Below are 57,095 nucleotides of genomic sequence, written 5' to 3'. Positions count from 1 at the left end.
TTCACCGTGGTGGACGCGGTGACCTTCCGCCGCGCGCTGCGCACGGCCGTCACCCTCGTCGACAACGCGATCAGCGAACCGATCGAGGGCACCATCGTCACGGTGCTCCGGGAGGCCGCCTCCGGGGCGGCGAGGTCCTCGGCGTCATCGCTCGTCGAGGTGGCGCGCGCGGCGGCCGACGCCGCCGCGGAGGCACTCGACCGCACCCCGTCGCAGCTTCCCGTCCTGGGCCGCGCCGGGGTCGTGGACGCTGGCGGCCGCGGACTGCTCGTGCTCTTCGACACCATGGTGGAGGTCCTGACGGGCGAGGTGCCCGAGCGCCCGGTCTATGCGCCGCCGGCCGTGCCGCCGGCCGCGGAGGAGCAGCGGGAGCCCACCGGCGAGCACGCCGCGTTGGCAGAGACCCGCTTCGAGGTCATGTACTCGCTCACCCACTCCGACGACGCGCGGGCCGACGAGCTCCGGAGCGGCCTGCGCACCCTGGGCGACAGCGTCGTGGTGGTGGGCGACGGCGGAACCGGCGACACCGCCCGCTGGGCCGTCCACGTGCACACCGACGAGGTGGGGCCGGCCATCGAGGTGGCGCTGAGCCTCGGCCGGGTCTCCGAGATCCGGGTGACCGACATGCTGGATCCGGAGGGCGTACACACGTCCGAGGCGCGCCGCGGCCACCGTCACGGCCACGGCACGTGCGGCGCGACCGACGCCGGCTCGGCCCCGCAGCCCGAGGCAGCGCCACCCGAGCGGGTCGTGGTGGCGGTCGTTTCCGATCCGACCGGGCCGCTCGCGGACCTGTTCGTGGAGGCCGGTGCCCGGGTCGTCAGCCCCGGGCCCGGCGGGGACGGCGCGGTCCAGTCGGTGCTCGAGGTGATCGCCGACGAGCTCGTGGTCCTGCCCAACGGCCAGCTGTCGCGGTCCCAGATCGTCGCGCTCGACGCGGCGCTGCGCGACGGCGACCGCCGCGTGCTCATCCTGCCGACCGGGTCCGTCGTCCAGGGGCTGTCCGCGCTCGCGGTGCACGACCCGGGCACCACGCTGTCGGTGGACGGTTTCGGAATGGCCGACGCCGCAGCGGCCACCCGGCACGCGCACCTGGTCCGCGCCGACCGGGAGGCCCTCACGCTCGTCGGGCGCTGCTCGCCGGGCGACCTGCTCGGCATGGTGGGCCACGACGTTGCGCTCATCGGGACGGACCTCGTGGACGCGGTGTGTCTCCTCGCCGGGCGCCTGCTCTCGTCGGGCGGCGAGCTCGTCACCGTGCTCCTCGGGCACGAGTACGGCGCCGCGGAGACCGGGGCGGTGCTCGAGCGCCTTCGTCGCTCCCACCCGGACATCGAGGTGGTGGGCTACGCGGCGGGGCCCGGGCAGGTGCTCGCCCACGTCGGGGTCGAATGACCCCGCTGGCCACTACGGACACGCCGCTGGCCGAGGTCCTCGACGACGACCTGGCCACGCGGATCACCACCGCCTTCGGCCACGAGACGGTGGGCGAGCTCCTCCACACCCTGCCGCGTCGGTACCGGCAGCACGGCCAGCGGTACGACCGCAGGGAGCTCGTCGACGGCGAGCGCGTGACCATCGTCGGCGAGGTGCTCTCGTCCAGTACGCGGGAGATCTCGTCAAGGACCAGCAAACGGCGGGGCGAGCTCACCACCCTCACGGTGGAAGACGGGGGGACCACCTTCAAGGTGGTCTTCTTCTACTCGCGGGGGATCAAGTTCGTCCTCCCGGTGGGCACGGTGGCGATGTTCGACGGCAACGTCTCCTGGTACGGGCGGAGCCTGCAGCTCAAGCACCCCGAGTTCCTGGTCCTGCGCCCGGTGTCCGGCGCGCGCGGGGAACTGCGGGGGTCGGGCAACCTCGCCGCGCTCGCCCGCCTGTCGGCGGAGTTGACCGCCGAGGGCGGGCCCAGCCTGTTCGACCGGCCGCTCCTGCCGATCTACCCGACCAAGCAGGGCGTGACGTCGTGGGAGATCCTCGGAGCGGTGGTCACGGTACTGCGGGCGCTCGTCCCCGTCGTCGACCCCCTGGACCCCACCGTCCGCGCCGCTGCCGGGCTCATGGACCTCGACGACGCGCTGCGCAAGGCCCACCTGCCCGACACGGTGGCGGAGAAGGACGCGGCCGGGTACCGGCTGCGGTTCGACGAGGCCATCTCCCTGCAGATCCTCCTGGGGGCGCGGCGGCGGTTCGCGGCCCGCGACCCCGGCCCCGCCTGCCCGCCGGTCGCGTCCGGGGTCCGCGCGGAGCTGGAGGCGCGGCTGCCCTTCACGCTCACGACCGGCCAGCGCGAGGTGCTCGCCGACATCACGGCCGACCTGGCCACGGACGAGCCGATGAACCGCCTGCTGCAGGGCGAGGTGGGCTCGGGCAAGACGGTGGTCGCGCTGCTGGCGATGCTCCAGGTGGTGGACACCGGGCGCCAGTGCGTGCTGCTCGCCCCCACCGAGGTGCTGGCGATCCAGCATCACCGCTCGCTCGTCGCGATGCTCGGTGACCTCGGCGCCGCGGGCCGGCTCGGGGCTGCCGAGCAGGCCACCCGCGTGGTCCTGCTCACCGGCTCCATGTCCACGACCGCACGCCGGGAGGCCCTGCTCGGCATCGTCACGGGGGAGGCCGGGATCGTCGTGGGCACCCACGCGGTGATCCAGGACTCCGTGGACTTCTTCGACCTCGGCCTGGTGGTGGTGGACGAGCAGCACCGCTTCGGCGTGCGGCAGCGGGACCGGCTCCGCGGCAAGGGGCGTGACGGTCTGGTGCCCCACCTGCTCGTCATGACCGCCACCCCGATCCCGCGGACCATCGCCATGACCGTCTTCGGCGACCTCGAGGTCTCGGAACTCGCGGAGCTGCCCGGAGGGCGGCGCCCCATCTCCACGTCCGTCGTGCCGGCCCACGCCAAGCCCCGGTGGCTGCAGCGGGCGTGGGAGCGCGTGCGGGAGGAGGTCGAGGCCGGGCGCCGCGCGTACATCGTGTGCTCGCGTATCGACGCCGACACCGGTGACGAGGCCGACGGCGGCCCGGACGACGGAGTGGACCTGGACGGACGGCCGCCCCTCGTCGCGGCTGTGGACCTACACGCACAGCTCGCCGCGGGCCCGCTGGTCGGGCTCCGGGTGGGCCTCATGCACGGACGCCTGCCGCCGGAGGAGAAGGACGCCGCGATGGCCGGCTTCGCGGCCGGGGAACTCGACGTGCTCGTCTCCACGACCGTGATCGAGGTGGGCGTCGACGTGCCGGAGGCCACCGTCATGGTGGTGATGGACGCCGATCGCTTCGGCGTGAGCCAGTTGCACCAGCTCCGCGGCCGGGTGGGCCGGGGCGGCCTGCCGGGGCTGTGCCTGCTCGTCACCACCGCCCCGGAGGACGGCAGGGCCATGGAGCGGCTGAGGGCGGTGGCCGCGACGACGGACGGTTTCGCGCTGGCCCGGCTCGACCTGGAGCAGCGCCGCGAGGGCGACGTGCTCGGCGACGCCCAGTCCGGGGCGCTCTCGGCGCTGCGCTTGCTCTCGGTGGTCGACGACGGCGAGCTCATCGAGATCGCCCGGCGGCACGCGGAGGAGATCCTGGACGAGGACCCGGGCCTCGACGCCCACCCGGCGCTCTCCGAGCGGGTGGCACGGTTGGCCGGCGACGAGTCCTCCGACTACCTGTTCCGGTCCTGACGGCGAGGAGAACCCATGCCCCGCATCATCTCCGGCCGTCTGCGCGGCCGCACGCTCCGGGTCCCGGCCTCCGGTACCCGGCCCACGTCGGACCGCGTGCGCGAGGCCCTGTTCAGCGCGATCGACGCCCGTGTGGACCTCGACGGCGCCGCCGTGCTCGACCTGTTCGCAGGCTCCGGGGCGCTCGGCCTCGAGGCCGTCTCGCGCGGCGCGGGCACGGCGTGGTTCGTGGAGGAGGGAGCCAAGGCCGTGGCCTGCCTCCGCGGCAACACCCGCGACCTGGCGGCCGCCGCACCCGGTGTCGAGGTGGTGGTGCGGCGGGGAGCGCTGCCGATGGCGGTGGCCGGGCAGTGCCCGCTGTCCGGCGGCTTCGACCTCGTGCTGGCGGACCCGCCGTACGAGAGTTCCGCCGCACTGGACGCGCCCGTGCTCGAAGCCCTGCTCTCCGGCGGCTGGCTGACCGGGGACGCGCTCGTCGTGTGGGAGCGCTCCGTGCGCGACCCTGAGGTCCGGTGGCCGGACGGCCTCGAGGTGGAGTTCGCGCGGACCTATGGCGACACCGCCGTCGAGATGGCGCGGCCTGTCGTCACCGGGGCCGAGCCCGCTGATTGATACGTTCGGCCCATGACGACCGTCGTGTGCCCCGGCTCCTTCGACCCCGTGACCCTCGGGCACCTCGACATCGTGCGCCGCGCAGCGGAGCTCTTCGACGACGTGATCGTCTGCGTGGTGGCCAATCCCAACAAGCAGGGGACCTTCACGATCGACGAGCGCACGGCGATGATCGAGGAGGTCTGCGGCGGCATCCCGGGCGTGCGCGTGGACAGCTTCTACGGGCTCCTCGTGGACTACTGCCGCGACGTGGGGGCGACCGCGGTGGTCAAGGGCCTGCGCGACTCCACAGACTACGACTACGAGCTGCCGATGGCCCACATGAACCGGTCCATCTCGGGCGTGGACACGGTGTTCCTGCCCACTCGCTCGGACCTGTCGTTCGTGTCGTCGTCGCTGTGCCGCGAGGTCACGCGCCTCGGCGGCGACGTCTCGCACCTGCTCCCGCCCCCCGTGGCCGAGGCGCTGCGCGAGCGCCTGACCTGAGGCGGGATCGGCGGACACACCGCCGCCGCACCGACCGCCGCCCCTGTGGAAAGGGCACACTGGTGGGGCACGTGTGACGAACTGGCGAAGGGACGAGCGTGTACCGAGTCTTCCAAGCCCTCGACGAGCTCAACGCGATGATCGAGGACGCCCGCAGCCTGCCGATGACCGCGAACTGCGTGGTCCCCAGGCACGAGTCGCTGCTCCTGCTCGACGACATCCGCGATTCGTTCCCCGGTGAGCTCGACGACGCCCAGGACGTGCTGGACCAGCGCGACCGGGTCCTGGCCGAGGCCGACGCCGCCGCCCGCGACACCGTCGGCCGCGCCGATGCCGAGGCCGAGCGCACCCTGCGCGAGGCCCGCGAGGACGCCGACGCCATGCTCGCCGACGCCAAGTCCCGCGCCGACCGCATGGTGGCCGAGGCCACCGGCCACGCCGACGGCATCGTGGGCGACGCCCGCGCGGAGGCCGCCGAGCTGCTCGACCGCGCCCGTCGAGAGGCCGAGTCCACCACGATCCGCGCCCGGGCCGAGGCCGAGCGCCTGGTCGAGCAGGCCAACCTCACCTACGACAACACGATCACCGAGGCCCGCCAGGAGCAGCAGCGCATGCTCGCCGAGTCCGAGGTCGTACGGATCGCGGACGAGGAGGCCACCCGGGTCCGCGACGCCGCCCATGCCGAGAGCGAGCGGCGGCGCGAGGAGTGCGACGCGTACATCGACGACAAGATGGGCCGCTTCGAGGAGTTCCTCGGCTCCACCATCCGCACGGTCGCGCGGGGCCGGGACGAGCTGCACGCGGGGCCGTCGCTCGCCCGTCGTGAGGCCGGCGGCCGGCGTGCCGTGCGCGAGGACGACCACTACGGCGACGGCTACGGGGAGTACTGACCCCGACGGGTAGTCTGCTGGGCGTGTCCACCACCTCCCACACCCCGCGCAACGGCCGCCCCGCGGACGATTCGCTCGTCCTCGACACCCGCAGTCTCGGCCGCACGCCAGGAGCAGTCTCGCAGGTCACGCGGGCCGAGCGGCTCGCCGAGGCGATCGGCGTCGAGCTGATCCGCCTGCCCGCCGGGTCCGAGGTGTCCCTGGACCTCCTGCTGACCTGCGTCGAGGAGGGCGTCCTGGTGACAGGGCACGTGTCCGGCGTCGCGTCCGTCGAGTGCGCCCGCTGCCTGGGCGAGTTCACCGCGCCCGTCGAGGTCGAGCTCACCGAGATGTATGCCTACCCCGGCGCGGCCGCCGCCGACGCCGCGGAGAGCGACGACGTCCGGTTGCTCGACGGCGACCTGCTGGACCTGGAGCCCGCCCTGGTCGATGCCTTTGGTCTCGACTTCCCGCTCGCGCCGACCTGCACCGACTACGGCCGCGAGGAGTGCGTCGATCCCGCGACACCGCGCCCCGACGGCGTGTCGGGCGAGGAGGGCGGCCGCATCGACCCGCGCTGGGCCGGCCTGGCCGAGAAGTTCGGGATGGGCGACACGGCCGGGGAGGACCGGGGGTGAGCGCAGCCCGCGCCGACCTGGTGGCGACACTCGGGGTGGAGCTGCCCGAGCCCCTCGCGACGCAGGCGCTGACCCACCGGTCGTACTCCTACGAGAACGGCGGGGTCCCGCACAACGAGCGCCTGGAGTTCCTCGGCGACGCCGTGCTCGAACTCGTGGTGACCGAGTACCTCTACGCCGCGCACCCGGAGCGGCCGGAGGGCGACCTGGCCAAGATCCGCGCCAGCCTGGTCAACACCTACGTTCTCGCCGACATCGCCCGAGAGCTCGGCCCCGGGGGCCTCGGCGCGCACCTGCGGCTGGGCCGGGGGGAGGAGCTCACCGGGGGCCGCGACAAGCACTCGATCCTCGCCGACACGCTCGAGGCCGTGTTCGGCGCCGTCTACCTCACCCACGGCCTCGAGGTCTCGCGCACGCTCATCGAGCGGATCGTCGGCGAGCGGCTGCACGTGGTGCCCACGCTGGGCGCCGCCCTGGACTGGAAGACGAGCCTGCAGGAGAAGTGCTCCGAGCTGGGCTGCGACCGGGCCCGGTACGAGATCACCTCGACCGGCCCCGACCACGACAAGACCTTCGCGGCCACCGCGCTCGTCGGCGACGAACCGCTCGGGGCCGGGACCGGCCGCACCAAGAAGGAGGCCGAGCAGAAGGCCGCCGAGCAGGCGTGGGCGGCCCTGGACGGGCGGGCCGGCCCCGCGGCGGGCTGACGTGCCGGAGCTGCCCGAGGTCGAGGTGGTCCGCCGCGGACTGGACGCCCACGTCGTGGGCCGCCGGATCGTCGCGGCGGAGGTGACGGGCGTGCGCACCGCCCGGCGGCAGCCCGGCGGGCCCGCCGAGCTCGTCGCCCGCCTCGAGGGCCGCCGCGTCGGCGGGGCCCGGCGCCGCGGCAAGTACCTGTGGCTGACGCTCGACGCCGACGAGGCTCCGGGCGCGGACTGCCTGCTCGTCCACCTGGGGATGAGCGGGCAGATGCTCGTCACCGCCCGCGACGCGCCCCGGCCGCCGCATCTGCACGCGCGGGCGCTCCTGGATGACGGCAACGACCTGCGGTTCGTGGACCAGAGGACCTTCGGCGGGTGGACCGTCGTGCCGCTCGTCGAGGCGCTCGACGGCACCGGCACGCTCCTGCCGGCCCCGGCAGCCCACATCGGCGCCGACCCCTTCGACCCCGCCTACGACGCCCGCGCGACGGCCCGGGCGATCCGGCGGCGCGACTCCGAACTCAAGCGGCTCCTGCTCGACCAGCGGCTGGTCTCGGGGATCGGCAACATCTACGCTGACGAGGCCCTGTGGCGCGCGGGGGTCCACGGCCGGCGGCGGGCCTCGGCGCTCACGCTGCGCGCCGTGGAGGGCGTCCTCGGGCACGCCCGGGATGTGATGGCCGACGCCCTCACGGCCGGCGGCACGTCCTTCGACGCGCTGTACGTCAACGTCAACGGGGCCTCCGGCTATTTCGACCGGTCGCTGGACGTCTACGGCCGCGCCGGCCTGCCGTGCGCGCGGTGCGGCACGCCGGTGGTCCGGGAGGAGTTTATGAACCGCGGCTCGCACTTCTGTCCCGGTTGCCAGGTCCCGCCCCGCCGGAGGGCCGCGCCGCGGGCTGTGCGCGGCTCCGTACGATGACGGCCATGGACAGTGCTGCGACGGAAACGGGTGCGCGCGTGCCGGGTCCGACCGAACTCTGGGTCGAGCGAAAGGGGACGCGGCGCTACGTCGGTCACTCCTCGCGCGGGGCGCGGGTCGAGATCGGCCCGGCGGACGTGGAGGGCGTCTTCACGCCCGGGGAGCTGCTCAAGATCGCCCTCGCGGCGTGCACCGGGATGGCGTCGGACTTCACCGTCGCCCGCCGTCTCGGGGACGACTACGCCGCCACCGTGCGGGTCTCGGGTGACGCGGACCGTGAGAACGAGGTGTACCCCCGCCTCGAGGAGACCTACGAGCTCGACCTGTCCGGGCTGGAGCCCGAGGCCGCCGAGCGGCTGGTCGCCATGGTGCGGCGCTCCGTGGACAAGGCGTGCACGGTCGGCCGGACTCTCGCGGCGGGGTCCGAGATCGAGCTGGGGTTCGACACCCGATGAGCGCGACCGACGGCGCCGCTCCGGCCCGGCTGGTGGCCTGGGTCCACGGCCACGTCCAGGGGGTGGGCTTCCGCTGGTGGACGCGCAGTCGCGCCCTCGAACTGGGCCTGACCGGCTACGCCGCCAACAAGCCCGACGGGCGCGTCCACGTGGTGGCCGAGGGGATGGAGGGCGCGTGCCGGGAGCTCCTGGCACTGCTCCGCGGTGACTCGACTCCGGGGACCGTCGACCTCGTCGTCGACATCTGGGAGCCCGCCCGCGGCGACCTCACGGGGTTCGTCGAGCGATGAGCACCGACCTGACGATCCGGCGGATCCACGCCCGCGGCGAGGTCGCGGCCGGCTACACGCACGTCATCGAGCCGGCCTTCCCGCCCGCCGAGCTCGTCGGCGCGGACGAGTACCTGCGGCTGTTCCGCGAGGGCGTGATGGACGTCTGGCACGCCGAGGCCGCCGGGGAGACGGTGGGCTGCGCGGTGATCGAGCACGTCGACGGACATCGACACCGGCTGCTCGGCTACCTCGCGGTGGCCGCGACGGCGCAGTCCGGCGGAGTAGGCGGGCGCCTGCTGTCACACGTGATCGCCGAACACCGCGACGTGGTGGACCACCTCTACGCGGAGATCGAGAACCCCGACCGGGTGCCGGAGGAGGAGAAGGCGGACGCCGAGCGCCGTCATCGCTTCTACCGCCGCTACGACACCCGTGTCCTCGACGTGGACTACCTCACCCCCGGGGCCCCGGGGGAGCCATCGCTGGAGACCCTCGATCTCTGCGTGATCCCCACCGACCCGGACCGCGGCGAGCCCGTCGTGGTGCGGATGGCCGAGCTGCTCGAGGTGCTCGTGTCGCTACGCGAGCGCGCCGGCGAGGGGTTCGACGACCGGTGGGCCGCCATGGTCGCCGGGGCGATCCGGGCCGGCGACGGTCACGAGGCGGGGATCCGCCACCTCTAGGTGTTCCCGCCCAGGAGGTTGGTCACAGGTAACGCTGGGTCTTTCTGGCTCGCGCAGGACGTGGCGGCGACGTCGATCCACCGCAACACCGTGCCGCCGTAGCCGCCGACGCGCGCTCGGCCACGCGGGAACGACACCGGGGGTGCCCTAGGATCGACATCCGTGTACCTCAAATCGCTGACGCTCAAGGGCTTCAAGTCCTTCGCGGCGCCCACGACCCTGAGGTTCGAGCCCGGGATCTGCTGCGTGGTGGGCCCCAACGGCTCCGGAAAATCCAACGTCGTGGACGCCCTGACCTGGGTGATGGGTGAGCACAGCGCCAAGTCGCTGCGCGGCGGGAAAATGCAGGACGTCATCTTTGCCGGCACCTCCGGCAAAGCCCCGCTCGGACGGGCCGAGGTCACGCTCACCCTGGACAACTCCGACGGCGCGCTGCCGATCGACTACGCCGAGGTCTCGCTCACACGGCGCATGTTCCGTGACGGCGCCGCCGAGTACGAGATCAACGGCGACCGTGCCCGCCTCATGGACGTGCAGGAGCTGCTCTCCGACTCGGGCATCGGCCGCGAGATGCACGTCATCGTGGGCCAGGGCAAGCTTTCGGAGATCCTCGAGTCCCGGCCCGAGGAACGCCGCGCCTTCATCGAGGAGGCCGCCGGCATCCTCAAGCACCGGCGCCGCAAGGAGAAGGCCCAGCGCAAGCTCGCCGGGATGCAGGGCAACCTGGACCGGCTCACCGACCTCACCGGCGAGCTGCGCCGCCAGCTCAAGCCCCTGGGGCGGCAGGCGGAGGTGGCGCGGCGAGCCCAGACGATCCAGGCCGACCTGCGCGATGCGACGCTGCGCCTGGCGGCCGACGACCTCGAGCGCCGCCGCACCGAGCTCGCCGACGCCGAGAGCGTGCGCTCTCGCCTGGCCGATCAGGTCGCCGAGGCCACCGACCGGCGTGACGAGCTCACGCGGGCCGTCGCCGCCACGCAGTCCGAGCTGGATCGGCTGACCCCGGAGGCGGACGCGGCCCAGCAGCGCTGGTTCGCCCTGTCCACCCTCGCCGAGCGCGCCCGCGCCACGGCCCGGATCGCCGCCGACCGCGCGCGCTCGCTCGCCGAGGAGGTGGCCGTCCACCACGGCACCGACCCGGAGGAGCTGGACCGCCAGGCCGAGCGGGCGGCCGCCCACGAGGCGGAACTCACGGCCGAGGTGGAGAAGGCCGCGGCCGCGGCGCGCGAGGCCACCGAGGCGCTGAGCGCGGCCGAGGAGACCCTGGCGGGCCTCGAGGCCGAGCACCTCAAGGCCGTGCGCGCGATCGCCGACCGCCGCGAGGGCGTGGCCCGGCTCGCGGGCAAGGTCGAGACCCTCGCCGCGCGGATCGAGTCCACCGAGGCCGAGATCGGGCGCGTCGACGCGGAGACGGAGGCGGCCCGGGCGACGGTTGCCACCAATTATGCCGAGTTCGACGCCGTCCACGCCCGCATCGGTGCCCACTCGGAGGGCGAGCGGACCCTCGACGAGCACCTGGGCCGCGCCGAGCGGGCGCACCTGTCCGCCCGGGCGCGCCTCGCCGAACTGCGGGACCTGGAGCGCGACGCCGACCAGCGCATCGCCCGGCTCGCCGCCCGGATCGAGACCCTCGAACAGAACAAGGGCGCCGGCGACGGCGCGGAGTGGGTACGCGGACACCTCGGCCCGGACGCGGTGGCCGGCACGGTCGGCGAGGTGCTGGGCGTCGAGGACGGCTGGGAGCGCGCGGTGGGCGTGGCCCTGGGGCCGGCGGTGGACGCCGTCGTCGTCGACGCCGGGGTGGACCGTTCGGCCGTTCTCGCCGCGCTGCGCGAGGCCGACGCCGGGCGCGCCGGCCTCGTCGGACGGGGCGCGGGGGGCGGCGACTACCGGCTCGAGGTGGACCTCGTCGCCGGCGCCCGCTGGGCCCTGGACGTGGTCCGCGTTCCCGAGGACCTCGTGGGGCCGGTGACGGCGCTACTCGTGGACGTGGTGGTGGTGGACGATCTCGCCGCGGCTCACGCGCAGGTGGAGGCCGACCGCCGGGTGCGGGCGGTGACCCGCGACGGAGAGCTCGCCGGCGCCGGATGGACCGTGGGTGGCTCGGCCGCCGGCCGGACCGGCCTGGAGATCCAGTCCGCGATCGACGCGGCCACCGCCGAGCGGGACGCCGTGCGCGCCGAGATCGAGACCACCCGCGCCGAGCTCGCCGGCGCCGAAGCCGAGGACGTCGAGCGCGCGGACCGCTTCGAGGAGTCTCTCGCCGCGATCACCGAGTCCGACGCCGCGATCGAGGAGATCTACGCCGAGCTCGCCCGGATCGGCCAGCGTCGACGCCGCGCCGAGGCCGACGTCCGCCGCCTCGAGCAGTCCCGGCGCATGGCGGTGGACAAGCTCGACGCCGCCCGGGCCGAGCACGCCGACCTCGCCGACCGCCTGGCCCGTGCGGGCTCGGAGGACGAGGCCGAGCTGCCCGCCGACGACGGCCGCGCGGACGCCCAGGCCGCCGTCGCGACCGCCCGCAGCGCCGAGCTCGAGGCTCGGCTCGCGCATCGCTCCGCCGAGGAGCGAGCGACCGGGGTCCGCGGCAAGGCGGCGGCGCTGCGCCGGGCGGCACAGGCCGAACGCGACTCCCGGGCCCGCGCCGCGCGGGCCGCCGCGGCCCGGCGCCGGGGCGCCGAGGTGGCCGGGGTGGTCGACGAGCTGGCCGTCCGCCTGCTCTCCCGGCTCGACGAACTCATCACCACCGCCGGCTCCGAGCGTGACCGGCTCGCGACCGCGCGCTCGGCGGCCACGACGCGGGTCGCCGCACTGCGCACCGATCTCGCGTCCGCGGAAGCCGAGGTCACACGCCTCGGGGACGCCGCACACCGGGACGAGATCGTGCGCGCCCAGCTCGAGGTCAAGGTGTCCGAGCTCGAGGCCGCCGTGCTCGAGCGGCACGGGATCGAGCCGGAGTCCCTCGTGGCCGAGTACGGGCCCGAGATCGATCTGCCGCCGTCCGCGCTCGAGATGGAGGAGTACGAGGCCGCCCGGGGCCGGGGAGAGGACGTGACGCCGCCCCCGCCGATGCCGTTCGTCCGGGCCGAGCAGGAGTGCCGCCTCAAGCGGGCGGAGAAGGACCTGGCCACCCTGGGCAAGGTCAACCCGCTCGCGCTCGAAGAGTTCGCCGCCCTCGAGGAGCGGTACGCGTTCCTGTCCACCCAGCTCGACGACGTCAAGAAGGCCCGCGCGGACCTCGAGGGCGTGATCGACGACGTCGACGAGCGGATCGAGCAGATCTTCACCGAGGCGTGGGTGGACGTCGAGCGGGAGTTCCGGGGCGTGTTCGCCACGCTGTTCCCCGGAGGCGAGGGCCGGCTCGTGCTCACGGACCCCGAGGACATGCTCACCACCGGCATCGAGGTCGAGGCCCGCCCGCCCGGCAAGAAGGTCAAGCGGCTCTCGCTGCTCTCCGGCGGCGAGAAGTCGCTCACCGCGGTGGCGATGCTCGTGGCGATCTTCAAGGCCCGGCCCAGCCCGTTCTACGTGATGGACGAGGTCGAGGCGGCGCTCGACGACACCAACCTCCGGCGCCTCATCGGCCTGTTCGAGCAGCTGCGCGAGACCAGCCAGCTCATCGTGATCACCCACCAGAAGCCCACGATGGACGTCGCGGACGTGCTCTACGGCGTGTCCATGCAGGGCGACGGCATCTCCAAGGTCATCTCCCAGCGGATGCGCTGACCGCCGCCTCTCCCGCGACGAGTTTGGTCCACAGCGCCGGCGCGACCCACCCGGGGAGGCAATCGCCCGGCAGGAGCCGGTCCAGCGCGACCGCGATCCCCGAGGCCGCCCATCCGTATCGCGCCGCCCCGGCGGGGACCGCGTGGAGTGCCGCCGCGGTCGTCACGATCGCGGCGTGGTGGAGAAGGCCCCGACGGATCCCGGCGCCGGAGAGCGCCGCGATCGCGACGGGGTGGACGTGCAGCGCGGGAAAGACGAGGTCACGGGGCAGGCCACGGGACCGCTCCGCGTACGCCGCGCGGGTCGACGGCAGGTGGAACGCCACCGCGCCACCCCCGATGTCGGCCCCGAGGAGCCCCAGGGCGGCCCGGCGGAGCGGGCCCACGGGAGGTGCCGAGGCGCCGGCGACGACGGCGAGGGCCGCAGCCCCGAGGAGGACGGCGGTCGCCTCGGACCGCGAGACGGGCCCCAGGAGCGCGCGGGCCGGGGCGCCGAGAGGGGCGGGTTCGGAGCGGGTCCCGGGGGTGAGGACGAGGTCGACGACGGGCACCGCCTCCTCGAGGGCGGCCCCTTCCGGCAGGTGGGCCCCGAGGACCTCGGAGAGGACGGACCACGCCCGCGGGTGTTCCTGCCGGTACCGGTCGAACGTCTCGGCGGCGGTCGCCGGGTCGACGCGGTGGGCGCGGGCGGGCCGCCGGTCGGTCCACCCCGTCGAGACCCGGCAGTCCGGGTCCGCCGTGAGGTTGCGGTACCACTGCGCGCCGGTGCCGAAGCCCGAGACCACCCGGAGGACGCCGGGGGCGGGTCGGTCGACCACCTCGAGCACCACGGTGCGGGGACGGCCGGAGACCCTCCCCGTGTGCTCGAGCAGGAGGACCCTCGCGCCCAGCAGCCAGCCGAGGTGGGCCCGGTAGAGGGGGACCGGGGCGCGCACGAGCCGCCGCGTGGTGAGGACGCGGTCGAGGAGGGCACCGATCCGGGACCGGCGGCTCATCGCCGCTTGAACACCGCCCGGAGGCGCTCGCGGTTGACCCCGGCGATGGCGCGCAGCGGGATGCCGGCCGGGCAGACCCGCGAGCACTCGCCGTACAGCGAGCACGGGCCGAACTCGCCCTCGGATGCCTCGACCATCGCGCGCGCCCGCGCCGTGCGGTCGAAGCTCGAGACCGGCATGAGCGCCAGGTGCCGCAGCTTGGCGCCCACGAAGAGGTTGGCCGAGCCGTTGGGGCAGGCGGCGACGCAGGCCCCGCAGCCGATACAGGCGGCGAAGTCGAGTGCGACCTCGGCGGTGGCGTGGTCCTGCAGCGTGGAGTCGGCGTCCGGCGCGGTTCCGGAGGGGATCCACACGTGGGCGCCGGCCTCGAGGACGCGGTCCAGCGCGGAGCGGTCCACCATGAGGTCTCGAACCACGGGGAACACCGCCGCGCGCAGCGGTTCGATGCGCAGGGTGTCGCCGTCGGAGTAGCCGTTGAGGCGCTGGTGGCATGAGGGGGTGTTCTCGGCGGCCCCGTGCGGGCGGCCGTCCACGGTGACCCCGCACGCACCGCAGATGCCCTCGCGGCAGTCCGAGTCGAACGCCACCGGCTCCTCCCCGGCGTCGACCAGACGGCTGTTGAGGGCGTCGAGAAGTTCCAGCACGCTCATCTCGGGTTCGGCGTCCGGCACCTCGTACTCGGCGAAGCGGCCGGGGTCGTCCGGTCCGGCCTGGCGCCAGACGCGCAGCGTCAGTCTCATCGGTAGTCCCTCGTGGTGAGTTCGACGGCGGAGAAGTCGAGCGGTTCGGCGTGGCGGGCGAACGTGCGCGGTCCGCCCCGGTCGTCCCCGGTCGAGGACCAGGCGGAGGCGAAGCACCACGTCTCGTCTCGTCGCTGCGCCTCGCCATCGGGGGTCTGGTACTTGTCGCGGAAGTGGGCGCCGCAGGACTCCTCGCGGTCTAGGGCGTCGACACACATGAGCTCGGCGAGCTCCAGGTAATCGGCCACACGGCCGGCTAACTCGAGGACCTGGTTGAGGTGGGCGCCGGTGCCGGTGACGCGCAGGTCCGTCCAGAACCGCTCGCGCAGGTCCCGGATCCGCCCGATCGCCTCGGTGAGCCCCTCGGCGGTGCGGGTCACGCCACAACCGGCGTAGAGGATCTCGCCGAGCTCGCGGTGGAAGTGCTCCGGGCCGGTCGAGCCCCCGATCCCGAGCAGCGCGTCCACGCGCGCCCGGGCACGGTTCACGGCCTCGACGACCACGTCGTCGTCGTGGGCCGGGAGCGCCTCCCCGAGCCGGGTGGCCAGGTGACCGGGCACCGAGTAGGGGAGCGTGAACCACCCGTCCACGCTCGCGCTGAGCAGCGAGTTGGCGCCGAGCCGGTTGGCGCCGTGGTACGCCCAGCCGCACTCGCCGCCCACGAACAGGCCGGGGATCGACGTCTGCAGGTCGTAGTCGGACCACAGGCCGCCCATCGTGAAGTGGCAGGTGGGGGCGATACGCATGGGGACGGTGTACGGGTCCTCTCCGGTGGCGTGGGCGTACATCTCGAAGAGGTTGCCGTAGCGGGCGGTGATCTTCTCGCGGCCGTCGCGGGCCAGGGCGTCCCGGAAGTCCAGGTAGACCGAGTTGCGGCGCGGACCGACGCCGCGGCCGGCCCGGATCTCCGCGGTGATGGCGCGCGAGGCGACGTCGCGGGGGACGAGGTTGCCGAACGCCGGGTAGCGGCGTTCGAGAAAGAAGTCCCGCTCGGTGTCCGGGATGTCACCCGGGGCGCGGTCGTCGCCGTCGCGCGCCGGCACCCAGATCCGACCGTCGTTGCGCAGCGACTCGCTCATGAGGATCGTCTTGGCCTGCCACTGCGAGTCCTTGGGCAGGGCCGTGGGGTGGAACTGCACGAACGACGGCGAGGCGAGCAGCGCGCCCCGCTGGTGGGCTCGCCACACGGCGGAGGCGTTGGAGTTGACCGCCAGCGTGGAGTCGTGGAAGACGTTGCCGTAACCGCCCGTGGCCAACACGACTGCGTGTGCGGTCTCGGCGCGGATGTGGCCGGTGACGAGGTCCCGGACCACCACACCGTGGCAGCCGGTGTCGTCGACGACGAGGTCGAGCACCTCGTGCCGCGTGTGCAGCCGCACGGTGCCCTCCCGGATCTGGCGCTGGAGAGCCTGGGCGCCGGCGATCTGCAGTTGCTGGCCGGTCTGGCCCCGCGAGTAGTAGGTGCGCGAGACCTGGACGCCGCCGAACGAGCGGGTGGCCAGGACGCCGCCGTACTCGCGGGCGAACGGCGTGCCGATCGCCGAGAAGTGGTCGATGACGCGGACCGACTCCTCGCCGAGCCGGAACGCCTCGGCCTCGCGGCCGCGGAAGTCGCCGCCCTTGATCGTGTCCGCGACGAAGCGGCGCAGGGAGTCGCCGTCCACGCGCCGGGCGCGGGCGGCGTTGATCCCGCCCTGGGCGGCCACGGAGTGCGCCCGGCGGGGTGCGTCGTGGTAGGTGAAGGCGGTGACGCGGTAGCCGAGCTCGCCGAGGGCGGCCGCCGCACCCGCTCCGGCCAGACCCGTGCCCACCACCACGACGTGGAAGCGGCGGCGGTTGCCGGGGGAGACGAGGCCGTAGGAGTCGCGCCGGCGCATCCAGGCGGTGGCGGGGTCGCCGTCCGGGGCGCCGGAGGACAGGACCTCGCCCACGGCGGCGCCGGGGACGCCGGTCGGGGGAGCCTCGAACGCGACCGGGCCCCCGCTCACGCCAGCCACCCGAGCTGGACGGCGAGGGGGATCGTCGCATTGCCCACGAGCACCGCGACCGCCGCGACACCGGCCACGACGGTCGCCGCGGCCCGGCCCTTGGCGCCGGTCACGCCCAGGTCGCCGGCGGCGGTGCGGACGCCGTGCGCGATGTGAACGGCCAACAGCAGCATCGTCACCCCGTAGAACGCGGCGACCCACGGCCGCGAGAAGCTCGCCACGAGGTTGTCGTACGCCGACCCCGGCACGAACCCCTCCACCGCGACCGGCGCGGTCCCGGTTGTCATGTCCAGGACGTGGAACACCACGAAGATCAACATGATCACACCGGTGAGCATCATCGACCGGGCGCCGAACGACGACGAGGTGAATCCCGTGCGCCGGCGGTGCGGCCCCGCCGCGACCCGCGAGCGACGGACCAGCACGATCGAGCCCGCGACGTGCGCGAGCAGGCTCGCGACGAGGATCACACGCAGGAACCACAGCACGCCCTCGGCCGGGACGAGCGGCTGGAGGAGGGTCCGGAGCCAGTGGGCGTAGCCGTCGAAGTACGCCTGGCCGTCGTAGACCTTGAGATTGCCGATCATGTGCACCACGACGAACGCGGTGAAGATCAGGCCGGTGACGGCCATGACGGCTTTGATCACCCAGGTGGGCGGTGTGGGGGCGCGTCGGGGACGGGGCGCCCCCCGGTCTGCGGGGGCCGCCGCGGCGGCGAGCTCGGTCACTCGCGGACACCTCCTGTAGGTAACGGCCGCCAGTGTAGGTCGGGGACGGACGGCCGGGGACCGCAAAGCCGATCGGGGGAGTTCGGCCATACTGGGCCCCGTGGACTTCACCTGGATCATCGTGACCGTCGCCGTCCTCGTGCTGCTCGCCGTCATCGCGCTGGTGGTGGGCCTGCAGCTGCGCAAGAGGCGGCAGATCTCCCTGACCAAGGCGGACGAGCGCAAGGAGCTCACCCGCGAGGAGCGGTCGGGCAACTACCAGGCCGGCACCGGGTTCTCCTTCACCCAGGCCGGCGGGGCCGCCACCGCCGCGCCGCCGAAGGAACCGCTCCCGCGGGAGCCGGTGGCCCCCGAGCCGGCGCCCGAGGCCACCGCGGCCCCGGAGCCCCCCGCGGCCCCGGCCGCCCCCGAGACGGCCGAGACGGTTGCCCCCGAGGCCCCCTCCGTCACCCCGGACACCGCCCCGGGGCCGAGCGACGACACCACCGTCGTCGAGCCAGCCGAGGCCGAGCCGGTCGTCGTGCCGCCCGAGGTGCCGGACGAGGAGGTGCCCGCGCCGTCGGCCGACGAGATCACCGGGGTGCCCGACGTGGTGGCGCCGGTCGAGCGCATCGACCCGGCGACCGGCCGCCTCGAGCGGCTCCGCGGCCGGCTCGCCCGCTCCCAGAGCTCGGTGGGCCAGGGCCTGCTCGGACTGCTCGGCGCCGGCGACCTAGACGAAGACGCGTGGGAGGAGATCGAGGACACGCTCATCCTGGCCGACCTCGGCGCGCCCATGACCCAGCGCGTCGTGGACCGCCTGCGCGAGGACATCGCCACCAAGCAGGTCCGCACCGAGGCGCAGGTGCGGGACCTGCTCCGGCAGGCGCTCATCGACAATCTGCACCCCGAATACGACCGCTCGCTGCGGGCCCTGCCGCACGAGGGCACCCCCGCCGTCCTGCTCGTCGTGGGCGTCAACGGCACCGGCAAGACCACCACCACCGGCAAGCTCGCCCGCGTGCTCGTCGCCGAGGGGCGCGACATCCTGCTCGGCGCGGCCGACACCTTCCGCGCAGCGGCCGCCGACCAGCTCCAGACCTGGGCCGAGCGCGTGGGCGCCGAGGTCGTGCGCGGCAAGGAGGGCGCCGATCCCGCGTCGGTGGCGTTCGACGCCGTCGCGCGCGGCGTGGAGACCGGGGTGGACGCGGTACTCGTCGACACCGCCGGCCGCCTGCACACCAAGGCCGGCCTCATGGACGAGCTCGGCAAGGTCAAGCGCGTGGTGGAGAAGAAGACGGCGGTCGACGAGGTCCTGCTCGTCATCGACGCCACCACCGGCCAGAACGGTCTCATGCAGGCGCGCGTGTTCAAGGACGTCGTGGACATCACCGGCGTGGTGCTCACCAAGCTCGACGGCACCGCCAAGGGCGGCATCGTGTTCCAGGTGCAGCACGAGCTCGGTGTCCCGGTGAAGCTCGTCGGCCTGGGCGAGGGGGCGGACGATCTCGCGCCGTTCACCCCGGAGGCCTTTGTCGACGCGCTGCTGGGGAAGTAATCGGGGCCCCGGCCCACCTCGACGCCCGTCACCTGATCGTCACAGGCCGGGCCGGCGCGTAACCGGTACGAAACACTCCTCGACATCCGTCGCAACACGGCGGCGGAATTCTCAGGTCCCACAGGGGGACGATCGGCGTTCCCCTCGGAGACCGAGGAGGCCCACCGGTGACAGGTGAGAGTGTCGTGTGGCTCGCCCAGGAGGCGACGCCGGAGATCGATGCGGGGGACACGGCCTGGATGCTCATGTCGGCATCGCTGGTCCTGCTCATGACGCCCGCGCTGGCGCTGTTCTACGGCGGGATGGCCCGCCAGAAGTCCGTGCTCAACATGATGATGATGTCCTTCGGCGCCATGGGCGTCGTGGGCGTGGTCTACCTGCTGTGGGGCTGGTCGATGTCCTACGGCTCCCAGGACGTCCTGGGGCTGTTCGCCAACCCCTTCGAGATGTTCGGGCTCTCCGGGGTGATCGGCGACGCCACCGAGTGGGTGGCCTCCGGATCCGGGGCGTACCCGCAGGTGGTCGATGTGGCATTCCAGGTGACGTTCGCGATCATCACGGTCGCGCTCATCTCGGGCGCCATCGCCGAGCGCGTGAGGTTCGGGACGTGGCTGACGTTCGTCGCCGTGTGGGTGACGCTCGCGTACTTCCCGCTCGCCCACATGGTGTGGGGTGGCGGCCTGCTCTCGCACGCCGAGAACGGCCTGGCGGCGATGATCTTCGGCACCGTCGATGACGGCGAGGGGGGCCTGGCGGCCGCGGTCGCCCCGATCGACTTCGCCGGCGGCACGGTCGTCCACATCAACGCCGGTGTCGCTGCGTTGGTCCTGGTCCTGCTCGTGGGCAAGCGACTCGACTTCGGTCGCGTCCCGATGCGGCCGCACAGTCTGCCGCTGGTCATGCTCGGTGCCGCCCTGCTGTGGTTCGGCTGGTTCGGCTTCAACGCCGGCTCGGCGTTCGGCGCCAACGGCGCAGCCGGTCTGGCCTGGGTCAACACCACCGCCGCCACCGCCGCGGCCATGCTCGGCTGGCTGCTCACGGAGCGGATCCGCGACGGTCACGCCACCAGCCTCGGCGCCGCCTCCGGCGTGGTCGCCGGCCTGGTCGCCATCACACCGGCCGCCGGCTCGGTCCACCCGCTCGGCGCGATCGCCCTCGGCGCGATCGCCGGTGCACTCGCCGCCCTGGCCGTGGGTCTCAAGCACCGGTTCGGCTACGACGACGCCCTCGACGTGGTGGGCGTGCACCTCGTGGCCGGGCTCTGGGGAACCGTCGCCATCGGACTCTTCGCCACCGGCACCTTCGACACCGCCCCCGGCGTGTTCTACTCGGGCGAGGGCTGGAAGCTCCTCGTGGTGCAGATCGTCATCGCCCTCGCCGCCCTGCTCTTCACCGCCGTCATGACCGCGATCGCCTGGGCTGTGTGCGCGCCCCTCGGCTGGCGCGTGGCGGAGGCGGACGAGCAGGCCGGTATCGACGGCGCCGAGCACGCCGAGACCGCGTACGAGGCCTCGACCAGCGCGCTCATCCGCTGAGCCGGCCACCGACGATCCCCAAGGAAGGACGCACCCGTCATGAAGCTCATCACCGCGATCATCAAGCCGTTCACGCTCGATGACGTCAAGGCCGCCCTCGAACAGGCCGGCATCCACGGACTCACCATCAGTGAGGTCCAGGGGTACGGCCGCCAGAAGGGCCACACCGAGGTCTACCGTGGCGCGGAGTACGCCGTGGACTTCGTCCCCAAGATCCGCGTCGAGGTGGTGGTGGACGACGCCTCCGCCGCCAGCGTCGTCCGGCTCGTCGTGGAGGCCGCCCGGACCGGGAAGATCGGCGACGGCAAGGTCTGGGTGACCCCCGTCGAGTCCGTCGTCCGGGTCCGGACGGGGGAGGAGGGCGAGGCAGCCGTCTGAGCAGGTGTAGAGGGGGACGCCACCCCGGGGCCGGAACGGCCCCGGGGTGGCGTCGTTCACAGACCCGAAACACGCCCGTCCCGTCGGGGTGACACGCGGCGCGCAGGGTGGGAACCGACACCGCCGGGCAGGGCCCGGCGACGCACCAGGGGAGGGGAACGCAATGACGACGACGGCGGACGGTGCACCACGGACGACGCTGACGCGGGGGCGGGCGGACCTCCTCGCCGTTCCCGCGGACCGGCTGCCGGCGGCCGGGCTGCGCGAGGCGCTGTGCGAGCTCTACGAGATCGAGCTGACGTGCCTGGCCGAGGAGGCGGGGATCAGCTCACGGTCCGGCTTCGCGCTGGTCGCGTTCGGGGGACTGGGCCGCCGCGAGGTCCTGCCCCACTCGGACCTCGACCTGGTCCTGGTCCACGAGCGGCGGCCGAGCCGCGACGTCCGTGAGGTGGCGGACGCCCTGTGGTACCCGCTGTGGGATGCGGGGCAGGGGCTCGACCACAGCGTCCGCACGGTGGACCAGTGCCTGGCGGCGGCGGCCGGGGACGTGTCCGTCGCGTTGAGCCTGCTCGACGCGCGGGTGATCGCCGGCGATCGTGACCTCGGGGCGCGGGTCGTGGACGGGGCCCGGCGGCAGTGGCGACACCAGATCGCGGCCCGGTTCGACGAACTCGTGGCGGCGACCGCGGCCCGTCGCGCCCGCGCCGGGGTGATCGCCCACCGTACGGAGCCGGACCTCAAGAACGGAGCGGGCGGACTCCGGGACGTCCAGCTCGTCGCCGCGTTGGCGGCGGCTCACCTCACCGACGCCTCCGCTGCGGTGTCCGGGACGGACGTGGCCGCTGCGCACCGGCTGGTCCTGGACGCCCGGACCGAGCTCCACCGGTGCTCGGGGCGCCCGCGCGAGGTCATGCACGCCGAGTACGGCGACGAGGTGGCCGGGGCACTGGGACTGGGCGACCGCTTCGACCTCGCCCGGGCCGTGAGCGACGCCTCCCGCACCCTCGCCTTTGCCGCCGACCAGGCCATCCGCGCTGCGTGCGCCGCCCTGTCCTCGCGGGGGCCCGGCGGTCTGTTCCGGCGCCCGCCGGCGCGCCGCCCGCTCGACGACGGGGTCGTCGACCACGCCGGTGAGGTGGCGCTGGCCCGGGGTGCGCGGGTGGACAGCGACCCGTGGCTTCCCCTGCGGGTGGCCGCGGCGGCCGCCCGGCACGGCCTGCCCGTGGCCGCCTCGACCCTCGGGGTGCTCGTCGAACGCTCCCCGGCGCCCGAGGGTCGCTGGCCGGCCGGGGCGTTGGCGGACCTGCTCGTACTCCTGGGTTCCGGTCCCGCCCAGGTGCCCGTGATCGAGGCGATGGACCGCAGTGGCCTGTGGGCGCGGATGCTGCCCGAGTGGGCGGCCGTGCGGGATCTGCCCGCCCGCGACCGCACCCACGTCTACACGGTGGACCGGCACCTCGTGCAGACCGCTGTGGAGGCCTCGCGGCTCACCACCACGGTGGCGCGGGCGGACCTCCTCCTGCTCGCCGCCCTGACCCACGACCTGGGCAAGGGTCGGGCCCGCGACCACAGCGAGGTCGGTGCGGAGCTGGCCCGGGGACTCGGCGAGCGACTAGGGCTCGTCGCCCGCGACGTGGACACCCTGGTCCGCGTGGTCCGACACCATCTGCTGCTGGCCGCGACCGCCGCGCGGCGGGACCCGTCCGACCCCGCCACCGCGGGCGAGGTGCTCGCCGCGCTCGGGGGCGACGCCACCGCGCTGGACGTGCTCGCCGCGCTCACCCGGGCGGACTCCCTGGCCACCGGGCCGGGCGTGTGGACGCCCGGGCGGGCGCAGGCGCACGCGGCGCTGGTCATGTCGTGCCGCGCACGGACGGCCGCCCCGGAGGAGCCCGTCGCGCCGACCGTGGACGCGGCCCGCCCGCCCGGCGCGCCCGACGTCGTCGTCACCCCCGGGGCCACCGTCGTGGGCGGCACGCACGAACTGACGTTGGTGGTCCCCGGGGGCGGGCGCGCGCTCGCCGTCACCGCGGAGGTCCTCGCCGCCCATGGCCTCGAGGTGGTCGACGCCGAGGTGGACCTGCGGCCCCCGGGCGGGGTGCGGGCCCGGGTGCTCGTCTCGACCCGCTTCGGCGATCCGGTGGACCCGCGGATCCTGCGTCAGGACCTGCGCCGGGCCATCGACGGCGGCCTCCCCGGCCCGCTCCGTACGGCACTGGACCGCCGCATGGCCGCCGCTCCCGGTTACGCGCAGGCTCCCCCGTCGGTCCTGGTCTCGCCCCGCTCCGACGCCGACGGCCTGCTGTTCGAGGTGCGGACCGAGGACCGCCCCGGCCTGCTCGGCGCGGTCGTCGCGGCCGTCACCGCGGCGGGGGCGCGCGTGGACTGGGTGGTGGTGCGGACGCGCGGCGCGGCGGTCGAGGACGTCTTCGCCCTCTCGGGCCCGGGAGCGACCCTCGGACTGGCCCGGCTGGTGGAGGCGCTGCTGCCGGCGGGCGAGCCAGCGACGCCGACCTGAGCCCGGGCCGATACCCTGTGGGGAGCCGTCACCGACGACGACACGGGGCCCGCGCGCCCCGGCCCGCGAACCAGGGAGTGAGTCAACCGTGTTCGATTCCTTGTCCGATCGCCTCACAGGTGCGCTCAAGGACCTGCGCGGCAAGGGGCGGCTCACCGATGCCGACATCGACGCCACCGCCCGCGAGATCCGCCTCGCGCTGCTCGAGGCCGACGTCGCCCTCCCGGTCGTCCGCACCTTCATCTCCCGGGTCAAGGAGCGGGCCAAGGGCGCGGAGGTGTCCGAGGCGCTCAACCCGGCCCAGCAGGTCGTCAAGATCGTCGACGCCGAGCTCACCGCGATCCTCGGCGGCGAGGCCCGCCGCGTCGAGTTCGCCAAGCAGCCGCCGACGGTCATCATGCTCGCAGGCCTGCAGGGAGCCGGTAAGACCACCCTCGCCGGCAAGCTCGCCTACTACCTCGTGGGCCAGGGGCACACCCCGCTGCTCGTGGCGTGCGACCTCCAGCGCCCGGGTGCCGTGGACCAGCTGCGGATCGTCGGCGAGCGGGCCGGCGTCCAGGTGTTCGCGCCGCACCCCGGGACGTCCGTGGGCGGCGACGGCGAGGTGATAGGCGTCCAGGCGCCGGTGGACGTCGCGCAGCGCGGTCTGGCCCACGCCCGCGCCAAGATGCACGACGTGGTGATCGTGGACACCGCCGGCCGCCTCGGCATCGACGAGGAGCTGATGGCGCAGGCCCGCGGCATCCGCGACGCCGTCCAGCCACACGAGACCTTCTTCGTCCTCGACGCCATGATCGGCCAGGACGCCGTGGTGACCGCCGAGGCGTTCCGCGAGGGCGTCGGCTTCACCGGTGTCGTGCTCACCAAGCTCGACGGCGACGCGCGCGGCGGCGCCGCGCTGAGCGTCCGCGAGCTCACCGGCACGCCGATCATGTTCGCCTCCAACGGCGAGAAGCTCGAGGACTTCGACGTCTTCCACCCCGACCGGATGGCCAACCGCATCCTCGGCATGGGCGACGTGCTCTCGCTCATCGAGCAGGCCGAGCAGGTCTTCGATGCCCGAGAGGCGGAGAAGACCGCCGCCAAGATCGGCTCCGGCGAGCTGACGCTCGAGGACTTCCTCGACCAGATGCTGATGATCCGCAAGATGGGCCCGATCGGGAACCTCCTCGGCATGCTGCCCGGCGGCAGGGAGATGAAGGCCCAGATCGGGGACATCGACGAGAAGTACCTCGACCGCATCCAGGCGATCATTCGCGGCATGACCCCGGAGGAGCGGGCCGACCCCAAGATCATCAACGGCTCCCGCCGCCAGCGCATCGCCAAGGGCTCCGGCGTCACGGTGACCGACGTCAACCAGCTCGTCGATCGGTTCTTCGAGGCCCGCAAGATGATGAGCCGCATGGCCGGGCAGATGGGCATGCCCGGCGGCAACCGCAAGAACCAGCGCAAGGGCAGGGGCAAGGGCAAGAAGGGCAAGGGCCGCGGCCGCGGACCGACTCCGCCCAAGCAGCGCGGCGTGATGCCCGGCGGCATGCCGGGGATGCCGCCCGGGATGCCCGGGATGGGCGGACCCGGCGGGATGCCGGACCTGTCGCAGATGCCGCCCGGCCTGGACCAGCTCCCGCCCGGGCTCGAGGGGATCGACCTCGGCGATCTGAGGTTCCCCGAGCGCTGAGCGGCGAGGGCCCGGATTGGGCCGGCGCCACTCCCTGCGTTTAGACTGGCCCGCTGGACGCCGTCACCGGTGGGCCTCGTCGTGGTCACCCACGCCTCGGGCCCGTGCCGCACGGCGGTCACCCGGAAGGCGAAACCGGGCCCCGCGACCGGCGGGCGCCGCTGAATCGCCACGTGACCTGCAACAGGAAGAGAGACGCCCCATGGCCGTCAAGATCAAGCTCACGCGCCTCGGCAAGATCCGCAACCCGCAGTACCGCGTGATCGTGGCCGACGCCCGCACCCGTCGCGATGGTCGCTCCATCGAGACCATCGGCCTCTACCGGCCGAAGGAGGAGCCGAGCTTCATCCAGATCGACTCCGAGCGCGCCCAGTACTGGCTCGGCGTGGGCGCCCAGCCCACCGAGGCCGTGGAGCAGCTGCTCAAGATCACCGGCGACTGGCAGAAGTTCAAGGGCATCGAGGGCGCCGAGGGCACCCTCAAGACCGCCGAGGTCAAGCCCACCAAGCTCGAGCTGTTCAACAAGGCCCTCGAGGAGGCCCAGGGCGAGCCGTCCGCCGAGGCCATCACCGCCAAGCGAAAGGCCGACAAGGAGAAGAAGGCCGCCGAGGCCGAGGCCGCGAAGAAGGCCGAGGAGGAGGCCGCCGCGGCCGAGGGCGAGTCCGCCGAGGCCGAGGCCGACGCCGAGTCCGCCGAGGCCTGAGACCGATGAACGACATGGTCGTCGACGCCGTCGACCACCTCGTCCGCGGCATCGTGTCGGACCCCGACGCGGTGTCCGTGCGGGCCGGCGGTGGTCGACGGGGCACCGTGATCCGCGTGTCCGTCGCGCCGGTCGACCTCGGCCGTGTCATCGGTCGGGGCGGGCGCACCGCCTCCGCCATCCGGACGATCGTGAGCGCCGTCGCCGGTCCGGGCGTCCGGGTCGACGTGGTCGACACCGACCGCTGACCCGCGCCCGCCGGGTCGAGAGGAAGCGCAGCCATGGAGCTCGTCGTGGGACGCGTCGTCAAGTCGCACGGTGTCCGCGGCGAGCTCTTGGTGGAGGTGCGCACCGACTCGCCCGAGGAGCGCTTCGCCCCCGGCGCGCGCCTGACGGGCCGCGTCGGCCGGGGCCGGACAGCCACCGACCGCGAGGTCACCGTGGACGCCGCCCGGAACCATTCCGGGCGGCTCCTCGTGCGTCTGGGGGGCGTCACCGACCGCGACGCGGCCGACGCCCTGCGTGGGATGCTCCTGCTCGTGGACTCGGCGGACCTGCCCGAGCCCGCCGACCCCGACGAGTTCCACGACCACCAGCTCGTGGGGCTGCGCGCCCTCGACACCGCCGGCGACGAGCTCGGTGAGGTGACCGAGGTGGTCCACACCCCGGCCGGCGAGCTCCTGGGCCTGCGCCTGGCCGCCGGCGGGGAGGCGCTCGTCCCCTTTGTCACCGAGATGGTCCCCGACGTGGACCTGGCGGCGGGGACCTGCACGATCGACCCGCCGGAGGGACTGCTCGACCTGGGGACGCCGTGACGGGGGACCGGGGCGGGGGGGCGACGACGGCGAGGTCGCACCCGCCCGACGGCCCGCGGATGCGCCTCGACGTGGTCACCGTCTTCCCCGACTACCTCGCCCCGCTCCGCCTCGCGCTGCCGGGCCGCGCTATCGACCGGGGCATCCTCGAGGTGGGGGTCCACGACCTGCGCGACTGGACCCGCGACGTCCACAAGTCCGTCGACGACACCCCCTTCGGCGGCGGCCCCGGCATGGTTATGCGCCCGACCGTGTGGGGCGAGGCGCTGGACGACCTCGTCCCGCCCGCCCCGACCGTCGCGGATGCCGACCGGTCCCACGATTCGGCAGACCGGCCGCTCCTCGTGGTCCCCACCCCCGCGGGGCGACCCTTCACCCAGGCGGACGCCCACCGCTACGCCGCGCGCCGGCACCTGATCTTCGCGTGCGGCCGCTACGAGGGGATCGACCAGCGGGTGGTCGCCGAGGCCGCCACGCGGATGGACGTCGAGGAGGTGAGCATCGGCGACTACGTGCTCGTCGGGGGCGAGGTTGCCGTACTCGTCATGGCCGAGGCCGTGGTCCGGCTCCTACCCGGCGTGCTGGGCAACCGCCGCAGCCACGAGGAGGACTCCTTCTCCGACGGCCTGCTCGAGGGGCCCAGCTACACCCGCCCCGAGGTGTGGCGCGACCGGCCCGTGCCCGAGGTCCTCACCAGCGGCAATCACGCCCGTATCGCCCGGTGGCGGCGGGACGAGTCGCTGCGCCGGACCGCCGAGCGGCGGCCGGACCTCCTCGACGGGGCGGAGCTGGACCTGCGCGACCTCGAGGTGCTTGCCGAGACCGGGTGGACCCCGGACGCTGGCGCCGGCCGATTTGGGTCGGGCGCGCCCGGGGTGGCACACTAGCGGGGTCGACCTCTCGGGCACCGTCGTGCCCGTACGCGGTCGCGCTGATCCGGGGCACGAACCGGTTGACCCGCCCGCGCGGGCGCCAGGGTCCTCTGTCCTCAATTTCCTCACAGCAAGGAACACTGATGAACACTCTCGACTTCCTCGACAAGAAGTCCCTCCGCGACGACATTCCGGAGTTCCGCGCCGGCGACACACTCGACGTGCACGTGAAGGTCATCGAGGGCTCCAAGGAGCGCATCCAGGTCTTCAAGGGCGTCGTGATCCGCCGCCAGGGCGGCGGCGTCCGCGAGACCTTCACCGTCCGCAAGGTTTCCTTTGGTGTGGGCGTGGAGCGGACCTTCCCGGTCCACTCGCCCAACATCGACAAGATCGAGGTGCTCACCCGCGGTGACGTCCGCCGTGCCAAGCTGTACTACCTGCGTGAGCTCCGCGGCAAGGCCGCGAAGATCAAGGAGAAGCGCTGAGCGCATAGGGCGGGTCCGCCTCCGTCGTCGGCCACGACGGGGGATGGACTACGCTCATCCGGGTGAGCAGCAGCGAGACCCCCGGAGACACCCCCCACGAGCCGGGGCCCCACGACGACGGGGCCCCGGCTCGCGGCGTGCGGCGGCAGGAACGCGGGAAGCGGCGCGCCGAGGAGCGTGCCGGGCGGCCGTGGTACATCGAGGTCCCCATCCTCATCGTGATCGCCCTGGTCCTGGTATTCGTGTTCCAGACCTTCGTCGGCCGGGTCTACCGCATCCCGTCGGAGTCGATGCAACCCACCCTGCACGGCTGCGCGGGCTGCACGGGCGACCGGATCTTCGTGGACAAGATCAGTTACCGGTTCGGCGAGCCCGAGCAGGGCGACGTCCTGGTGTTCACAGGCCCGGACTCGTGGAACCAGGGGTACCGCTCGATCCGCTCGGACAACCCGGTCCTGCACATGCTGCAGGACATCGGCGGGGTGATCGGGATCGTGCCGCCGGACCAGAACGACATGGTCAAGCGCGTCATCGCCGTGGGCGGCCAGACGGTGGGCGGCTGCTCGCCGGAGGGCGACCTCCTGGTGGACGGTCAGCCGCTCGATGAGCCCTACCTGCGGGAGGACCCGGCGGTCAGCCGTAACCCGCTCAACTGCGACTTCGGGCCGGTCACCGTCCCCGAGGGCAACGTCTGGGTGATGGGTGACAACCGCAGCAACTCCGCGGACTCGCGCTTCCACATGGGTGACGAGTACCAGGGCACCATCCCCGAGGAGAACATCATCGGCAAGGTGCAGGCCGTGATCCTCCCGCTCAGCCGCATCGGGGGCGTGTCCTCGCCGGACATCACGACGGGGTGAGCCCGCTGCGACCCCGCCGGGTGCGGGTGACCCGCCGCGACGGCCGGGTGGGTCTGGAGTCCGCCCTCGTCCGGCGCGGGCTCGGCCCCGTCGCCGGGGTCGACGAGGCCGGCCGCGGGTCCTGCGCCGGACCGCTCGTGGTGGCGGCCTGTGTCCTCGGTGACCGGCTCCACCCGGAGCTCGCCGAGCTGGATGACTCCAAGAAGTTGCCCGCCGCCGTCCGGGAGCGGCTGTGCGACGCCGTCCTGCGGCGCGCCGTGGCCACGGCGGTCGTGGTGATCGACCCGGCACGCATCGACGAGCGTGGCATCCACCGCTGCAACATCGAGGGGATGCGCCGCGCCGTGGCCGCGCTCGACCCGCGGCCCGGCTTCGTGCTCACCGACGGCTTCGCGGTGGACGGTCTGGGCTGCCAGTCCACCGCGGTGCCCGGCGGCGACGCGGCGATCGCATCCATTGCCGCCGCGAGTGTCCTCGCGAAGGTCACGCGGGATCGGATTATGGTGGACCTCGACTCCCGGTACCCCGGGTACGGCCTGGCCGCGCACAAGGGGTACGGAACCGCGGGTCACGCCAGGGCGATCGAGCAGCTCGGTCCCAGCGACATCCACCGCATGTCGTACGCCAACGTCCGTCGCGCCGCGCAGGCGCATTCGAGGAGCAGCACCCTATGAGCGCCGAGGATCTGGAGAACTACGAGACCGAGATGGAGCTCTCGCTGTACCGCGAGTACCGCGACATCGTCGGTCAGTTCACCTACGTCGTCGAGACGGAGCGGCGCTTCTACCTCGCCAACGCCGTCGAACTGATCCCGCGGTCGGCCGACGGCGAGGTGTACTTCGACGTCCGCATGTCCGACGCGTGGGTGTGGGACATGTACCGACCTGCGCGTTTCGTCAAGTACGTCCGCGTCCTCACGTTCAAGGACGTCAACATCGAGGAGCTGGACAAGCCCGAATTGCGCCTGCCCGAGTAGGCGCCACTCGCGTTCTCCACAACCTTCCCGCGCCTCCACAGGGCGCCCCCGGCCCGGCCCGCCACGCGCGGTCCGGGCCGATTCCGTGCGGCAGGGTGGGCCCCGGCGTCCCGGACGGGCCGGGGGCGAGGCGGGGGGAGACGAGATGGCGGGAGACGGGACGACGACGGCGTGGGACCGGCGCCGGGAGACCGGGCGGCTGGGGGAGGCGTACGCGGCGGAACTGCTCGGGGCGCGCGGCTGCGAGGTGCTCGACCGCAACTGGCACTGCCCGCGCGGGGAGCTCGACCTGGTGGTTCGGGACGGCGAGGGGCGTACGCGATTTGTCGAGGTGCGGACGCGGACCGGCAGCGGGTTCGGGACGCCCGCCGAGTCCGTCACCACCGAGAAGCTGCGGCGGGTGCGCATGCTCGCGCGGGAATGGCTGGCCGCCCACCCCGGCGGGTGGCGGCAGGTGTGCTTCGACGTGGTGTCCGTGGACCTGCGCGACCCGGACCGGCCCCGCCTCGAGGTGTTCGAGGACGTGATCTGACGTGGCGCTCGGGCGGACGTGGGCGGTGGCGCTCACCGGGATCACCGGGCGGCTCGTGGAGGTCGAGGCCGACGTGGGCCGCGGCCTTCCCGGCGTGAGCATCGTGGGGATGCCGGACTCGGCGGTCATGCAGTCCCGCGAGCGGATGCGCGCGGCGGCCGCCAACTCGGGCCTGGCGTGGCCCACGGGGAAGGTGGTGCTCTCGCTCTCGCCGGCATCGCTGCGCAAGTTCGGCGCAGGGTTCGATCTGGCCCTCGCCGCGGGCGCCCTCACCGCGTCCGGAGAGCTGCCCGCCGCGGGGTTCGAGGGCACCGTCCTGCTCGGCGAGCTGGCCCTGGACGGGCGGGTTCGGCCGGTGGCCGGGGTGCTCCCGGCGATCCTGGCCGCCCGCGAGGCCGGCCTTGCGCGGGCGATCGTCCCGGTCGAGAACCTCGCGGAGGCGCGGTTGGTCGCCGGGATCGACACGGCCGGCGTCGGGTCGCTGCGGATGCTCGCGGACTGGAGCCGCGGCCTGGGCGACCTGGTGGCGCACGCCCCGCCCGCGGGTGGTGGTGGCGACGACGACGCCCACGATCTCGCCGAGGTGCACGGTCAGGAGGACTGCCGCCGGTCCGTGGAGGTCGCGGCGGCCGGCGGCCACGCGCTCCTGTTGCGCGGCGCACCGGGCACGGGCAAGACGATGCTCGCTCGGCGCCTCCCCGGGCTCCTGCCGGATTTGGCCGCGAACGAGGCGCTCGAGGCCACGGCGATCCACTCGGTGTTCGGCCGGCTGCCCCCGGACGACCCGCTGCTGAGGCGACCCCCGTTCGTGGCGCCGCACCACACGGCGACCGCGGCCGCGCTCGTCGGCGGCGGGACCGGGACCGCGCGGCCCGGCGCCGCGACCCTGGCCCACCGGGGCGTGCTCTTCCTGGACGAGTGCGCGGAGTTCCCCGGCAGGGTGCTCGACGCGCTTCGCACCCCGCTGGAGGAGGGGGAGGTCCGCGTGGCGCGGCGCGACGGCGTGGCCGTCTTCCCGGCCCGCTTCCAGTTGGTGCTCGCGGCCAACGACTGCCCGTGCGGGAGTCCGCGTCCCGCGGACTGTGACTGCAGCCCCGACGAGCGGCGTCGTTACGGCAGGTCGCTCACCGGGCCGCTGCGCGACCGCGTGGACATCTCCGCCCGAACCCTCCCTATCGGCCCGAGCCTGCTCGCGGTCGGGGAGGCGGAGGACTCCGCGACGGTCCGGGCCCGGGTCGCCTCCGCCAGGGAGGCGGCCGCCGCCCGGTGGGCCGGCTGCGCGGAGGCCTCGGGCGCGCGGACCAACGCGTCGGTGCCGGGGCGGGTGCTCCGGACCGGGTTCCGGCTCGACCGGGGCGCGCTGCGCCCCCTGGACCGGGCGCTCGCGGCCGGGGTGCTCTCCCCGCGGGGCGTGGACCGTTGCCTGCGCCTGGCCTGGACTATCGCCGACCTCGCCGGGGAGCCCGCCCCGACCGGGGACCACGTGGCCGAGGCCCTGGTGCTGCGGGGGGAGGACTGATGACGACGCACGAGGCGGACACGCCGGTGTCGCCCGAGGTGCGGGCGGCGTACGCGTACCTGGGCGCGGTGACCGAACGGTCGACGGCGCAGGTGTGGGACCTGGTGGACGCGGTCGGCCCGCTCGAGGCCGCCGCGCGGATCCGGTCGGGTCGAGTTGACGACGAGGTGGCCGGGCAGACGGCGGCGCGCCGCCATCGGGTGGACCCACGAGAGCTCGCCGAACGCGCCGCCGAGGTGGGCGCACGGCTGCTGGTCCCGGGCGATCCAGGCTGGCCCGCGGTCGCGCTCGAACCGCTCGACCGCCCTCGCCGGCTGCGCAGAGGCGGGACGGGGGGCGTCGAGACGGCGCTGCGGCCTTTCGGGTTGTGGTGGCGCGGGCCCGCGCACCCGGCGGACGTGCTCGAGCGGTCCGTGGCCGTCGTGGGGACGCGGGCACCTACGGCCTACGGCCGCGCGGTCACCGCGGACCTGTCGGCCGGAGTGGCCGTCGAGGGCTTCACGGTGATCTCCGGCGGGGCGTTCGGGATCGACGCGGCCGCCCACCGCGCCGTCCTCGGGGCTGGCGGCACCACGGTGGCGATCCTCGCCGGCGGCGTGGACCGCCTCTACCCCCGGGGCAACGAGGCCCTGCTCGGCGCGGTGGCCGAGACGGGCGCGGTGGTCTCCGACCAGCCGCCGGGGACCGGCGTGACCCGCTACCGGTTCCTCGACCGTAACCGGCTCATCGCGGCCCTGACCCCGGCCACGCTCGTCGTCGAGGCGGCCGCCCGTAGCGGAGCGCTGAGCACCGCCACGTGGGCACGCGTGCTCGGGCGCCCGGTGGGGGTGGTCCCCGGGCCGATCACCTCGGTCTCCTCCGTGGGGACACACCTGCTCGCGCGGGAGCGGGATGCGACGCTGGTCACCCGGACCGCCGACCTTGTGGAACTCGCGGGGTCGATGGGGGAGACGGCGGTCCCGCCGTCCGGCGGGGCGACGTCGTGGGACGGGCTCGATGACACCACGCGGCGAGTCCTCGAGGCGCTGCCGACCACCGGTGGTGCCGCACCGGCCGAAGTGGCGGCGTCGGCGGGGATCGCACCGGGTATCACCCGGGCTGTCCTCGGGCGCCTACTCGGCGCGGGCGTCGTCTCCCGGGGTCCGCAGGGGTGGCGACGCACGGGCGACGGGGGTCAGCAGCTCACGCTGCCCGCTACCTGAGCCCGGACGAGGCTTGCAGCTGTGCGTGGCAGAAGTGACAATCGGTACTCATGGGATCTGGGCGGGTGGGGTCGGACGGCGGCGCGGCCGCGCGCCTGCCGGACGCGCTCGAGGCGGTGCTCGACGCCTATGCGGCCGAGCTCGACACGGGCCGGTCGCGGTCGCCGGCAACGGTCCGCGCCTACCGGTCTGACGCGCACGCCCTGCTCGCGCACCTGCGCCGCGACGGGCACGGCCCGGACACCGTCGGGGATCTTGCGGCGACGCTCACCCTCCCGGCGCTGCGTGGGTGGCTCGCCGCCCAGGTGGGCGAAGGAGCGGCCCGCTCGTCGATCGCCCGCCGCGTGGCGGCCGCCCGCTCGTTCGGCTCCTGGGCCACGCGCGCCGGCATCCTGCCCGCCGACGTCGCGGCCCGGCTCGAGGCCCCCCGCCCCCGGCGGCACCTTCCGGAGGTGCTCGACGCCGACCAGGCCGCCGAGGCGCTGCGGACCACAGAGCTCGGCGCGGCCGAGGGGGAACCGCTCGCGCTGCGAGACCGGCTCGTCGTGGAACTGCTCTACTCGTGCGGGATCCGCGTGGCGGAGCTGTGCGGACTGGACGTAGACGACGTCGATGCCGAACGACGCGTCCTACGGGTCCTCGGCAAGGGCGACCGTGAACGCTCCGTGCCTTACGGGGGCTCCGCCGAGCGGGCCCTGCGGTCCTGGCTCGACGCCGGACGGCCGGCGCTGGCGACCGCGGCGTCCGGGTCCGCGCTGCTGCTCGGCGCCCGCGGCGGCAGGCTGAACCCCAGGGCCGCGCGCCGGATCGTCAACGACGTCACCTCCGCCACACCCGGCGCCCCCACCGTCTCGCCGCACGCGCTGCGGCACAGCGCCGCCACACACCTGCTCGAAGGCGGCGCGGACCTGCGGCACGTCCAGGAACTCCTGGGTCACTCGACCCCGGCCACCACGCAGATCTACACCCACGTCTCCGCGGAACGGCTGCGCGCCGCTTACCGCGGAGCTCACCCCCGGGCGTGACCGGGCCGCCACACAGCGCGGACGGGCCCCGCCTCGGCGGTCGGATGAGGGTCAGTGCCCGCCGTCGCCCGGACGCAGCGGCTTGAGCCGTACCGGACGCTCGGCCCCCGACAGCAGGGAGAGGGGATCGAGGTACTCGTCGTCGTCGCCCGCCGGCCCACCCGTCGCCAGCCGGGCGCCCCAGTGCAGACACGCCTCGACCGGGCACCCCGGGTGTCCCGGCAGCACACGGCCCACCACCTGGCCCGACCCCACCTCCTGCCCGACGCGTACCGCCGCCCGGACAGGTTCGTAGGTGGTCCGCAGGCCGTCGCCGTGGTCGATCGTCAGGACCGGACGACCCGCGACGGGGCCGGCGAAGGAGACGGTCCCCGGGGCCGGCGCCCGCACCGACCCGAACGCGTCCGCCGCCAGGTCGACGCCCCGGTGGCCGGGGAGCCACCGCTGCGCGGGCGGGTCGAACGGCGTCAACGGCACCGCCGGGCCCGGGACGGGGAGCCGGAGGTCGCGCCGCGGGGGATCCGCCGCGAGAGCCGGGGCGGCCGCGATGCACGCCAGCGCCGTCACCGCCCCGGCCGCTGCGAGGCCCGGGCGGCGGGTCGGGCGGTGTGGGACGGACCTGCCTGTCATGGGATCAGTAGACCCGCCCGGACCCGCCGGGAGGCCGCCGCGCGCGCCCGCTGTGGACGAGACGGACGAGCATCCACAGGCGGAGCCCTCGGACGTCTTGGTAGCAGGGGCCGGGGGAGGATATGCTCTCCGATGCGGTCGACTCACCGTCGATCGACTTCGCGTGTCCTGCGGCACCCGGTCACCGGGAGCCGTATCCGGGCCCCGGGACTCCACGAGCCCCGGCCCCCGGACGCCGGACCAGTAGGTGCCCCCGCCCGTCGGGGGTGAGGCCCGGCGCGGACACCAGGGCCCGAGGCCGACCGGCCGAACGGCATAACCCGGTACACAGAAAGCGAGGACGAGGGCCTCGCGGTCCGGCTGCTTCCAAGCCGGACGAGCCCTCAACACATCATGGCCGTCATCTCCATGAAGCAGCTGCTCGATGCGGGATCGCACTTCGGGCACCAGACGCGTCGGTGGAACCCCAAGATGAAGCGCTTCATCTTCACCGACCGCAACGGCATCTACATCATCGACCTGCAGCAGACGCTCACGTACATCGACCAGGCGTACGAGTTCGTCAAGGAGACCGTCGCCCACGGCGGAACCGTGCTCTTCGTCGGCACCAAGAAGCAGGCCCAGGAGGCCATCGCCGAGGAGGCCGACAAGGTCGGGATGCCGTACGTCAACCAGCGCTGGCTGGGTGGCATGCTCACCAACTTCCAGACCGTGCACCAGCGGCTGCTCCGACTCAAGGAGCTCGAGTCGATGGAGCAGTCGGGCGGGTTCGAGGGTCGTACCAAGAAGGAGATCCTCATGCTCACGCGCGAGAAGAACAAGCTCGAGCGCACGCTCGGTGGCATGCGTGACATGACCAAGGTCCCCTCCGTGGTGTGGGTCGTGGACACCAACAAGGAGCACATCGCCGTCGGCGAGGCCCGTAAGCTGGGCATCCCGGTCGTCGCGATCCTCGACACGAACTGCGACCCGGACGTCGTCGACTACCCCATCCCTGCGAACGACGACGCGATCCGCTCCGTCACCGTACTCACCAAGGTCATCGCCTCCGCCGTCGCCGAGGGCCTCAAGGCCCGCTCGCAGGCCGGCGAGGCCACCGGCGAGGAGGCCGAGCCGCTCGCCGAGTGGGAGACCGAGCAGCTCGACGCCGTGACCGCCGAGGCGCAGGCCGAGGCCCCGGCCGCGGAGACCCCCGCCGCAGAGGCCCCCGCCGCCGAGGCGTCCGCCGTGGAGGCCCCGGCCACCGAGGCCTGATCCGCACCACCAGCTCGAGCAGTGTCGGGCCCGGCCGCCCAGGTCCCCCGGGGACCCACCGGGAGGCCGGGCCCGACGCGTCGGCACCGACGTCCCCTACTGTGGAGACGACCGGCCCGCCGGCCCACCAGACACGACTCACGACACATCACGAACCCCTACAAGGAGGGTCGCCCCACCATGGCGAACTACACCGCTGCCGACGTCAAGCGTCTCCGCGAGCTCACCGGCTCCGGGATGATGGACTGCAAGAAGGCTCTCGAGGAGACCGACGGCGACTTCGACAAGGCCGTCGAGGTCCTGCGCATCAAGGGCGCCAAGGACGTGGGCAAGCGCGCCGAGCGCACCACCGCCGAGGGCCTCGTAGCGGTCAAGGACGGCGTGATGATCGAGCTCAACTCCGAGACCGACTTCGTGGCCAAGAGCGCCGAGTTCATCGCGCTGGCCGACAAGATCGTCGCCGTGGCCGCCGAGAAGGGCATCTCCGAGCTGTCCGAGCTCGAGGCCGCCGAGCTCGAGGGCACCACCGTCGCCGACGCCGTGGTGGCCTTCTCCGCCAAGTCGGGCGAGAAGCTCGTCCTGCGCCGCGTGGGCAAGCTCGACGGCAAGGTCGCCACCTACCTGCACAAGCGCTCCTCCGACCTGCCGCCCGCCGTCGGCGTCATGGTCGCCTACACCGGTGAGGGGGAGGCCGCCGAGACCGCCGCGCGGTCGGCCGCCATGCAGGTCGCCGCGCTCAAGGCGCAGTACGTGACCCGCGACGAGGTGCCCGCCGACATCGTGGCCAAGGAGCGCGAGATCGCCGAGGCCACCGCCCGGGAGGAGGGCAAGCCGGAGCAGGCACTGCCGAAGATCGTCGAGGGTCGTCTCAACGGCTTCTACAAGGACGTCGTCCTGCTCGACCAGCCGTCGGTCACCGACAGCAAGAAGACGGTGGGCAAGCTGCTCGAGGAGGCCGGCGCCACGGTCACCCGGTTCGAGCGCTTCGAGGTGGGCCAGGCCTGATCCGGCCGGGCCACACGCCCACACCACACCGCCGACGGCGGCACCCGGGACCCCTCCGGGTGCCGCCGTCGGCGTTCGCCCCGGTGCCGCGGGGCCACGGTGGCGGGCTTCGGCGTGGCGGCCGGGGGCGATAAGGCAGAATGAACAGGGCTCCCACGGTGGACCCCCGAGACCTCCACGACCGGAGTCGAGGTCTGCAGATGGACGAGACGGGCACGATCCGCCCGGGACGAGGAGACCGATGACGGACCAGCGCGACGGCTACCGGCGTGTGATGCTCAAGCTGGGCGGCGAGATGTTCGGTGGCGGCAGCGTAGGGATCGACCCCGACGTGGTGCAGTCCGTGGCCCGCCAGATCGCCGAGGTCTCCCGGACCGGCGCGCAGATCGCGATCGTCATCGGCGGCGGGAACTTCTTCCGCGGCGCCCAGCTCCAGCAGCGCGGCCTCGACCGAGCACGCAGCGACTACATGGGCATGCTCGGCACGGTGATGAACTGCCTTGCGCTGCAGGACTTCCTCGAGCAGGAGGGCGTCACCACCCGCGTCCAGACCGCCATCCACATGGGACAGGTCGCCGAGCCGTACATCCCGCTGCGTGCCGAACGGCACCTCGAGAAGGGCCGCGTCGTGATCTTCGGCGCCGGCATGGGCATGCCGTACTTCTCCACCGACACGACCGCCGCCCAGCGGGCGCTGGAGATCAAGGCGGACGTGCTGCTCATGGCCAAGGGCGTGGACGGCGTGTACTCCGACGACCCGCGCACCAACCCGGACGCCGAACTCTTCGCCGAGATAGGCCACCGCGAGTGCCTCGAGCGTGGACTCAAGGTGGCCGATACCACCGCATTCAGCCTGTGCATGGACAACCACATGCCCATCCTCGTGTTCAACCTGCTCACCGAGGGCAACATCGCACGCGCCGTCGCCGGCGAGCGCATCGGCACCCTCGTGAGCACCCCGGCCTGACACGGGACCGTCCAGCACACCCACGAGAGAACGAAGAGGGAGCGACATGATCGACGACACACTGCTCGAAGCCGAGGAGAAGATGGAGAAGGCGATCGAGCACGTCAGGGACGAGCTCGCCGGCATCCGCACCGGCCGCGCCAACCCCGGCATGTTCAACCGCGTGGTCTGCGAGTACTACGGGACCATGACGCCCATCACGCAGATGGCCACGATCACCGTGCCGGAGCCACGGATGCTCATCATCAAGCCGTACGAGATGTCGCAGATCGGTCCGATCGAGAACGCGATACGCAACTCCGACCTCGGCGTCAACCCCACCAACGACGGCCAGGTGCTGCGCGTCACCGTTCCGCAGCTCACCGAGGAGCGTCGCCGCGACCTCGTCAAGCAGGCCAAGAACAAGGCCGAGGAGGGGCGGATCTCGATCCGTGGCGTGCGTCGCAAGGCGATGGAGGAGCTCAAGCGCATCGACAAGGACGGCGAGGCCGGCGAGGACGAGGTCAACGCCGCCGAGAAGGAGCTCGACAAGATCACCCAGCGTTATGTGGCCGAGGTCGACGAGATCGTCAAGGGCAAGGAGGGCGAGCTGATGGAGGTCTGACCTCCGAGCAGCCCCGCCACACCGCCCGTCCCCACGTCAAGCGAAGGAGGCGCACGTAGTGGACACCGCCCCAGACGGACCCCCGGGCCCCACCGCCGCGGCCGCGAGCCCGCCGTCGCGTGCCGGCCGGGATCTCACCCGCGCCATCCCCGTGGGGATCGGCCTCGGCGTACTCGTCGTGGCGAGCATCGCGTTCAACCCGCGCTGGTGGTACCTCGTGGCCGCCGGCGCGGTCGCGATCGGGACCTGGGAGGTGTTCAAGCGGCTCCGCCAGGCGCGGTTCCGGCTGCCGCTCATCCCGCTTCTCGCGGGCGGCCAGGCGATCGTGTGGTCGTCGTTCTTCCTGGGCGGCCAGGGCGCCTTCGCGGCCTTCGCCGCCACGGCAGTGGTGTGCCTGGTCTGGCGGTTGTTCCTCGACGGACGGACCAAGGCCCCCCAGAACTATCTGCGCGACACCGCGGTCACACTTTTCATCCTGTGCTGGATCGCCGTCCCCGGCGCGGCCGGCGCGATGCTCTCCGACGGCGACTACGGCGCTCAGCGCGTCGTGGCGCTCATCCTGCTGGTCGTCTGTTCGGACGTGGGCGGCTACTTCTCCGGTGTCCTGTTCGGCAAGCACCCCATGGCCCCGGCGGTAAGCCCCAAGAAGTCGTGGGAGGGGTTCGCCGGGTCGTTCGTCTTCGCCATGATCGGCGGCGCGCTCGTCGTGGCCCTGCTCTTCGACGACCACTGGCTCAAGGGCGCCCTGCTGGGCGTGCTCACAGTGTTCACCGCCACCCTCGGCGACCTCGTGGAGTCCCAGGTCAAGCGCGACCTGGGCATCAAGGACATGGGCACCATGCTGCCCGGCCACGGCGGGTTCATGGACCGGCTCGACTCGGTGCTGCCCACCGCGGTCGTGTCGTGGATCGTGTTCAGCTACGTCGTCCCGACGTGACCGACCACCCGCCGGCGTTCCGCGCGGCCCTCAGCGGCCGGCGCGGCCCCGTGCGGCGGCGAGCTTGCGCGTCTTGTGTGCCCGCATCCGCAGCTGCAGGATCCGGAAGCCGGCGAACATCGCCATGATGAGCGCCCCGGCGATCGCCGAGAGCAGGATGAGCACGCCGAGCGGCATGGTGAAGCTCCACGGAAGGAAGTACACGTCGGCGGACTGGTTGTTCTGAAGGACGAACACCAGCAGCAGGATCGTCACCAGCGCACCCAGTACGAGCCCGATCCATGCGGAACCGAGCTTGCCGCCACCCGTGTCCGGGATGGTGTCGGAGCCGCGGCCGCGCCCGCCGATGCGGTCCTCGGGCGCCGCCGCGGGCGCGTCGGCGTGGGTCTCCTCCACGGCGGGCACCCCCGGGGTCCCCGCGTCCGCCGCGCCGGTGGTGGGGTCGTGGTCGATGGGATCGTTCGAACGGGTCGTCATGGGGAGAACTCTAAGGGTTTGCGGTCCGACACGGCATCGGTGGCCAGCGTGTCGCCCGCGTCCGCGCCACGGGCGGGCCGGGCATGGATCGTGACACAATGGCGGGCACCATGGCTGAACCGCTTCCCCTCGTCTTTGACGCCCCGCGCCGGGGCCTGCCCCCGCGCCACTTCGCCGATCTCGACGCCGACGGTCGTGCCGCGGCGATGGCCGAGCTCGGCGTGCCGGCATTCCGTGGCAAGCAGCTCGCCAACCAATACTTTGCGCGGCTCGAGGCCGACCCGGCCGAGATGACCGACCTGCCGGCGGACCTGCGCGCGCGGGTCGGTGCGGAGCTCTTCCCGGAACTGGCGTCCTCACTACGCCACATCACGTGCGACGACGGCACGACGCGCAAGACGCTGTGGAAGCTGCACGACGGCTCCCTCGTCGAGAGCGTGCTCATGCGGTACCCCGACCGGGCGACGGTCTGCATCTCGAGCCAGGCGGGCTGCGGCATGGCCTGTCCGTTCTGCGCCACCGGGCAGGGCGGCCTCCAGCGCAACCTCTCGACCGCCGAGATCCTCGAGCAGGTGCGCGTCGCGGCGCGGTTGATGCGCGACGGCGAGTTGCCCGGCGGCCCGGGCCGGCTGTCCAACGTGGTCTTCATGGGAATGGGGGAACCGCTCGCCAACTACAAGCGCGTCCTGGCCGCGGTCCGGGGGATCGTCTCCCCGCCGCCGGCCGGGTTCGGCCTCTCCCAGCGCGCGGTGACCGTCTCGACGGTCGGCGTGGTTCCGGCGATCCACCGCCTGGCGGAGGAGGGGCTCCAGGTCACGCTGGCGATCTCGCTGCACACCCCCGACGACGAACTACGCGACACCCTGGTCCCGGTCAACAATCGCTGGCCGGTCGCCGAGGTCATGGAGGCGGCGCGCCACTACGCCGACGCGACGGGCCGGCGGGTGTCGATCGAGTACGCGCTCATCCGGGACGTCAACGACCACACGTGGCGCGGGGAGATGCTCGGCCGTCTGCTCGCCCAGCGGCTGGGCCACATGGCCCACGTCAACCTCATCCCGCTCAACCCCACCCCGGGCAGCGAGTGGGACGCGAGCCCCCGGCACCAGCAGGACGCGTTCGTCGCGGCGGTGCAGGCCGCGGGCGTCTCGTGCACCGTCCGGGACACCCGGGGCCGCGAGATCGCGGCGGCCTGCGGTCAGCTCGCCGCCGAGGAACCCTAGGCGGGTCGCGCGGACCCGAGGACACGACGAAGGCCACCGTTCGCGATTCCTCGCGGCCGGCGGCCTTCGTCGTGGTCGGTGCGCGTCAGCGTGTGACGGCGGCACCCACCGCGCCCTGCGCGGCACGACCGGTGACGGAGTAGTGGTCGGCGGGAACCTGGTAGACGCGGCTGGCCTTGGCCGTCTGGTCCTTCCGGGGGCGCATGGCGACGGCCATCCAGAGTGCCAGGAGGGCGGCAACCGAGACGAGCCACCAGTTCTCCACGTTGCCGATGTGGTTACCGAACAGCATGCCCAGGAGGAAGAGGACGAAGAACCCGCCGACGGCGAGGCCGACCTTCTTGCTGTGCTGGTGCCAGCCCCACTCGACCGAGGGCTCGTCCAGGGAGCTGACCCTGTTGACGATGATCTCCTTGCTGGTGTGGTGCCCGTCCGCGCTCATGCTCCCCGGTTCTCCTCACGGCTCGCTGGCGGCCCCGCGGGCCGCCGACATCGGCCCCAGTTTGTCACACGCCCCCAGCGCCCCGGCGGGTAACCCGCCGGGTGCACCCCGACGGTGGGCACGCCGATGCGGCACCCCGGCCCCCGGATGTGGACAATGGCGTGGTGACCACGCGCGTTCTCGTCCTCGGCAGCACCGGCTCGATCGGCACCCAGGCCCTCGATGTGATCTCCGGTGCCGAGCCCGGCCGCTTCACGGTGGTGGGGCTGGCCGCCGGGGGTGGCCGGGTCGACCTGCTGGCCGAGCAGATCGCGGCCACCGGGGCCCGCACGGTGGCCGTCTCCGATCCCGCCGCCGCGGACCGGATCCGGGCGGGGTTCCCCGACGCCACAGTGCTCGACGGGCCCGGGGCGGCCACGGCTCTCGTCGAGGAGGTGGGCGCCGACGTCGTCCTCAACGGCATCGACGGCTCGATCGGGCTCGGCCCGACCCTCGCCGCGCTCCGGACGGGGGCCCGCCTGGCGCTGGCCAACAAGGAGTCCCTCGTGGCCGGCGGCGCGCTCGTGACCGGTGCGGCGGCCCCCGGACAGCTGGTCCCCGTGGACTCCGAGCACTCGGCCATGGCGCAGTGCCTGCGTGCGGGCACCGCCGACGAGGTGGACCGACTCGTGCTCACTGCCTCCGGCGGGCCGTTCCGTGGCCGCACCCGCGCGGAACTGGCCGACGTGACCGCCGAGCAGGCGCTGCAGCACCCGACGTGGGCGATGGGCCGGATGATCACCCTCAACTCGGCGACGCTGGTCAACAAGTCGCTCGAGCTCATCGAGGCACACCTGCTGTTCGGAGTGCCGTACGAGCGGATCGACGTCACCGTCCACCCGCAGTCCGTGGTGCACTCCGCCGTCACGTTCGTCGACGGCGCCACGGTGGCCAAGGCCTCGCCGCCGTCCATGAAGCTGCCCCTCGCGCTCGCGCTGGGGTGGCCGGACCGCCTACCGGGGGCCTCGACGGCCCTGGACTTCACGCGGGCCCACACGTGGACCTTCGAGCCCGTGGACACCGAGACGTTCCCCGCGATCACCGTGGCCCGCGCCGCCGGCGAGGCGGGCGGGCTGCGGACCGCCGTGTTCAACGCCGCCAACGAGGAGGCGGCGCCGGCGTTCCTCGAGGGCCGGATCGGGTTCTGCGACATCGTGGACGTCGTGGCGGAGACCGTGGAGGCTGCGGACGCGTGGTCGGCCGACCCCCGCGACCTGGACGACGTCACCGCCGCGGAGGACTGGGCCCGCCGTCACGCCGCCGGGCTCGTCGCCGGCCGGGAGCGCTGAGCCGTGCTCGCCGTCGGCATCGTCCTCTTCGCGCTCGGGATCATGGCCTCGATCGTGCTCCACGAGTACGGGCACATGCGGGTCGCGCAGGCCACAGGCATGAAGGTCCGCCGCTTCTTCGTGGGCTTCGGTCCCACCCTGTGGTCCACCCACCGCGGGGGTATCGAGTACGGGCTCAAGGCGATCCCGCTCGGCGGATTCTGCGACATCGCCGGCATGACGGCGTACGACCGGCTGGATCCGGAGGACGAACCCAGGGCGATGTGGCGCCAGGCCTGGTGGAAGCGCGTGGCCGTCCTGCTCGCCGGCCCCGTGATGAACTTCATCCTGGCGATCGTCCTGTTCTACGTGGTGGCCGTGGGCTGGGGACTCGCCAACCAGGACGTCAAGCCCGTCCCGACGCAGGAGGTGGCGGCCCTCGTCGGCGAGACCTGCGAACCCGGGGCGGTCGACGCGGACGGCGCCCCGGTCTGCGGGGAGGGCGTGGGGCCGGCGGGTACCGCGGGAATCAGGGCGGGCGACCGCATCACCGCCGTCGACGGCGAGGCGGTCCGCAACTGGGCCGAGGTCGCCCCGCTCGTGACCGGCCGGGCGGGCGAGACCGTCACGGTCACCGTGGACCGGGCGGGGGAGCAGGTGACGGCCGGGGTGGACGTGGCGGCGCTCCCGGTGGCGGGGCAGGCGGACCGGGGAGTGCTCGGTGTCTCGCTCGACGAGGACGCGATCCCCGCGCACTACCGCGACGACCCCGACTACCAGCCCTGGCACACGTACGACGCCGTGGCGGCGATCCCGGCGACGTTCGTGTTCACCGGCCAGATGATCGAGCTCACCCTGGAGGGGCTCGCCTCGTTCCCGTCCAAGATCCCCGGAGTCGCGGCGTCGATCTTCGGGGCCGAGCGGGCCGAGGACTCACCCGTGTCGGTCGTGGGTGCGAGCCACATCGGCGGGCAGGCCGTCGAGCGGGGCATGTGGGAGGTGTTCCTGCTCTTCCTCGCCGGCCTCAACCTCTTCCTCGGGGCGTTCAACCTCGTGCCGCTCACGCCCTTCGACGGCGGACACATCGCGGTGGTGTTCTACGAGAAGATCCGTGACGCCCTGCGCCGCGTCCGCGGCCTGGCCCCCGGCGGGCCGGCCGACTACGAGAAGCTCGCCCCGCTGACGATGGGGGTGTTCGTGATCCTCATCGGCGTCTCCGCGATCGTCATCACCGCCGACTTCGTCAACCCCATCCTCCTCCCCGGGTGAGGCGCCCCTCGCGCGTCCGCCCACGGACCCGGATAATGGCGTGCGGGACGCACGACCACCCCTGCAGCCCCTACGGAAGGCCCTAGACGTGAACGACTCCTCCTCGATCCCCGTCGGACTCGGCATGCCCGATGCGCCGCCGCCGGTCCTGGCCCCGCGGCGCAGGACCCGGCAACTGTTCGTCGGTCCGGTCGGGGTGGGCAGCGATCACCCGGTCTCGGTGCAGTCCATGACCAACACCAAGACGCACGACGTCAACGCGACGCTGCAGCAGATCGCCGAACTCACGGCGTCGGGCTGCGACATCGTGCGCGTGGCGTGCCCGCGCCAGGAGGACGCCGACGCGCTGGCCACCATCGCCCGCAAGTCGCCGATCCCCGTGATCGCGGACATCCACTTCCAGCCCAAGTACATCTTCGCGGCCATCGACGCCGGCTGTGCCGCGGTCCGCGTCAATCCGGGCAACATCAAGGAGTTCGACGGCCGCGTCAAGGAGGTCGCCAAGGCGGCCGGGGACGCCGGCATCCCGATCCGCATCGGCGTCAACGCCGGGTCCCTCGACCCCCGCCTGCTCGCCAAGTACGGCAAGGCCACCCCCGAGGCGCTCGTCGAGTCCGCGGTGTGGGAGGCCTCCCTGTTCGAGGAGCACGGGTACGGCGACATCAAGATCTCGGTCAAGCACAACGACCCGGTGGTCATGGTCGAGGCCTACCGTCAGCTCGCCGCACAGACCGACTACCCCCTGCACCTCGGCGTCACCGAGGCCGGCCCGGCGTTCCAGGGCACCATCAAGTCCGCGGTGGCCTTCGGCGCGCTACTCGCCGAGGGGATCGGCGACACGATCCGGGTCTCGCTCTCAGCCCCGCCGGCCGAGGAGATCAAGGTGGGCTCGCAGATCCTGCAGTCGCTCAACCTGCGCCCGCGCAAACTCGAGATCGTCTCGTGCCCGTCCTGTGGGCGCGCCCAGGTGGACGTGTACAAGCTCGCCGAGGAGGTCACCGCCGGCCTCGAGGGCATGAACGTGCCGCTCCGTGTGGCCGTCATGGGCTGCGTCGTCAACGGCCCCGGCGAGGCCCGCGAGGCCGACCTCGGCGTGGCCTCCGGCAACGGCAAGGGCCAGATCTTCGTCAAGGGCGAGGTCATCAAGACCGTCCCCGAGGCGATGATCGTCGAGACGCTCATCGAGGAGGCCCTGCGCATCGCCGAGGAGATGGGCATGGATGCCGACGACGTGGTCTCAGGGGCGGAGGGGCAGGGCCCGCAGGTCAAGGTCACGAGCTAAGGCCGTGACCGACACGGTTCCGGCCCCGACGGGGACCGACGGCTGCCGCGCGGTGCGCCCCGGCGAGGCCCGGGCCGTGGCCGAGGTGCTGGCGGCGGACCCGCTGGTGTCCTGCCCGTCCGCGGAGGCGTTCGCCCGGACAGGCGTCCGGCCGGGCCCCGAGGGGCGCTTCCTCACGCACGGTGGCCCCGAGCGATCGCTGCTGTTCCAGGGGAACTCGGTGCTGCCCCTGCGGGGCGGCCGCGACGAGTTGCGCGCGTTGGGCCACGCCGTGGCCGACGTGGCCGCGGGTCCGCTGTCCGTGCACGGACGGCGCGAGCACGTCGACGCCGTGTGGGACACGCTCGGCGACTACTGGGATGCGCGGGAGATCCGCGACCGCCAGGTCCTCATGGTCGACCGGGGGCGGTCCCCGGTCGGCCCCGTTCACCCCGGTGTTCGCCCGGCGGCGCTCGGGGAGTTCGATCTCGTCCTGCCCGCGGCCGCGGCGATGTACCGGGAGGAACTCGGCGCGGACCCCTTCGAGGTGGGCGGGGGAGTGCCGTTCCGGCGGCGGGTGGCCCGGGCGCTCGCTCGGGGCCGCACGTGGGTGTGGGTGGAGCGCGGCGAGGTGGTGTTCAAGGCCGACGTGTCGGCGGAATCGACCCGCGTCGCCCAGCTCCAGGGGATCTGGGTGCGCCCGGAGCGGCGGGGAATCGGGGTCGGTTCGGCCGGCACGGCCGCCGTTTGCGCCGCGCTCCGGCGCCGCGGCTTCACCCCGTCGCTCGTGGTCAACGAGACCAACGTGGGGGCAGTTCGGGCGTACCGACGCGCCGGCTTCACCGTCGCCCTCGCCTACACCACTGTACTGGTGTAGAGGGCATTTCCCGGCGGAGAGTGGCAGGGTCGCGGGGGTCGGGGCACAGGGTGACGACGAGGTGATCCCGCCGAGCCGGAGCCGCTACGCCTCGCACCGGCGGACGGCCGAGGATCCGGAGGCCGGGTTGTGACGGGAATCGCCGTGTCGGCCCGGGCCCTCGACCGGCCCGGGGCCGCGGGTGGACCTATCCTGGAGCAATGACCTCCGCGACCCGTCCGCCCCTGACCCCCGGTGAGCCCACCCCGATCCGGACCGTGCCCGAGTCCATCCCGCGTCCCGAGTACGCGTGGAAGGACCGGGTAGCCGAGAACATCGGCGAACCGTGGGTGCAGACCCCCGAGGTGATCGAGGCGATGCGGGCCGCGTGCACGCTCGCGGCGGACGCACTCGCCGTGGCGGGCGCGGCGGTGGCGCCCGGGGTGACGACGGACGAGATCGACCGGATCGCCCACGAGTACCTCTGTGACCACGGCGCCTACCCCTCGCCCCTCGGCTACAAGGACTTCCCCAAATCCTGCTGTGTCTCGCTCAACGAGGTGATCTGCCACGGCATCCCCGACTCGACCGTGATCGCCGACGGCGACATCGTCAACATCGACGTCACGGCCTACCTCGGGGGTGTCCACGGCGACACCAACGCCACGTTCCTCGCCGGGGACGTGAGCGAGGAGCACCGGCTCCTCGTGGAGCGCACCGAGGAGGCCATGAACCGGGGGATCCGGGCCATCCGGCCGGGCCGCGAGGTCAACGTCATTGGCCGGGTGATCGAGTCCTACGCCCGCCGCTTCGACTACACGGTGGTGCGCGCCTTCACCGGCCACGGCGTGGGACCGACCTTCCACAACGGCCTCGTGGTGTTGCACTACGACGACCCGTCACGCACCGAGGTGCTCGAGCCGGGGATGACGCTGACAGTGGAGCCGATGATCACGCTCGGCGGGGACGGCTACGACGTGTGGGACGACGGGTGGACCGTCACCACCGCGGACAAGGCCTGGACGGCTCAGTTCGAGCACACCGTCCTGGTCACCGAGGACGGCCACGAGGTCCTCACGCTCCCGTCCGACCGGTGACCGTGGGCGCGCTGCTCGTCGCCGGCACCACCTCGGATGCCGGCAAGAGCGCGGTGGTGGCCGGGCTGTGTCGGCTGCTCGCGCGGCGCGGGGTCTCGGTGGCGCCGTTCAAGGCGCAGAACATGTCCAACAACTCGGTGGTCACCGCCGACGGCGGCGAGATCGGCCGGGCGCAGGCACTGCAGGCCGAGGCCGCCGGCATCCCGGCGACCGTCGACCTCAACCCGGTGCTGCTCAAGCCCGGCTCAGACCGCACCTCGCAGCTCGTCCTGCGCGGACGAGCCGTGGCCGAGGTCGGCGCCCGCGACTACCACGCCCACCGGGGTGCGCTGCTCGCCGAGGTGACGGCCGCGCTCGCGGACCTGCGTTCGCGCCACGACGCGGTGATCTGCGAGGGCGCGGGCTCGCCGGCGGAGATCAACCTGCGTGCCACGGACCTGTCCAACATGGGCCTGGCCCGGGCCGCGGACCTGCCGGTCGTCGTGGTGGGGGACATCGACCGCGGCGGGGTGCTGGCCCACCTCGCCGGGACGGTGGGCGTGCTCGAGCCCGCCGACCAGGCGCACATCGCCGGCTTCGTCGTCAACAAGTTCCGCGGTGACCCCGCGCTGCTCGCACCGGGGCTGGACATGGTCGCCGGTCTCACCGGCCGCCCGGTGCTCGGCGTCCTGCCGTTCCTCGAGGACCTGTGGATCGACGCCGAGGACTCCCTCGGCACGACCGTCGGCAGCGTCGTCGGGCGGCCCGGACCACCCCGGGGCTCCCGGGGCCTTACGGTGGCCGCGATTCGCCTACCCCGCGTGTCCAACTCAACGGATGTCGAGGCGCTGGCGTGCGAGCCCGGCGTCCGGGTGACGTGGGTGGACCACCCGGCCGCGCTGGTCGGGGCGGACCTCGTCGTGCTCCCCGGCACCCGCGCCACCGTGTCCGACCTGGGCTGGTTGCGGCGGACCGGGCTCGCGGACGCCGTCCTCGGCCACGCCCGGGCCGGTGGAGCCGTGCTCGGGATCTGCGGTGGCTTCCAGATGCTGGGCCGGCGGATCGCCGACCCGGTGGAGTCCGGGTCCCCGGCACCCGTCGAGGGCCTGGGTCTGCTCGACGTGGACGTGGACTTCGCGCCCGACAAGGTGGTCCGTCGGCGTGCGGGGGTCGACCGGTCGTCCGGGGGCGAGGTGGCGGTCGAGGGCTACGAGATCCACCACGGACGGGTGACCCGGGCCGCAGAGGCGCCCCTGCTCGACCTCGGCGACGACGAGGGGGAGGGGGCGCGCCGCGGTGCCGTTGCCGGAACGCACTGGCACGGCCTGCTCGCCTCGGACGCCTACCGCCGCCGGTTCCTCACCGACCTCGCCCGGCGCATCGGGGCCGACGGGTTCCGCGTGGCCCCGGACGTCTCCGTCGCCGCGGTGCGCACCGCGCAACTCGACCTGCTCGCCGACGCGATCGAGGAGCACTGCGACGTCCCTGCGCTGCTGCGCCTGCTCGAAGCCGGCGTGCCCGCCGGGCTGCCCACCCTCGCTCTCACCCGGTCCGACGCCGCGCGATCGGCCGGGCGGCGCGGCGGGCCCGCCTAGAACCCACGGTCCGGGAAGTCGAGTCCCAACAGCGCGTTCTCGACGACCTCGGCCAGGGCCGGGTGGATCCAGTACTGGCCGCGGGCGAGCTGCGGCACGGTCTGTCCGAATTCCATGGCCTGAACGAGGATCTGGACCAGCGACGGCGCGTGCGCGCCCATGAGGTGGGCGCCGAGAAGCAGTCCCGTTGCCCGGTCGGCGACGAGCTTGCAGCAGCCCACCGAGTCCTCCATGGCCCATCCGTAGGCCACGTCGCCGTAGTCCTGGCACTTCACCGTGACGTCGTACCCGGCCTCGCGGGCCTCGGCCTCGGTCATCCCCACCGAGGCCACCTGGGGCCAGGAGAACACCGCGTACGGGACGGTGCTGTGGTGGAACGGCTGGAGATCGTCGGGGTGGCGGAGGTTGTGGCCCACGACTCGCTGCTCGTGGTTGGCCACGTGCTTGAGCTGGAAGGGCGAGGACACGTCGCCGAGTGCCCACACGCCTTCGGCGGTGGTACGTCCGTACTCGTCCACGCGCACCCGGTCGCCGTCCACATCCACACCGGCGGCCCCGAGCCCCAGCCGGTCGGCGTTGGGCGTGCGGCCGGTGGCCACGAGCAGGGCGTCGCCGGAGCACGTGGTGCCGTCGGAGAACGTGATCTGAACACCGCGCCGGTCCTCGCCGGTGGCCGTCATCGCCGTCACCGGTTGGCCCAGGCGGACGTCCCAGCGTGAACGCGCGGCCTCGGTGAACCGCTCGGCGATCTCGCGGTCCAGGTGCTTGAGCAGAACGTCGGAGCGGCCGATCACCGTGACCTCCACCCCGAGCGAGGAGAACACGTGCGCGAACTCGCAGGCGATGAACCCGGATCCCTGGATGACGAGCGACCGGGGCAACTCGGGGAGCCGCATGATGTCGTCGCTCGTGTAGTAGGCCACTCCGGCGTCGGTGACGATCTCCGGGATCGACGGGCGGGCCCCGGCCGCGATGACGACCTGGTCGGCGGAGATGACCGCCCCCGTCCCGGTGTCGATGGTGCGCTCGCCGACGAACGTCGCGTGACCGTCGTACACCGTCACGTTGTCGCAGCGGTTCCGCCGGTAGTCCTCGCCGCTCGAGGCGATGGGGTCGATACGGCGGTCGAAGATCCGGGAGACGATGTCGGGCCAGCGCACGCCGTCTAGCGTCGAGTCCACCCCGTAGGCCGCGGAGTGCTGCACCGCCATCGCGGTGTCCGCGGCGTAGACGAACATCTTGGTGGGGATGCACCCCACGTTGAGGCAGGTGCCCCCGAACCTCCCCTGTTCGCAGATCGCGACGGACTTGTCCGCGAAGGACTCGTCGATGAGCGAGTTGCCGGAACCGGTGCCGATGACGACGAGGTCGAAGTGGCGGGTGGGGGACGGCGTCATGGGTCAGGACTCCTGGGGGTCGGGGGCGGGGGTGCGGGATCCGAGGACGAGGTCGAGCCAGTCGCCGAGGTGGCCGAAGACCGTCTCGAGGACGTCGGGACGGGAGAGGAACACGTCGTGCCGGGCTCCCCGGACGGGGCGGTCGGTGACGTCGCGGGACACGCGGTCGACGTAGCGCTCCATCGACCGTACGTCCAGGATGAGGTCGGTGTGGACGTCGACGACGTCCTCGCGCCGACGGGCGCCGAGCGACGAGGCCGACGACCGCAGCAGCAGGACCGGCAGGGGTAGGTCGAGGCCCTGCTGCAGACGGCGCTGCCCGCGGCGGATCGCGAGGAGCCAGCCGGCGCGCACGCCCACCCCTCCGAAAGGCTTGAGGGTGGTGTCGAAGGCGAAGTCGCCGTCGTGGTCGGCGTGGGTACTGCGCCCGTACAGTTCGGAAGTGGGCAGCGGGAGCCGGTAGTAGGGGCGCTGCGTGCCGAGGACCCCGATGACGCGGTCGAGAACGCCGCGGGCGCGGTCCGGCGCATCGAGTTGGAACCACGGCGCGTTGAGGACCAGCCCGGCGACCGGGTCGAGCTCTCCGCGGTCGCGGCGGCGAGCCAGCCACAGGGGGACGACCAGGCCGCCCGTCGAGTGGGCCGCCACGAGAACGGGCAGGCCGGGCCGCTCCGCGACGATCACGGCCAGCGCCTGATCCAGCTCGTCGTCGTAGCACCGCAGGTCCGTCGTGAAGTGCGGCGTGAGGCCGTCGCGGCGAGAGCGGCCGCACTTGCGCAGATCCAGCGCGTAGGTGGCGACGCCGTGTCCGGCGAGGAACTCGGCGAGGTGGGTGTGGAAGAAGTAGTCGCTGAGCCCGTGCACGTAGAGCAGGACGGCCCGCGCGTCGGCGGGGGCGTCCTCGTGGCGGACCAGGGTCGCGCTGATGGGGCCCTCGCCGTCGGGGTCGTCGCCGAGCGGGAGCACGCGCCGGCGGTACGACGGGCCCAGCAGGTCCGCGGTCCACGGCGTGCCGGGCGCGGTGGAGGGGACGGGGGTGGTCACGGCGACCACACTAGTCCGATGTGTCGGCCCGTCCGTCCGGTGAGTAGTGTGGTAACCCGGCGGTCGGGCGTTCTCCGTCCCCTCGGGGACGCCACGACCACATTCGGTCCACGACGAGGCGAGCGAGGGTAACCGGTGACTGCGGATCAGGTGGCAAAGCACGGAACGACGGACGTCGCGCTCATCGGCGCCGGCACCATGAGCGCCACGCTGGGCGCCCTTCTGCGACGGCTGCAGCCGGAGTGGAGCATCGAGGTGTTCGAGCGGCTCGAGGGCCCGGCCCTGGAGTCCTCGGACGCGTGGAACAACGCCGGTACCGGCCACTCGGCGCTGTGCGAGCTCAACTACTCGCCCAAGTCCGCCGACGGCGGCGTGGACATCACCAAGGCCGTCAGCGTCAACGAGAAGTTCCAGGTGTCGCGCCAGTTCTGGTCGTATGCCGTGGAGAACACGATCCTCGGTGACCCCACCGAGTGGATCCGCCCCGTCCCGCACATGAGCTTCGTGACCGGAGTGGACGGCCAGGACTACCTGCGCAAGCGCTACGACGCGCTCGCCGGGCACACCCTGTTCCCCGGCATGAACCACACCACCGACCACGCCGAACTCGAGCGCCTGGTGCCCCTCATGGCGCGTGGGCGCTCAGCGGAACAGCCCTTCGCCCTGAGCTACTTCGACAACGGCACGGACGTCAACTTCGGCGCCCTCACCCGCCAGCTCATCAAGTACCTCACCCGCACCGGCACCGAGGTCCATTACCAGAACCAGGTCAAGGACCTCGAGCGGAACACCGACGGCTCCTGGCGTCTGACCGTCGTCAGCCGGCACACCGGTGACGAGCGGACGATCGACGCCAAGTTCGTCTTCGTGGGCGCCGGTGGCGGTGCCCTGCACCTGCTGCAGAAGTCCGGGATCCCGGAGATCCGCGGCATCGGCGGCTTCCCGGTGGGCGGCCAGTGGCTGCGCTGCACCAACGAGGAGCTGGTCCAGCAGCACCAGGCCAAGGTGTACAGCCAGGCCTCGGTGGGCGCCCCGCCCATGTCCGTGCCGCACCTGGACACCCGCGTCATCGACGGCAAGAAGGGCCTGCTCTTCGGCCCGTTCGCCGGCTGGACCCCCAAGTTTCTCAAGCAGGGCAGCTTCACCGACCTGCCGCGCAGCGTCAAGCCGGGCAACCTGTTGCCCATGGCCAACATCGGCGTCACCGAGATGGGCCTGGTCAAGTACCTCATCACCGAGCTCGCCAAGAACCACGCGGCGCGCGTGGACACCCTGCGCGACTTCGTGCCCTCGGCCGTGAACGGCGACTGGGAGAAGGTCGTCGCCGGGCAGCGCGTCCAGGTGATCAAGCCCAACGGCCGCGGGGGGACGCTTGAGTTCGGCACCGCCGTGGTCAACTCCGCCGACGGCTCGATCGCCGGCCTGCTGGGCGCCTCGCCGGGCGCCTCGACGGCCGTGGACGCCATGGTGGACGTGCTCCGGCGCTGCTTCCCGAGCCGCTTCGCCGACTGGAAGCCCGCGCTCGAGGAGATGATCCCGTCGCTCGGCCGCAACCTCGCCGAGGAGCAGGCCCTGTTCGCCGAGCAGTTCGAGCGCTCGACCAAGACCCTCAAGCTCGACCAGCAGGCGTGACGGCCGGGGGCACACGCCCGTCCTTCCCCTTCTCGGCGGTCGTCGGCCAGGACGGGCTGCGGCTCGCGCTGATCCTGCTCGCCGTGGACCCGGGGATCGGGGGCGTGCTCATCCGCGGGCAGAAGGGGACGGCCAAGACCACCGCCGTCCGGGGGCTCGCGGCCCTCGTGCCCTCGTCGGACGGCGGCAGCCGCGCCCCCTTCGTGGAACTTCCCCTCGGGGCCACCGAGGACCGGGTCGTGGGCTCGCTCGACCTCGAAGCCCTCGCCGACTCCGGCCGCCCCTCGTTCCGCCCCGGACTGGTGAGCGACGCTCACGGGGGCCTGCTCTACGTGGACGAGGTCAACCTCCTCGCCGACCACCTCGTGGACGTCCTGCTCGACGCGGCCGCCTCGGGGCTGCTCACCGTGGAGCGCGACGGTGTGTCCCACACCGCGCCTGCGCGCTTCGCGCTGGTGGGCACCATGAATCCCGAGGAGGGGGAGCTCCGGCCGCAGCTCCTCGACCGCTTCGGCCTTGCCGTGGACGTGGTGGGTTCGGACGACGCCGCCGAGCGCGTGGAGATCGTCCGTCGCCGGCGGGCCTACGAGGCCGACCCCGAGGGCTTCGCTGCCCGGCACGCCGCCGCCGACTCCGCGGTGGGCGCCGAGATCGCCGCGGCCCGCGCTCTGCTGGCCTCGGTGACAGTACCCGACCGCGAACTCACCCGCATCGCGCTGGTCTGCCTCGAAGTGGGCGTGGAGGGCATGCGCGCCGACGTGGTGATCGCCCGCACCGCCGCCGCCCACGCTGCGCTGCGGGGACGCGACCGGGTTACCGAGGAGGACGTGCGCGTGGGCGCGGAGTTGGCGTTGCCGCACCGGCGCCGCCGCGACCCCTTCGACCCCGCCGAGATGGATCCGGGCGAGCTCGACCGCGCGATGGACGCGGCCGACGAGCAGCTGGGGCCCGAAGAGCCCGACGACGACCCGGACCCCGGGCCCGACGACGGCCCTGGCGGCCCTGACGGCGACGGCACGGACGGGGCTGGGCCGTCCCCCGCGGCCGGACCGGAGAAGGGCGACCCCGCCGCGGATGCGCCGACGGAGCCGACCGCGCAGTCGTTCGACCCGGCGTCCGACGCGGCCGACGGGGACCTCTCGCCCGACGCTCTCGATGCGCCGGACGCTTCCGAGACACCGGCCGCACCGGCGCGCGGCGGCGCCACCCCGGATGCCCGGCGCGCCGCGGGTCCGACGGCCGTGCTGCGACTCGAGGGCACCGGGCGCGGAGCGGTCGGCCGGCGTTCGCGGGCGATCACCTCGACCGGACGCCTGGTCGCCTCGCCGTCCACCTCCCGCGGCGCCCGGCTCCACGTCCTCGACACGGTCCGGACCGCGATGATCCGCCGCGTCGGCGAGGCCCACTCCGGCGGTAGTGCCGACGCGGTCGTGGCCCGGGACGACCTGCGCTGGGGGGTGCGCCACGGCCGCGAGGGCAACCTCGTCGTCTTTCTGGTCGACACCTCCGGGTCCATGGCCGCCCGCCGCCGGCTCGACGCCGTCACAGGGTCCTGCGTGGCGCTGCTCCGGGATGCGTATGTGCGCCGCGACCTCGTCGCGGTGGTCGAGGCCCACGGCTCGGCGGCCACGGTCGCGGTGCCGCCGACCCGCAGTGTGGATGTGGCCGTGACCCGGCTCGGAAACGTCGGGACCGGGGGCCGCACGCCGCTCGCGGAGGGCCTGTCGGAGGTCGCAAGGCTGCTCGAACGACGCCGGGTGACCGAGCCCGACCGCCGGGCGCTGCTCGTCGTGCTCACCGACGGTCGCGCGACCGCCGGGGCCGACGCGATGGACCGGGCGCTCGCCGCCGCCCGGGGCCTGCGCGCCCGTCGCCTCGCCGCGCCGGTGGTGGTGGACTGCGAGTCGGGACGCGTCCGTCTGGGCGCCGCGGCGACACTGGCCCGCGAGCTCGGTGCCGAGGTGATCGCGCTGGACCAGCTCGCCGAGGACACCGTCGCCCGGATCGTCCGCGCCGCCTGAGCACCGCAACGCGCGCCCGGCATGCGCCGCGACGGCCTGGCTAGACTCGCGCCCATGGCCCAGGGAAAGCTCGATCCGGACTCCGTCCCCGACGACGGACTCACCACACGGCAGCGGCGCAACCTGCCGATCACCGCGGTCCACACGGGTACCGGGAAGGGCAAGTCCACGGCCGCGTTCGGCATGGCGCTGCGCGGCTGGAACCAGGGTTTCGCGATCGCCGTGTTCCAGTTCGTCAAGAGCGCCAAGTGGAAGGTGGGCGAGGAGGAGGCGTTCCGCGCCCTCGACAGGCTCCACGAGGAGACCGGGATGGGCGGGCCGGTGGAGTGGCACAAGATGGGCTCCGGCTGGTCGTGGCGCCGCAAGTCCGGCACGGAGGAGGACCACGCAGCCGACGCGTCCGAGGGCTGGGCGGAGATCCGGCGCCGCCTGGAGTCCGAGGCGCACGACCTCTACGTGCTCGACGAGTTCACCTACCCGCTCAAGTGGGGCTGGGTGGACGTCAACGAGGTGGTCGAGGTGCTGCGCGACCGGCCCGGGCGGCAGCACGTGGTGATCACCGGCCGCGACGCCCCGCCCGCCCTCGTCGAGGCCGCCGACCTCGTCACCGAGATGACCCTGGTCAAGCACCCCATGCAGGTGGGCCGTAAGGGCCAACGCGGGATCGAGTGGTGACCCCGGCCCCGCCCGGCCTCGTCGTCGCCGCCCCCTCCTCCGGATCCGGCAAGACCACCGTCACCACCGGCCTCATGGCCGCGCTCGCCGCGGGCGGCGCGGCGGTGGCCCCGTTCAAGGTGGGGCCGGATTACATCGACCCCGGCTACCACGCCCTGGCCACCGGCCGACCGGGCCGGAACCTCGACCCCGTGCTGGTGGGAGAACGTCGCATCGCGCCCCTCTACGCCCATGGAGCGGCGGGCTGCGACGTCGGGGTGGTCGAGGGGGCCATGGGGCTCTTCGACGGACGGGTGGACGACGCCGACCCCGCCGCCGCGGTGGTCCCGCCGGGCAGCGCCGCGCACGTCGCGGGACTGCTCGGGCTGCCGGTGGTACTGGTGGTGGACGTCCGCGGCTACTCCCAGACCCTGTCCGCCGTGGTGCGCGGGCTGGCCACCCACGACCCCGGCACCCGCATCGCCGGGGTGATCCTCAACCGCGTCGGCTCCGAGCGCCACACCGCGATCCTCACCGCGGCGTGCGAGAGCGTCGGCGTGTCGGTCCTCGGCGCGGTGCCCCGCGACGGCGGTCTCGAGGTACCCTCGCGCCACCTGGGGCTCGTCACGGTGGCCGAACACGCGGGCCCGGCCGAGGCCGCCGTAGCCGAGATGGGGCGGATCGTGGGGGAGCACGTCGACCTCGCCGCCCTGCGTGCCCTCGCCGCGCGGCCCGCGCCGGTCGAGCCGTGGGACCCGGCCGCGGAGATCGCCCGGGCCGGCGGCGCACACCGCACCCGCGCCGACGGGGCCGGAGCGGGGGACGAGACGGGGGGCCGGGGGCCGGACGACGAGGCGGGCGACCGCGTGACGATCGCGCTCGCGGGCGGGCCCGCCTTCACCTTTGCGTATGCCGAGCACGCAGAGCTGCTCGCCGCCGCCGGGGCGCGCGTGGTGACCATCGATCCGCTCGTCGACCCGGCGCTGCCGGCGGGCACCGCCGGGCTCGTGCTGCCCGGCGGCTTCCCCGAGGAGCACGTCGCGGCGCTGGCCGGCAACACCGGGCTCATGACACGGATCGCCGACCTGGTCCGCGCGGGTATGCCCGTCCACGCCGAGTGCGCGGGCCTGCTCTACCTGGGGCGCACGCTGGCCGGGCGGGACGGCGCCGAGCACGCCCTGGCCGGGGTGCTCGACCTGGAGGGGCGCTTCGGACCCCGGCTCACGCTGGGGTACCGGGACGCCGTGGCCACCGCCGACTCGGTGCTGTTCCGCGCGGGGGAGCGGGTCGTGGGGCACGAGTTCCACCGCACGACCGCGGCCCCCACCGG

Annotated in this window: 54 protein-coding genes (2 of these 54 cut by a window edge); 45 read left to right on the top strand and 9 right to left on the bottom strand. The window is 73.4% G+C overall.

The genetic code is table 11. The annotated features are described in order from the left end of the window. The 12 genes from ACH0BZ_RS03955 to smc form a co-directional block, all read left to right on the top strand. A protein-coding gene (locus ACH0BZ_RS03955) for a DAK2 domain-containing protein (RefSeq protein ID WP_406896656.1) crosses the window boundary here: on the top strand, positions 1-1,395 show its 3' portion. The gene continues 351 nt to the left of window position 1, outside the view; 1,395 of the gene's 1,746 nt are visible here — the last part of the coding sequence; its start codon lies beyond the left edge, outside the window; its stop codon occupies positions 1,393-1,395. Continuing rightward, positions 1,392-3,665 (top strand): ATP-dependent DNA helicase RecG, encoded by a 2,274-nt coding sequence (recG, locus tag ACH0BZ_RS03950; RefSeq protein ID WP_406896655.1) that lies wholly within the window; start codon positions 1,392-1,394, stop codon positions 3,663-3,665. Before ACH0BZ_RS03955 ends, recG begins: the two co-directional genes overlap by 4 nt. Positions 3,666-3,680: 15 nt before the next feature. Continuing rightward, positions 3,681-4,277 (top strand): 16S rRNA (guanine(966)-N(2))-methyltransferase RsmD, encoded by a 597-nt coding sequence (rsmD, locus tag ACH0BZ_RS03945; protein WP_406896654.1) that lies wholly within the window; start codon positions 3,681-3,683, stop codon positions 4,275-4,277. 12 nt (positions 4,278-4,289) lie between these two features. Continuing rightward, the gene (gene coaD, locus ACH0BZ_RS03940) at positions 4,290-4,763 is read left to right on the top strand and encodes a pantetheine-phosphate adenylyltransferase (protein WP_406896653.1); all 474 of its coding nucleotides are present in this window, start codon (positions 4,290-4,292) and stop codon (positions 4,761-4,763) included. A gap of 98 nt (positions 4,764-4,861) precedes the next feature. Then, a complete protein-coding gene (locus tag ACH0BZ_RS03935; RefSeq protein ID WP_406896652.1) occupies positions 4,862-5,653 on the top strand; it encodes a DivIVA domain-containing protein in 792 nt (263 codons plus the stop codon). 23 nt (positions 5,654-5,676) lie between these two features. Beyond that, on the top strand, positions 5,677-6,270 hold the full coding sequence (locus tag ACH0BZ_RS03930) for a YceD family protein (protein WP_406896651.1): 594 nt from the start codon (positions 5,677-5,679) through the stop codon (positions 6,268-6,270). Then, entirely contained in the window at positions 6,267-6,977 is a 711-nt protein-coding gene (gene rnc, locus ACH0BZ_RS03925) for a ribonuclease III (RefSeq protein WP_406896650.1), read from the top strand. Before ACH0BZ_RS03930 ends, rnc begins: the two co-directional genes overlap by 4 nt. A gap of 1 nt (position 6,978) precedes the next feature. Next, complete coding sequence (gene mutM, locus ACH0BZ_RS03920; RefSeq protein WP_406896649.1) at positions 6,979-7,893, top strand: bifunctional DNA-formamidopyrimidine glycosylase/DNA-(apurinic or apyrimidinic site) lyase; 915 nt, start codon at positions 6,979-6,981, stop codon at positions 7,891-7,893. Between the two features lie 5 nt (positions 7,894-7,898). Further along, complete coding sequence (locus ACH0BZ_RS03915; protein WP_406896648.1) at positions 7,899-8,348, top strand: OsmC family protein; 450 nt, start codon at positions 7,899-7,901, stop codon at positions 8,346-8,348. Continuing rightward, positions 8,345-8,638, top strand: coding sequence for an acylphosphatase (locus ACH0BZ_RS03910; protein ID WP_406896647.1), 294 nt, complete (start codon positions 8,345-8,347; stop codon positions 8,636-8,638). Before ACH0BZ_RS03915 ends, ACH0BZ_RS03910 begins: the two co-directional genes overlap by 4 nt. Continuing rightward, positions 8,635-9,303, top strand: a complete 669-nt coding sequence (locus ACH0BZ_RS03905; protein WP_406896646.1) for a GNAT family N-acetyltransferase — start codon at positions 8,635-8,637, stop codon at positions 9,301-9,303. Before ACH0BZ_RS03910 ends, ACH0BZ_RS03905 begins: the two co-directional genes overlap by 4 nt. A 162-nt stretch (positions 9,304-9,465) precedes the next feature. After that, positions 9,466-13,029 carry a chromosome segregation protein SMC gene (gene smc / locus ACH0BZ_RS03900; protein ID WP_406896645.1) on the top strand — a complete coding sequence of 1,188 codons (3,564 nt, stop codon included), beginning with the start codon at positions 9,466-9,468 and terminating at the stop codon, positions 13,027-13,029. On the opposite strand, the gene ACH0BZ_RS03895 is transcribed toward smc, so the two are convergent. The 4 genes from ACH0BZ_RS03895 to ACH0BZ_RS03880 are packed head-to-tail and all read right to left on the bottom strand — an operon-like array spanning position 13,007 to position 17,479. After that, positions 13,007-14,023, bottom strand: coding sequence for a nitroreductase family deazaflavin-dependent oxidoreductase (locus ACH0BZ_RS03895; RefSeq protein WP_406896644.1), 1,017 nt, complete (start codon positions 14,021-14,023; stop codon positions 13,007-13,009). The two genes, smc and ACH0BZ_RS03895, sit on opposite strands and share 23 nt — an antisense overlap. Beyond that, a complete protein-coding gene (locus ACH0BZ_RS03890; protein ID WP_406896643.1) occupies positions 14,020-14,763 on the bottom strand; it encodes a succinate dehydrogenase/fumarate reductase iron-sulfur subunit in 744 nt (247 codons plus the stop codon). Before ACH0BZ_RS03890 ends, ACH0BZ_RS03895 begins: the two co-directional genes overlap by 4 nt. Beyond that, a complete protein-coding gene (locus ACH0BZ_RS03885; protein ID WP_406896790.1) occupies positions 14,760-16,694 on the bottom strand; it encodes a fumarate reductase/succinate dehydrogenase flavoprotein subunit in 1,935 nt (644 codons plus the stop codon). The genes ACH0BZ_RS03890 and ACH0BZ_RS03885 overlap by 4 nt, the downstream gene beginning before the upstream one ends. 53 nt (positions 16,695-16,747) lie before the next feature. Continuing rightward, positions 16,748-17,479: a succinate dehydrogenase cytochrome b subunit gene (locus ACH0BZ_RS03880; protein WP_406896642.1), complete on the bottom strand. Its 732-nt coding sequence runs from the start codon at positions 17,477-17,479 to the stop codon at positions 16,748-16,750. 100 nt (positions 17,480-17,579) lie between these two features. On the opposite strand from ACH0BZ_RS03880, the gene ftsY reads away from it, so the two are divergent. The 17 genes from ftsY (at position 17,580) to ACH0BZ_RS03795 (ending at position 34,114) form a co-directional block, all read left to right on the top strand. Further along, a complete protein-coding gene (gene ftsY, locus ACH0BZ_RS03875; RefSeq protein WP_406896641.1) occupies positions 17,580-19,016 on the top strand; it encodes a signal recognition particle-docking protein FtsY in 1,437 nt (478 codons plus the stop codon). Positions 19,017-19,255: 239 nt separating this feature from the next. Further along, on the top strand, positions 19,256-20,551 hold the full coding sequence (locus ACH0BZ_RS03870) for an ammonium transporter (RefSeq protein ID WP_406896789.1): 1,296 nt from the start codon (positions 19,256-19,258) through the stop codon (positions 20,549-20,551). Between the two features lie 39 nt (positions 20,552-20,590). After that, positions 20,591-20,929, top strand: coding sequence for a P-II family nitrogen regulator (locus tag ACH0BZ_RS03865; RefSeq protein WP_406896640.1), 339 nt, complete (start codon positions 20,591-20,593; stop codon positions 20,927-20,929). A gap of 163 nt (positions 20,930-21,092) precedes the next feature. Then, a complete protein-coding gene (locus tag ACH0BZ_RS03860; RefSeq protein ID WP_406896639.1) occupies positions 21,093-23,447 on the top strand; it encodes a [protein-PII] uridylyltransferase in 2,355 nt (784 codons plus the stop codon). Positions 23,448-23,535: 88 nt separating this feature from the next. After that, complete coding sequence (gene ffh / locus ACH0BZ_RS03855) at positions 23,536-25,125, top strand: signal recognition particle protein (RefSeq protein ID WP_406896638.1); 1,590 nt, start codon at positions 23,536-23,538, stop codon at positions 25,123-25,125. Between the two features lie 202 nt (positions 25,126-25,327). Further along, a complete protein-coding gene (gene rpsP / locus ACH0BZ_RS03850; RefSeq protein ID WP_406896637.1) occupies positions 25,328-25,828 on the top strand; it encodes a 30S ribosomal protein S16 in 501 nt (166 codons plus the stop codon). A 5-nt stretch (positions 25,829-25,833) separates the two neighbouring features. Then, positions 25,834-26,076, top strand: a complete 243-nt coding sequence (locus ACH0BZ_RS03845; RefSeq protein ID WP_406896636.1) for a KH domain-containing protein — start codon at positions 25,834-25,836, stop codon at positions 26,074-26,076. Positions 26,077-26,109: 33 nt separating this feature from the next. Continuing rightward, a complete protein-coding gene (rimM, locus tag ACH0BZ_RS03840; RefSeq protein WP_406896635.1) occupies positions 26,110-26,643 on the top strand; it encodes a ribosome maturation factor RimM in 534 nt (177 codons plus the stop codon). 59 nt (positions 26,644-26,702) lie between these two features. Further along, positions 26,703-27,530 carry a tRNA (guanosine(37)-N1)-methyltransferase TrmD gene (gene trmD / locus ACH0BZ_RS03835; RefSeq protein WP_406896634.1) on the top strand — a complete coding sequence of 276 codons (828 nt, stop codon included), beginning with the start codon at positions 26,703-26,705 and terminating at the stop codon, positions 27,528-27,530. Between the two features lie 128 nt (positions 27,531-27,658). Continuing rightward, a complete protein-coding gene (rplS, locus tag ACH0BZ_RS03830) occupies positions 27,659-28,000 on the top strand; it encodes a 50S ribosomal protein L19 (RefSeq protein ID WP_406896633.1) in 342 nt (113 codons plus the stop codon). Positions 28,001-28,062: 62 nt separating this feature from the next. After that, positions 28,063-28,860 (top strand): signal peptidase I, encoded by a 798-nt coding sequence (gene lepB / locus ACH0BZ_RS03825; protein ID WP_406896632.1) that lies wholly within the window; start codon positions 28,063-28,065, stop codon positions 28,858-28,860. After that, positions 28,857-29,534: a ribonuclease HII gene (locus ACH0BZ_RS03820; RefSeq protein ID WP_406896631.1), complete on the top strand. Its 678-nt coding sequence runs from the start codon at positions 28,857-28,859 to the stop codon at positions 29,532-29,534. The genes lepB and ACH0BZ_RS03820 overlap by 4 nt, the downstream gene beginning before the upstream one ends. Further along, positions 29,531-29,836, top strand: coding sequence for a DUF2469 domain-containing protein (locus tag ACH0BZ_RS03815; RefSeq protein WP_007632861.1), 306 nt, complete (start codon positions 29,531-29,533; stop codon positions 29,834-29,836). Before ACH0BZ_RS03820 ends, ACH0BZ_RS03815 begins: the two co-directional genes overlap by 4 nt. Before the next feature lie 145 nt (positions 29,837-29,981). After that, entirely contained in the window at positions 29,982-30,368 is a 387-nt protein-coding gene (locus ACH0BZ_RS03810; RefSeq protein ID WP_406896630.1) for a YraN family protein, read from the top strand. Between the two features lies 1 nt (position 30,369). After that, positions 30,370-31,887 carry a YifB family Mg chelatase-like AAA ATPase gene (locus ACH0BZ_RS03805; protein ID WP_406896629.1) on the top strand — a complete coding sequence of 506 codons (1,518 nt, stop codon included), beginning with the start codon at positions 30,370-30,372 and terminating at the stop codon, positions 31,885-31,887. After that, positions 31,887-33,089, top strand: a complete 1,203-nt coding sequence (gene dprA, locus ACH0BZ_RS03800) for a DNA-processing protein DprA (protein ID WP_406896628.1) — start codon at positions 31,887-31,889, stop codon at positions 33,087-33,089. The genes ACH0BZ_RS03805 and dprA overlap by 1 nt, the downstream gene beginning before the upstream one ends. 50 nt (positions 33,090-33,139) lie before the next feature. Beyond that, on the top strand, positions 33,140-34,114 hold the full coding sequence (locus tag ACH0BZ_RS03795; protein ID WP_406896627.1) for a tyrosine recombinase XerC: 975 nt from the start codon (positions 33,140-33,142) through the stop codon (positions 34,112-34,114). A 51-nt stretch (positions 34,115-34,165) separates the two neighbouring features. Here ACH0BZ_RS03795 and ACH0BZ_RS03790 read toward each other — a convergent pair whose 3' ends face one another. Then, positions 34,166-34,744, bottom strand: a complete 579-nt coding sequence (locus ACH0BZ_RS03790; RefSeq protein ID WP_406896626.1) for a murein hydrolase activator EnvC family protein — start codon at positions 34,742-34,744, stop codon at positions 34,166-34,168. Between the two features lie 393 nt (positions 34,745-35,137). Here ACH0BZ_RS03790 and rpsB point away from each other — a divergent pair, with 393 nt between their 5' ends. The 5 genes from rpsB to ACH0BZ_RS03765 all read left to right on the top strand — a co-directional run bounded on the left by rpsB (position 35,138) and on the right by ACH0BZ_RS03765 (position 39,511). Further along, positions 35,138-35,998: a 30S ribosomal protein S2 gene (gene rpsB / locus ACH0BZ_RS03785; RefSeq protein ID WP_406896625.1), complete on the top strand. Its 861-nt coding sequence runs from the start codon at positions 35,138-35,140 to the stop codon at positions 35,996-35,998. Between the two features lie 180 nt (positions 35,999-36,178). Next, the gene (gene tsf / locus ACH0BZ_RS03780; protein WP_406896624.1) at positions 36,179-37,003 is read left to right on the top strand and encodes a translation elongation factor Ts; all 825 of its coding nucleotides are present in this window, start codon (positions 36,179-36,181) and stop codon (positions 37,001-37,003) included. Between the two features lie 241 nt (positions 37,004-37,244). After that, complete coding sequence (gene pyrH, locus ACH0BZ_RS03775; protein WP_406896623.1) at positions 37,245-37,970, top strand: UMP kinase; 726 nt, start codon at positions 37,245-37,247, stop codon at positions 37,968-37,970. A gap of 46 nt (positions 37,971-38,016) precedes the next feature. Beyond that, entirely contained in the window at positions 38,017-38,574 is a 558-nt protein-coding gene (gene frr, locus ACH0BZ_RS03770) for a ribosome recycling factor (protein WP_406896622.1), read from the top strand. A 58-nt stretch (positions 38,575-38,632) separates the two neighbouring features. Beyond that, entirely contained in the window at positions 38,633-39,511 is an 879-nt protein-coding gene (locus ACH0BZ_RS03765; protein WP_406896621.1) for a phosphatidate cytidylyltransferase, read from the top strand. A 30-nt stretch (positions 39,512-39,541) separates the two neighbouring features. Here the strand turns inward: ACH0BZ_RS03765 and ACH0BZ_RS03760 are convergent, their stop codons facing one another. Continuing rightward, complete coding sequence (locus tag ACH0BZ_RS03760; protein ID WP_406896620.1) at positions 39,542-39,988, bottom strand: lipopolysaccharide assembly LapA domain-containing protein; 447 nt, start codon at positions 39,986-39,988, stop codon at positions 39,542-39,544. 110 nt (positions 39,989-40,098) lie between these two features. Here ACH0BZ_RS03760 and rlmN point away from each other — a divergent pair, with 110 nt between their 5' ends. Beyond that, positions 40,099-41,211, top strand: coding sequence for a 23S rRNA (adenine(2503)-C(2))-methyltransferase RlmN (rlmN, locus tag ACH0BZ_RS03755; RefSeq protein WP_406896619.1), 1,113 nt, complete (start codon positions 40,099-40,101; stop codon positions 41,209-41,211). An 85-nt stretch (positions 41,212-41,296) separates the two neighbouring features. Here the strand turns inward: rlmN and ACH0BZ_RS03750 are convergent, their stop codons facing one another. After that, positions 41,297-41,653 (bottom strand): DUF2631 domain-containing protein, encoded by a 357-nt coding sequence (locus tag ACH0BZ_RS03750; protein ID WP_406896618.1) that lies wholly within the window; start codon positions 41,651-41,653, stop codon positions 41,297-41,299. A gap of 164 nt (positions 41,654-41,817) precedes the next feature. Between ACH0BZ_RS03750 and dxr the strand changes: the two genes are divergently transcribed. From dxr to ACH0BZ_RS03720, 6 genes are all read left to right on the top strand, one after another. After that, entirely contained in the window at positions 41,818-42,981 is a 1,164-nt protein-coding gene (gene dxr / locus ACH0BZ_RS03745) for a 1-deoxy-D-xylulose-5-phosphate reductoisomerase (RefSeq protein WP_406896617.1), read from the top strand. Between the two features lie 3 nt (positions 42,982-42,984). Then, the gene (locus tag ACH0BZ_RS03740; RefSeq protein WP_406896616.1) at positions 42,985-44,229 is read left to right on the top strand and encodes a M50 family metallopeptidase; all 1,245 of its coding nucleotides are present in this window, start codon (positions 42,985-42,987) and stop codon (positions 44,227-44,229) included. Positions 44,230-44,353: 124 nt separating this feature from the next. Beyond that, complete coding sequence (gene ispG, locus ACH0BZ_RS03735) at positions 44,354-45,511, top strand: flavodoxin-dependent (E)-4-hydroxy-3-methylbut-2-enyl-diphosphate synthase (RefSeq protein ID WP_406896788.1); 1,158 nt, start codon at positions 44,354-44,356, stop codon at positions 45,509-45,511. A gap of 4 nt (positions 45,512-45,515) precedes the next feature. Continuing rightward, positions 45,516-46,367 (top strand): GNAT family N-acetyltransferase, encoded by an 852-nt coding sequence (locus ACH0BZ_RS03730; protein WP_406896615.1) that lies wholly within the window; start codon positions 45,516-45,518, stop codon positions 46,365-46,367. 200 nt (positions 46,368-46,567) lie between these two features. Further along, on the top strand, positions 46,568-47,443 hold the full coding sequence (gene map, locus ACH0BZ_RS03725; protein ID WP_406896614.1) for a type I methionyl aminopeptidase: 876 nt from the start codon (positions 46,568-46,570) through the stop codon (positions 47,441-47,443). After that, positions 47,440-49,017 (top strand): cobyric acid synthase, encoded by a 1,578-nt coding sequence (locus ACH0BZ_RS03720; RefSeq protein ID WP_406896613.1) that lies wholly within the window; start codon positions 47,440-47,442, stop codon positions 49,015-49,017. The genes map and ACH0BZ_RS03720 overlap by 4 nt, the downstream gene beginning before the upstream one ends. Here the strand turns inward: ACH0BZ_RS03720 and mtr are convergent. Then, a complete protein-coding gene (mtr, locus tag ACH0BZ_RS03715; RefSeq protein ID WP_406896612.1) occupies positions 49,014-50,414 on the bottom strand; it encodes a mycothione reductase in 1,401 nt (466 codons plus the stop codon). The two genes, ACH0BZ_RS03720 and mtr, sit on opposite strands and share 4 nt — an antisense overlap. A gap of 3 nt (positions 50,415-50,417) precedes the next feature. After that, positions 50,418-51,458 (bottom strand): alpha/beta hydrolase, encoded by a 1,041-nt coding sequence (locus tag ACH0BZ_RS03710; protein ID WP_406896611.1) that lies wholly within the window; start codon positions 51,456-51,458, stop codon positions 50,418-50,420. Positions 51,459-51,608: 150 nt separating this feature from the next. Here ACH0BZ_RS03710 and mqo point away from each other — a divergent pair, with 150 nt between their 5' ends. The 4 genes in view from mqo to ACH0BZ_RS03690 are tightly spaced (at most 54 nt apart) and all read left to right on the top strand, a layout consistent with a single transcriptional unit that may run on beyond the window. Continuing rightward, positions 51,609-53,090, top strand: coding sequence for a malate dehydrogenase (quinone) (gene mqo, locus ACH0BZ_RS03705; protein ID WP_406896610.1), 1,482 nt, complete (start codon positions 51,609-51,611; stop codon positions 53,088-53,090). Further along, positions 53,087-55,111 carry a VWA domain-containing protein gene (locus ACH0BZ_RS03700; protein WP_406896609.1) on the top strand — a complete coding sequence of 675 codons (2,025 nt, stop codon included), beginning with the start codon at positions 53,087-53,089 and terminating at the stop codon, positions 55,109-55,111. The genes mqo and ACH0BZ_RS03700 overlap by 4 nt, the downstream gene beginning before the upstream one ends. Before the next feature lie 54 nt (positions 55,112-55,165). Then, a complete protein-coding gene (gene cobO / locus ACH0BZ_RS03695; protein ID WP_406896608.1) occupies positions 55,166-55,786 on the top strand; it encodes a cob(I)yrinic acid a,c-diamide adenosyltransferase in 621 nt (206 codons plus the stop codon). Further along, a protein-coding gene (locus tag ACH0BZ_RS03690) for a cobyrinate a,c-diamide synthase (RefSeq protein WP_406896607.1) crosses the window boundary here: on the top strand, positions 55,780-57,095 show its 5' portion. It continues 214 nt past the right edge of the window; the window shows 1,316 of its 1,530 coding nt (coding positions 1-1,316); its start codon is at positions 55,780-55,782; the stop codon falls past the right edge of the window. Before cobO ends, ACH0BZ_RS03690 begins: the two co-directional genes overlap by 7 nt.

It is taken from the genome of Dietzia sp. 179-F 9C3 NHS (assembly GCF_045369825.1).
Lineage (GTDB): Bacteria > Actinomycetota > Actinomycetes > Mycobacteriales > Mycobacteriaceae > Dietzia.
This window is presented reverse-complemented; position numbering and strand designations above follow the sequence as displayed.

Coding starts and splice junctions, on each gene's coding strand:
- rimM (WP_406896635.1), top strand. CDS start 26,110: ATGGAGCTCGTCGTGGGACGCGTCGTCAAGTCGCACGGTGTCCGCGGC.
- ACH0BZ_RS03810 (WP_406896630.1), top strand. CDS start 29,982: ATGGCGGGAGACGGGACGACGACGGCGTGGGACCGGCGCCGGGAGACC.
- trmD (WP_406896634.1), top strand. CDS start 26,703: ATGCGCCTCGACGTGGTCACCGTCTTCCCCGACTACCTCGCCCCGCTC.
- rlmN (WP_406896619.1), top strand. CDS start 40,099: ATGGCTGAACCGCTTCCCCTCGTCTTTGACGCCCCGCGCCGGGGCCTG.
- rpsP (WP_406896637.1), top strand. CDS start 25,328: ATGGCCGTCAAGATCAAGCTCACGCGCCTCGGCAAGATCCGCAACCCG.
- ACH0BZ_RS03905 (WP_406896646.1), top strand. CDS start 8,635: ATGAGCACCGACCTGACGATCCGGCGGATCCACGCCCGCGGCGAGGTC.
- pyrH (WP_406896623.1), top strand. CDS start 37,245: ATGACGGACCAGCGCGACGGCTACCGGCGTGTGATGCTCAAGCTGGGC.
- rsmD (WP_406896654.1), top strand. CDS start 3,681: ATGCCCCGCATCATCTCCGGCCGTCTGCGCGGCCGCACGCTCCGGGTC.
- ACH0BZ_RS03860 (WP_406896639.1), top strand. CDS start 21,093: ATGACGACGACGGCGGACGGTGCACCACGGACGACGCTGACGCGGGGG.
- ACH0BZ_RS03865 (WP_406896640.1), top strand. CDS start 20,591: ATGAAGCTCATCACCGCGATCATCAAGCCGTTCACGCTCGATGACGTC.
- rplS (WP_406896633.1), top strand. CDS start 27,659: ATGAACACTCTCGACTTCCTCGACAAGAAGTCCCTCCGCGACGACATT.
- ACH0BZ_RS03910 (WP_406896647.1), top strand. CDS start 8,345: ATGAGCGCGACCGACGGCGCCGCTCCGGCCCGGCTGGTGGCCTGGGTC.
- ispG (WP_406896788.1), top strand. CDS start 44,354: ATGCCCGATGCGCCGCCGCCGGTCCTGGCCCCGCGGCGCAGGACCCGG.
- ACH0BZ_RS03760 (WP_406896620.1), bottom strand. CDS start 39,988: ATGACGACCCGTTCGAACGATCCCATCGACCACGACCCCACCACCGGC.
- ACH0BZ_RS03750 (WP_406896618.1), bottom strand. CDS start 41,653: ATGAGCGCGGACGGGCACCACACCAGCAAGGAGATCATCGTCAACAGG.
- mtr (WP_406896612.1), bottom strand. CDS start 50,414: ATGACGCCGTCCCCCACCCGCCACTTCGACCTCGTCGTCATCGGCACC.
- ACH0BZ_RS03795 (WP_406896627.1), top strand. CDS start 33,140: ATGGGATCTGGGCGGGTGGGGTCGGACGGCGGCGCGGCCGCGCGCCTG.
- dprA (WP_406896628.1), top strand. CDS start 31,887: ATGACGACGCACGAGGCGGACACGCCGGTGTCGCCCGAGGTGCGGGCG.
- ACH0BZ_RS03815 (WP_007632861.1), top strand. CDS start 29,531: ATGAGCGCCGAGGATCTGGAGAACTACGAGACCGAGATGGAGCTCTCG.
- rpsB (WP_406896625.1), top strand. CDS start 35,138: ATGGCCGTCATCTCCATGAAGCAGCTGCTCGATGCGGGATCGCACTTC.
- ACH0BZ_RS03895 (WP_406896644.1), bottom strand. CDS start 14,023: ATGAGCCGCCGGTCCCGGATCGGTGCCCTCCTCGACCGCGTCCTCACC.
- ACH0BZ_RS03915 (WP_406896648.1), top strand. CDS start 7,899: ATGGACAGTGCTGCGACGGAAACGGGTGCGCGCGTGCCGGGTCCGACC.
- tsf (WP_406896624.1), top strand. CDS start 36,179: ATGGCGAACTACACCGCTGCCGACGTCAAGCGTCTCCGCGAGCTCACC.
- recG (WP_406896655.1), top strand. CDS start 1,392: ATGACCCCGCTGGCCACTACGGACACGCCGCTGGCCGAGGTCCTCGAC.
- ACH0BZ_RS03790 (WP_406896626.1), bottom strand. CDS start 34,744: ATGACAGGCAGGTCCGTCCCACACCGCCCGACCCGCCGCCCGGGCCTC.
- cobO (WP_406896608.1), top strand. CDS start 55,166: ATGGCCCAGGGAAAGCTCGATCCGGACTCCGTCCCCGACGACGGACTC.
- frr (WP_406896622.1), top strand. CDS start 38,017: ATGATCGACGACACACTGCTCGAAGCCGAGGAGAAGATGGAGAAGGCG.
- ACH0BZ_RS03845 (WP_406896636.1), top strand. CDS start 25,834: ATGAACGACATGGTCGTCGACGCCGTCGACCACCTCGTCCGCGGCATC.
- ACH0BZ_RS03870 (WP_406896789.1), top strand. CDS start 19,256: ATGCTCATGTCGGCATCGCTGGTCCTGCTCATGACGCCCGCGCTGGCG.
- coaD (WP_406896653.1), top strand. CDS start 4,290: ATGACGACCGTCGTGTGCCCCGGCTCCTTCGACCCCGTGACCCTCGGG.
- map (WP_406896614.1), top strand. CDS start 46,568: ATGACCTCCGCGACCCGTCCGCCCCTGACCCCCGGTGAGCCCACCCCG.
- ACH0BZ_RS03890 (WP_406896643.1), bottom strand. CDS start 14,763: ATGAGACTGACGCTGCGCGTCTGGCGCCAGGCCGGACCGGACGACCCC.